This is a genomic window from Candidatus Villigracilis affinis, from assembly GCF_016705895.1.
Taxonomy (GTDB): Bacteria; Chloroflexota; Anaerolineae; order Anaerolineales; family Villigracilaceae; genus Villigracilis; species Villigracilis affinis.
Window position 1 is genome coordinate 55,459 of the sequence record NZ_JADJKT010000040.1, and the last position, 57,671, is coordinate 113,129.

57 protein-coding genes and 2 pseudogenes (2 of these 59 only partly in view) are annotated in these 57,671 nt (G+C 50.7%); 40 read left to right on the forward strand and 19 right to left on the reverse strand.

Annotated elements, in window-relative coordinates:
* From IPI86_RS22920 to IPI86_RS22950, 7 genes are all read left to right on the forward strand, one after another.
* A protein-coding gene (locus tag IPI86_RS22920) for a GNAT family N-acetyltransferase (protein WP_345300356.1) crosses the window boundary here: on the forward strand, positions 1-318 show its 3' portion. Its footprint begins 546 nt before the window's first position; 318 of the gene's 864 nt are visible here — the last part of the coding sequence; the start codon falls outside the window, past its left edge; it ends in the stop codon at positions 316-318.
* Positions 319-393: 75 nt separating this feature from the next.
* Complete coding sequence (fabG, locus tag IPI86_RS22925) at positions 394-1,152, forward strand: 3-oxoacyl-[acyl-carrier-protein] reductase (RefSeq protein ID WP_345300357.1); 759 nt, start codon at positions 394-396, stop codon at positions 1,150-1,152.
* Positions 1,153-1,230: 78 nt separating this feature from the next.
* Positions 1,231-1,581, forward strand: a complete 351-nt coding sequence (locus IPI86_RS22930; RefSeq protein ID WP_345300358.1) for an Asp23/Gls24 family envelope stress response protein — start codon at positions 1,231-1,233, stop codon at positions 1,579-1,581.
* Positions 1,582-1,585: 4 nt separating this feature from the next.
* Positions 1,586-2,047, forward strand: a complete 462-nt coding sequence (gene nusB / locus IPI86_RS22935; RefSeq protein ID WP_345300359.1) for a transcription antitermination factor NusB — start codon at positions 1,586-1,588, stop codon at positions 2,045-2,047.
* A gap of 1 nt (position 2,048) precedes the next feature.
* On the forward strand, positions 2,049-2,450 hold the full coding sequence (locus tag IPI86_RS22940) for a twin-arginine translocase TatA/TatE family subunit (protein WP_345300360.1): 402 nt from the start codon (positions 2,049-2,051) through the stop codon (positions 2,448-2,450).
* Positions 2,443-3,369, forward strand: a complete 927-nt coding sequence (gene tatC, locus IPI86_RS22945) for a twin-arginine translocase subunit TatC (RefSeq protein WP_345300361.1) — start codon at positions 2,443-2,445, stop codon at positions 3,367-3,369. The genes IPI86_RS22940 and tatC overlap by 8 nt, the downstream gene beginning before the upstream one ends.
* A 31-nt stretch (positions 3,370-3,400) precedes the next feature.
* Complete coding sequence (locus tag IPI86_RS22950; protein ID WP_345300362.1) at positions 3,401-5,920, forward strand: carboxypeptidase regulatory-like domain-containing protein; 2,520 nt, start codon at positions 3,401-3,403, stop codon at positions 5,918-5,920.
* Positions 5,921-5,985: 65 nt separating this feature from the next.
* Here IPI86_RS22950 and IPI86_RS22955 read toward each other — a convergent pair whose 3' ends face one another.
* Positions 5,986-7,506, reverse strand: coding sequence for a hypothetical protein (locus tag IPI86_RS22955; protein ID WP_345300363.1), 1,521 nt, complete (start codon positions 7,504-7,506; stop codon positions 5,986-5,988).
* A gap of 102 nt (positions 7,507-7,608) precedes the next feature.
* Between IPI86_RS22955 and IPI86_RS22960 the strand changes: the two genes are divergently transcribed.
* The gene (locus IPI86_RS22960; protein ID WP_345300364.1) at positions 7,609-9,504 is read left to right on the forward strand and encodes a penicillin acylase family protein; all 1,896 of its coding nucleotides are present in this window, start codon (positions 7,609-7,611) and stop codon (positions 9,502-9,504) included.
* A 32-nt stretch (positions 9,505-9,536) separates the two neighbouring features.
* Positions 9,537-10,214 (forward strand): annotated as a pseudogene (locus IPI86_RS22965) (penicillin acylase family protein); the annotation flags it as partial.
* A gap of 6 nt (positions 10,215-10,220) precedes the next feature.
* On the opposite strand, the gene IPI86_RS22970 reads toward IPI86_RS22965, so the two are convergent.
* The 5 genes from IPI86_RS22970 to IPI86_RS22990 all read right to left on the reverse strand — a co-directional run bounded on the left by IPI86_RS22970 (position 10,221) and on the right by IPI86_RS22990 (position 12,764).
* A complete protein-coding gene (locus IPI86_RS22970) occupies positions 10,221-10,586 on the reverse strand; it encodes a VanZ family protein (protein ID WP_345300365.1) in 366 nt (121 codons plus the stop codon).
* Positions 10,587-10,635: 49 nt separating this feature from the next.
* On the reverse strand, positions 10,636-11,271 hold the full coding sequence (locus tag IPI86_RS22975; protein WP_345300366.1) for a DedA family protein: 636 nt from the start codon (positions 11,269-11,271) through the stop codon (positions 10,636-10,638).
* 75 nt (positions 11,272-11,346) lie between these two features.
* Positions 11,347-11,625 (reverse strand): hypothetical protein, encoded by a 279-nt coding sequence (locus IPI86_RS22980; RefSeq protein ID WP_345300367.1) that lies wholly within the window; start codon positions 11,623-11,625, stop codon positions 11,347-11,349.
* A gap of 67 nt (positions 11,626-11,692) precedes the next feature.
* The gene (mnmA, locus tag IPI86_RS22985) at positions 11,693-12,520 is read right to left on the reverse strand and encodes a tRNA 2-thiouridine(34) synthase MnmA (RefSeq protein WP_345300368.1); all 828 of its coding nucleotides are present in this window, start codon (positions 12,518-12,520) and stop codon (positions 11,693-11,695) included.
* A 25-nt stretch (positions 12,521-12,545) separates the two neighbouring features.
* Entirely contained in the window at positions 12,546-12,764 is a 219-nt protein-coding gene (locus IPI86_RS22990) for a 7-cyano-7-deazaguanine synthase (RefSeq protein WP_345300369.1), read from the reverse strand.
* A gap of 85 nt (positions 12,765-12,849) precedes the next feature.
* Between IPI86_RS22990 and IPI86_RS22995 the strand changes: the two genes are divergently transcribed.
* From IPI86_RS22995 to IPI86_RS23010, 4 genes are read left to right on the forward strand one after another with little or no spacing between them, the layout of a single operon-like run.
* On the forward strand, positions 12,850-14,439 hold the full coding sequence (locus IPI86_RS22995) for an amidohydrolase (RefSeq protein WP_345300370.1): 1,590 nt from the start codon (positions 12,850-12,852) through the stop codon (positions 14,437-14,439).
* A 2-nt stretch (positions 14,440-14,441) separates the two neighbouring features.
* Positions 14,442-15,416, forward strand: coding sequence for an ABC transporter permease (locus IPI86_RS23000; protein ID WP_345300371.1), 975 nt, complete (start codon positions 14,442-14,444; stop codon positions 15,414-15,416).
* Positions 15,409-16,305 carry an ABC transporter permease gene (locus tag IPI86_RS23005; RefSeq protein ID WP_345300372.1) on the forward strand — a complete coding sequence of 299 codons (897 nt, stop codon included), beginning with the start codon at positions 15,409-15,411 and terminating at the stop codon, positions 16,303-16,305. Before IPI86_RS23000 ends, IPI86_RS23005 begins: the two co-directional genes overlap by 8 nt.
* 14 nt (positions 16,306-16,319) lie before the next feature.
* The gene (locus IPI86_RS23010) at positions 16,320-18,020 is read left to right on the forward strand and encodes a peptide ABC transporter substrate-binding protein (protein ID WP_345300373.1); all 1,701 of its coding nucleotides are present in this window, start codon (positions 16,320-16,322) and stop codon (positions 18,018-18,020) included.
* A gap of 139 nt (positions 18,021-18,159) precedes the next feature.
* Here the strand turns inward: IPI86_RS23010 and IPI86_RS23015 are convergent, their stop codons facing one another.
* Positions 18,160-19,758, reverse strand: a complete 1,599-nt coding sequence (locus tag IPI86_RS23015) for a von Willebrand factor type A domain-containing protein (RefSeq protein ID WP_345300374.1) — start codon at positions 19,756-19,758, stop codon at positions 18,160-18,162.
* Between the two features lie 383 nt (positions 19,759-20,141).
* Here IPI86_RS23015 and IPI86_RS23020 point away from each other — a divergent pair, with 383 nt between their 5' ends.
* Entirely contained in the window at positions 20,142-20,930 is a 789-nt protein-coding gene (locus IPI86_RS23020; protein WP_345300375.1) for an HAD family hydrolase, read from the forward strand.
* Positions 20,931-20,977: 47 nt separating this feature from the next.
* Here the strand turns inward: IPI86_RS23020 and IPI86_RS23025 are convergent, their stop codons facing one another.
* Positions 20,978-21,592 (reverse strand): hypothetical protein, encoded by a 615-nt coding sequence (locus IPI86_RS23025; RefSeq protein ID WP_345300376.1) that lies wholly within the window; start codon positions 21,590-21,592, stop codon positions 20,978-20,980.
* A 137-nt stretch (positions 21,593-21,729) separates the two neighbouring features.
* Between IPI86_RS23025 and IPI86_RS23030 the strand changes: the two genes are divergently transcribed.
* A complete protein-coding gene (locus IPI86_RS23030; RefSeq protein ID WP_345300377.1) occupies positions 21,730-22,728 on the forward strand; it encodes an alpha-amylase family glycosyl hydrolase in 999 nt (332 codons plus the stop codon).
* Entirely contained in the window at positions 22,628-23,332 is a 705-nt protein-coding gene (locus tag IPI86_RS23035) for an alpha-amylase family glycosyl hydrolase (RefSeq protein WP_345300378.1), read from the forward strand. The genes IPI86_RS23030 and IPI86_RS23035 overlap by 101 nt, the downstream gene beginning before the upstream one ends.
* Before the next feature lie 41 nt (positions 23,333-23,373).
* Here IPI86_RS23035 and IPI86_RS23040 read toward each other — a convergent pair whose 3' ends face one another.
* A complete protein-coding gene (locus IPI86_RS23040; RefSeq protein WP_345300379.1) occupies positions 23,374-23,637 on the reverse strand; it encodes an anti-sigma factor in 264 nt (87 codons plus the stop codon).
* A gap of 47 nt (positions 23,638-23,684) precedes the next feature.
* A complete protein-coding gene (locus IPI86_RS23045; protein WP_345300380.1) occupies positions 23,685-24,236 on the reverse strand; it encodes a sigma-70 family RNA polymerase sigma factor in 552 nt (183 codons plus the stop codon).
* Positions 24,237-24,358: 122 nt separating this feature from the next.
* On the opposite strand from IPI86_RS23045, the gene IPI86_RS23050 reads away from it, so the two are divergent.
* From IPI86_RS23050 to IPI86_RS23085, 8 genes and pseudogenes are all read left to right on the forward strand, one after another.
* A complete protein-coding gene (locus tag IPI86_RS23050) occupies positions 24,359-24,802 on the forward strand; it encodes a hypothetical protein (protein WP_345300381.1) in 444 nt (147 codons plus the stop codon).
* Between the two features lie 12 nt (positions 24,803-24,814).
* Positions 24,815-25,027: pseudogene (locus IPI86_RS23055) on the forward strand (thioredoxin family protein); the annotation flags it as partial.
* A gap of 60 nt (positions 25,028-25,087) precedes the next feature.
* On the forward strand, positions 25,088-25,684 hold the full coding sequence (locus IPI86_RS23060; RefSeq protein ID WP_345300382.1) for a TlpA disulfide reductase family protein: 597 nt from the start codon (positions 25,088-25,090) through the stop codon (positions 25,682-25,684).
* Between the two features lie 411 nt (positions 25,685-26,095).
* Positions 26,096-27,337 carry a sugar phosphate isomerase/epimerase family protein gene (locus tag IPI86_RS23065; RefSeq protein WP_345300383.1) on the forward strand — a complete coding sequence of 414 codons (1,242 nt, stop codon included), beginning with the start codon at positions 26,096-26,098 and terminating at the stop codon, positions 27,335-27,337.
* 60 nt (positions 27,338-27,397) lie between these two features.
* Positions 27,398-27,877: an S-ribosylhomocysteine lyase gene (locus IPI86_RS23070; RefSeq protein WP_345300384.1), complete on the forward strand. Its 480-nt coding sequence runs from the start codon at positions 27,398-27,400 to the stop codon at positions 27,875-27,877.
* A 6-nt stretch (positions 27,878-27,883) separates the two neighbouring features.
* On the forward strand, positions 27,884-29,011 hold the full coding sequence (locus IPI86_RS23075; protein ID WP_345300385.1) for a sedoheptulose 7-phosphate cyclase: 1,128 nt from the start codon (positions 27,884-27,886) through the stop codon (positions 29,009-29,011).
* A complete protein-coding gene (gene ubiG / locus IPI86_RS23080; RefSeq protein ID WP_345300386.1) occupies positions 28,998-29,708 on the forward strand; it encodes a bifunctional 2-polyprenyl-6-hydroxyphenol methylase/3-demethylubiquinol 3-O-methyltransferase UbiG in 711 nt (236 codons plus the stop codon). The genes IPI86_RS23075 and ubiG overlap by 14 nt, the downstream gene beginning before the upstream one ends.
* 19 nt (positions 29,709-29,727) lie before the next feature.
* A complete protein-coding gene (locus IPI86_RS23085) occupies positions 29,728-30,621 on the forward strand; it encodes a UbiA family prenyltransferase (protein WP_345300387.1) in 894 nt (297 codons plus the stop codon).
* A gap of 39 nt (positions 30,622-30,660) precedes the next feature.
* Here IPI86_RS23085 and IPI86_RS23090 read toward each other — a convergent pair whose 3' ends face one another.
* Together IPI86_RS23090 and alaS are read right to left on the reverse strand one after the other, a co-directional pair.
* Positions 30,661-31,068, reverse strand: coding sequence for a DHHA1 domain-containing protein (locus tag IPI86_RS23090; RefSeq protein WP_345300388.1), 408 nt, complete (start codon positions 31,066-31,068; stop codon positions 30,661-30,663).
* Positions 31,069-31,088: 20 nt separating this feature from the next.
* Positions 31,089-33,383: an alanine--tRNA ligase gene (alaS, locus tag IPI86_RS23095; protein WP_345300389.1), complete on the reverse strand. Its 2,295-nt coding sequence runs from the start codon at positions 33,381-33,383 to the stop codon at positions 31,089-31,091.
* Between the two features lie 505 nt (positions 33,384-33,888).
* Between alaS and IPI86_RS23100 the strand changes: the two genes are divergently transcribed.
* The 4 genes from IPI86_RS23100 to IPI86_RS23115 all read left to right on the forward strand — a co-directional run bounded on the left by IPI86_RS23100 (position 33,889) and on the right by IPI86_RS23115 (position 36,628).
* Positions 33,889-34,869, forward strand: a complete 981-nt coding sequence (locus tag IPI86_RS23100; protein ID WP_345300390.1) for a formylglycine-generating enzyme family protein — start codon at positions 33,889-33,891, stop codon at positions 34,867-34,869.
* Positions 34,870-35,020: 151 nt separating this feature from the next.
* The gene (locus IPI86_RS23105) at positions 35,021-35,482 is read left to right on the forward strand and encodes a hypothetical protein (RefSeq protein WP_345300391.1); all 462 of its coding nucleotides are present in this window, start codon (positions 35,021-35,023) and stop codon (positions 35,480-35,482) included.
* On the forward strand, positions 35,479-36,177 hold the full coding sequence (locus IPI86_RS23110) for a hemolysin III family protein (RefSeq protein WP_345300392.1): 699 nt from the start codon (positions 35,479-35,481) through the stop codon (positions 36,175-36,177). The genes IPI86_RS23105 and IPI86_RS23110 overlap by 4 nt, the downstream gene beginning before the upstream one ends.
* Before the next feature lie 61 nt (positions 36,178-36,238).
* Positions 36,239-36,628: a hypothetical protein gene (locus IPI86_RS23115; protein WP_345300393.1), complete on the forward strand. Its 390-nt coding sequence runs from the start codon at positions 36,239-36,241 to the stop codon at positions 36,626-36,628.
* Positions 36,629-36,723: 95 nt separating this feature from the next.
* Here IPI86_RS23115 and IPI86_RS23120 read toward each other — a convergent pair whose 3' ends face one another.
* On the reverse strand, positions 36,724-36,996 hold the full coding sequence (locus IPI86_RS23120; protein ID WP_345300394.1) for a hypothetical protein: 273 nt from the start codon (positions 36,994-36,996) through the stop codon (positions 36,724-36,726).
* A gap of 203 nt (positions 36,997-37,199) precedes the next feature.
* Here IPI86_RS23120 and IPI86_RS23125 point away from each other — a divergent pair, with 203 nt between their 5' ends.
* The 4 genes from IPI86_RS23125 to IPI86_RS23140 all read left to right on the forward strand — a co-directional run bounded on the left by IPI86_RS23125 (position 37,200) and on the right by IPI86_RS23140 (position 40,790).
* Positions 37,200-38,015 (forward strand): dienelactone hydrolase family protein, encoded by an 816-nt coding sequence (locus IPI86_RS23125; protein WP_345300395.1) that lies wholly within the window; start codon positions 37,200-37,202, stop codon positions 38,013-38,015.
* 189 nt (positions 38,016-38,204) lie between these two features.
* Complete coding sequence (locus tag IPI86_RS23130) at positions 38,205-38,474, forward strand: DUF6295 family protein (RefSeq protein WP_345300396.1); 270 nt, start codon at positions 38,205-38,207, stop codon at positions 38,472-38,474.
* Positions 38,475-38,794: 320 nt separating this feature from the next.
* Positions 38,795-40,177, forward strand: a complete 1,383-nt coding sequence (locus tag IPI86_RS23135) for a hypothetical protein (RefSeq protein WP_345300397.1) — start codon at positions 38,795-38,797, stop codon at positions 40,175-40,177.
* Positions 40,178-40,211: 34 nt separating this feature from the next.
* On the forward strand, positions 40,212-40,790 hold the full coding sequence (locus IPI86_RS23140) for a toll/interleukin-1 receptor domain-containing protein (RefSeq protein ID WP_345300398.1): 579 nt from the start codon (positions 40,212-40,214) through the stop codon (positions 40,788-40,790).
* A gap of 7 nt (positions 40,791-40,797) precedes the next feature.
* On the opposite strand, the gene IPI86_RS23145 is transcribed toward IPI86_RS23140, so the two are convergent.
* From IPI86_RS23145 to IPI86_RS23165, 5 genes are all read right to left on the reverse strand, one after another.
* Complete coding sequence (locus IPI86_RS23145; RefSeq protein ID WP_345300399.1) at positions 40,798-41,427, reverse strand: response regulator transcription factor; 630 nt, start codon at positions 41,425-41,427, stop codon at positions 40,798-40,800.
* Positions 41,424-42,605 (reverse strand): sensor histidine kinase, encoded by a 1,182-nt coding sequence (locus IPI86_RS23150; RefSeq protein ID WP_345300400.1) that lies wholly within the window; start codon positions 42,603-42,605, stop codon positions 41,424-41,426. The genes IPI86_RS23145 and IPI86_RS23150 overlap by 4 nt, the downstream gene beginning before the upstream one ends.
* A 51-nt stretch (positions 42,606-42,656) precedes the next feature.
* Positions 42,657-43,208: an ankyrin repeat domain-containing protein gene (locus IPI86_RS23155; protein WP_345300401.1), complete on the reverse strand. Its 552-nt coding sequence runs from the start codon at positions 43,206-43,208 to the stop codon at positions 42,657-42,659.
* Between the two features lie 148 nt (positions 43,209-43,356).
* Positions 43,357-43,524, reverse strand: coding sequence for a hypothetical protein (locus IPI86_RS23160; protein WP_345300402.1), 168 nt, complete (start codon positions 43,522-43,524; stop codon positions 43,357-43,359).
* A 55-nt stretch (positions 43,525-43,579) separates the two neighbouring features.
* Positions 43,580-44,395: a hypothetical protein gene (locus tag IPI86_RS23165; protein WP_345300403.1), complete on the reverse strand. Its 816-nt coding sequence runs from the start codon at positions 44,393-44,395 to the stop codon at positions 43,580-43,582.
* A 149-nt stretch (positions 44,396-44,544) separates the two neighbouring features.
* On the opposite strand from IPI86_RS23165, the gene IPI86_RS23170 reads away from it, so the two are divergent.
* The 3 genes from IPI86_RS23170 to IPI86_RS23180 all read left to right on the forward strand — a co-directional run bounded on the left by IPI86_RS23170 (position 44,545) and on the right by IPI86_RS23180 (position 46,621).
* Positions 44,545-45,135 (forward strand): nitroreductase family protein, encoded by a 591-nt coding sequence (locus IPI86_RS23170; RefSeq protein WP_345300404.1) that lies wholly within the window; start codon positions 44,545-44,547, stop codon positions 45,133-45,135.
* 238 nt (positions 45,136-45,373) lie between these two features.
* On the forward strand, positions 45,374-45,745 hold the full coding sequence (locus IPI86_RS23175) for a response regulator (protein WP_345300405.1): 372 nt from the start codon (positions 45,374-45,376) through the stop codon (positions 45,743-45,745).
* Positions 45,746-46,621 (forward strand): GNAT family N-acetyltransferase, encoded by an 876-nt coding sequence (locus IPI86_RS23180; RefSeq protein ID WP_345300406.1) that lies wholly within the window; start codon positions 45,746-45,748, stop codon positions 46,619-46,621. It begins immediately after the preceding gene.
* A 5-nt stretch (positions 46,622-46,626) separates the two neighbouring features.
* Here IPI86_RS23180 and IPI86_RS23185 read toward each other — a convergent pair whose 3' ends face one another.
* Positions 46,627-48,390 carry a hypothetical protein gene (locus IPI86_RS23185; protein ID WP_345300407.1) on the reverse strand — a complete coding sequence of 588 codons (1,764 nt, stop codon included), beginning with the start codon at positions 48,388-48,390 and terminating at the stop codon, positions 46,627-46,629.
* A 284-nt stretch (positions 48,391-48,674) separates the two neighbouring features.
* On the opposite strand from IPI86_RS23185, the gene IPI86_RS23190 reads away from it, so the two are divergent.
* The 5 genes from IPI86_RS23190 to IPI86_RS23210 all read left to right on the forward strand — a co-directional run.
* A complete protein-coding gene (locus IPI86_RS23190) occupies positions 48,675-49,403 on the forward strand; it encodes a metallophosphoesterase family protein (protein ID WP_345300408.1) in 729 nt (242 codons plus the stop codon).
* A 194-nt stretch (positions 49,404-49,597) separates the two neighbouring features.
* Positions 49,598-50,965 carry a hypothetical protein gene (locus IPI86_RS23195; protein WP_345300409.1) on the forward strand — a complete coding sequence of 456 codons (1,368 nt, stop codon included), beginning with the start codon at positions 49,598-49,600 and terminating at the stop codon, positions 50,963-50,965.
* Positions 50,966-50,979: 14 nt separating this feature from the next.
* The gene (locus IPI86_RS23200) at positions 50,980-54,012 is read left to right on the forward strand and encodes a TIR domain-containing protein (protein WP_345300410.1); all 3,033 of its coding nucleotides are present in this window, start codon (positions 50,980-50,982) and stop codon (positions 54,010-54,012) included.
* Positions 54,013-54,031: 19 nt separating this feature from the next.
* Positions 54,032-55,363 (forward strand): SLATT domain-containing protein, encoded by a 1,332-nt coding sequence (locus IPI86_RS23205; RefSeq protein ID WP_345300411.1) that lies wholly within the window; start codon positions 54,032-54,034, stop codon positions 55,361-55,363.
* 18 nt (positions 55,364-55,381) lie between these two features.
* Positions 55,382-57,671, forward strand: the 5' portion of a protein-coding gene (locus tag IPI86_RS23210) for a TRAFs-binding domain-containing protein (RefSeq protein WP_345300412.1). Its footprint extends 80 nt past the window's final position; only the first 2,290 of its 2,370 coding nucleotides appear in the window; the start codon lies at positions 55,382-55,384; its stop codon lies beyond the right edge, outside the window.

Sequence of the window (57,671 nt, forward strand, 5' to 3'; positions counted from 1 at the left end):
GATATGCCCTCCGATTGGCTCGATGACTCCAGCCCCGCCCGTCTGTTTCTGGCAGGGGAAAGTGAATCGGAACCCATGTCCATCGGCGCAATGATCGAAGGTGCAGGCATTCCCGGTATTTACGTCATGGCCACACTGCCAAATCAACATCGCAAGGGCTATGGCAAGGCCATCCTCACCCGCCTGCTCGCCGAAGCCTCCGTCTCAGAAAGCCGCATTGTGGCATTGACGGCCAGCAAGGCAGGTGCAGCGCTGTATTCGCAATTTGGCTTCCTGCATTTATTCGACTTCGATTTCTACTCGCTGCCCGGACAATGACAAAAGGCGCCGTTCCCAAACAGGAGACAGTGGGTTATTGCACATGATGTATAATTTCAACACAGGAGTCAACTGATGTCACCCACCTTATCATTGGAAAACAAAGTAGCGCTTGTCACCGGCGGCTCACGCGGAATCGGGCGCGCCATTGCCCTCGAATTCGCAGCACGCGGTGCGGCTGTTGTGGTCAATTACAACAAATCCCCCGAATCGGCTGAAGAAGTGGTCAAACAGATCCAATCCGCAGGCGGGAAAGCCGCCGCACATCAGGCGGATGTATCCGACTTCAAGCAAGCCGAAGCGCTGGTCAAATTCACTGTGGAAACCTTCGGCGACTTGAGTATTCTCGTCAACAACGCCGGCATCACCCGCGACCAGTTGATCATGATGATGCCCGAAAGTGACTGGGACGCAGTCATCAACACGAACCTGAAAAGCACCTTCAATTGCTCAAAGGCCGCTGTCAAACATATGATGCGCAAGCGCGTCGGCCGCATCATCAACATGGCTTCCGTTGCGGGGCAAATGGGCAACCCCGGGCAAACGAACTACTCGGCCTCCAAAGGCGGACAGATCGCATTCACAAAAGCCCTCGCCCGCGAAGTAGCCACCCGTAACATCACCGTCAACGCTATTGCGCCGGGCTTTGTAGATACGGAAATCCTCGACGCCATGACCCCTGAAACCCTCGCAGCCGCGCTCAAAATGGTTCCGTTGGGACGCAAAGGCAAACCCGAAGAGATCGCATACGCCGTTTCATTCCTCGCTTCAGACGAAGCCGCTTATATCACCGGTCAGGTGCTGGGTGTGGATGGCGGCATGGCGATGATGTAATCCATTGATTTCGCCCTTCGACTTCGTTCCTCAAAGACCACACTCCACTCAAGGCGAAGTTACACACAAGGAGTACTCATGACAGAAACAAACACACAAGGCAAAACGACCGTATCACCGGATGTGCTCACCACCATTGCCCGCCTTGCCGCGCTGGAAGTGCCCGGCGTAAGCAGGCTGGCACCCATCTCCGGGGGAGTCAACCGCCTCTTCAAACGCGGAGCAGGCGACGGCATCCGTATTGAAACGGAAGACAACACTGTTTTCGCCGACCTGCATCTTGTCCTCAAGGCAGATGTCAACATCCGTGAGGTCAGCCGCAACGTTCAACAAAGCGTGGCACGCGCCATCCAGGAAATGGTCGGCATGGATGTCGGCCAGGTAAATATTCACATTGAAGATATCGATTACGAGGATAATGAGGCCTGAAAGCATGAAACCCCGAACCAGAGCGCGCTCCATTGCTCTGCAAGTACTTTACGAAACAGATATGGCGGAAAAGCACCTGCCCGGTGACGTGTTAAGAACACGCCTGGATGAAGCACCGCTTGCAGCAGATCTTGCCGAATTTTCAAGGCAGATCATTTTTGGCGTTCTTCCCCTTACCCACGATCTCGACCAATTGATCGCAAAGTATGCCCCCGAATGGCCGCTGGATCAAATTGCGGCCATTGACCGCAACATCCTGCGCATTGCCTTCTGGGAATTTGCCGTCTATCGGGAAACCCCCGTCAAGGTTGCGATCAACGAAGCGGTGGAACTGGCAAAACTATTTGGCTCCGACTCTGCGCCGCGTTTCATCAACGGTGTGCTGGGCACGCTCGCCGAAAACGTCAACGAGATCCAGCAGGTCATCAAAAACAGAATCGCCCACGAGACAAAGTTGGAATCATAAAATGGAAATCCTGGGAATTGGCACATCTGAATTGCTTTTCATCGTGATCATTGCGATCATCATCCTTGGTCCAAAGGATATGCAAAAAGCGGGCAAGACCATCGGCAAATGGCTGCGCAATATCATCACCTCCGATGGCTGGAAGATCTTTCAGCAAACCTCGCGCGAATTGCGGACCCTGCCCAACAAATTGATCCGCGAGGCGAATGAGGAATTAAATCAGATCGGGAACGATATAAACAGCGCCACCGACCCCGCCCGAAACTGGTCCAACACCCCAGGCAGGTCGCCACATCCTCAGGCTGTTCCTTCGGATTTCCCATCTAACAAGATTGCCCCTCCCGGTAGTGCCGCAGCCAAAGTAGTAAAAGAAAAAGAAGGCGACCCCGAACAAAATGCGTAATTTTCTTTTCGGCGTGTGGAAGGTCATCACCTTTCCGTTTCGCCTTGTCTTCAACATCATTGCCTTCCCATTTCGGAAGATTCGTCAATTCAACCAATTCCTGAACACCGAACCTGAAGAACATCCTCTGACGGAGGTCTTTGCCGACCTCATCAGCAGTTCAGATACCCGTCAGATGCTCTGGGAGCAGGTGGAGGCGCTCCGCACGCATTTATTGCGTGCAGTGATTTCACTGGTGATCATGGTATGCGTTTCCTTTCTATTCACGAATAAAGTCATTGAATTCCTCGCCATCCCCGTCGGCGGTTTGGATAATTTGAAGGCAATCGAAGTCACCGAGACCATCGGTGTTTTCATGCGCGTGGCGCTCATGTGCGGAATTGCGCTGGCCATCCCATACATCGCGTTTGAATTCTGGTGGTTTGCCGCGCCGGGGCTTCGTCCGCGCGAACGTAAAATGGGGCTGGCGGGAATTCCCATGGCAGCCATTCTATTCTTAAGCGGAGCCGCCTTTACATTCTTTCTGATGCTGCCCGCCGCGCTGCCATTTCTTGAAAGCTTCATGGGCGTCAAGACCGAGCTGCGTCCGGAATCTTATTTCTCGTTCGTGATCGGTTTGATGTTCTGGATCGGTGTTTCTTTTGAATTCCCACTGATCATTTATGTGCTGTCTGCGATCGGCATTATCAAACCGCAGATCCTTGCCCAGCAATGGCGCCTGGCTATTGTGGTCATCGCCATTGTGGCCGCCATGGTCACGCCGACTATTGATCCGGTCAATCAGGGACTGGTCATGGCTCCAATGATCCTCTTGTATTTCATCAGTATTGGCCTCAGCTACATCGCCTACGCCGGGCGAAAGCGCAACAATCTCGAAGAGCAGACCCATGCCGATGAAGCGGAGACAGGCCAAAGTTAAGCGCGAAGCGTTTTTTTATCCAGGAGAGAGAATGAAAAAGCCGTCAACCCTATCACGCCGCATGATCGTCGTGGTGCTCATGCTTGCCATTGTCGGGCAGGCGTGCACATTTTCACTGTTAGAAAATCCATTTACAACAGGCACATCCACACAAACACCCGGGGTTGCAGTACCTTCTGCCACACCACAGGCAATGGCACAGACCAATTTTGTGGTGATTCTGCCTGAGCCGCTTCAAGCCAATGAAACCCTCGTCATCGCGGTCATGGACGAAGTGACCGGTCTTGCATTCAGCAGTTTGCAATACCCGATGAGCGCCCGCGACTCGCTGACTTACACGGCGGTGCTACCACTGCCCTTTAACTCGGTTGTGAAATATCGTTACATTCGCCGCGGCGCCGCACAGGTGTTGGAAGATACCAGCCTGGGTTCAGAGATCCGCTATCGAATGTTTTATGTGGCAGGCCCCAGCGAAATACAGGATGTCATTTCCGACTGGGGTGACCGTTCTTATGTGCGCCCGATCGGTTCGATCCTTGGGCAGGTTTTCAATACGGATACAGGCTCACCGCTTGCCAATATGCTTGTCACTGCGGCGGGGGTGCAACAGTTCACCGATTCCAGCGGACGTTTCGAACTCGTGGGGCTGCCTACCGGCACACAGACCCTGCTTGTGTACAGCCCTGATGGTTTGTATCAACCTTTCCAACAAGGTGCGATGGTCGCTGAAAATAACGCAACGGTTGTGAATCTTCGTGTAAAGCCGATGCCGTTGGTAAATGTGACCTTCTCGGTTGTCGTACCAGAATCGACTGTGCCTGGTGTGCCCGTTCGCATTGCAGGGAATATTCTGCAATTGGGAAATACCTTTGCAGACCTTCAGGGCGGCGTCAGCACCAACCCAGACCGCATGCCCATCTTGAACCTTCAAGCGGACGGTCGTTATTCGGCAACCATGGCCCTGCCAGTTGGCACACATATTCAATATAAATACACGCTGGGTGACGGCTACTGGAATGCAGAACACAAATCGGATGGTCAATGGGTGCTGCGTGAATTCGTCGTCCCCGCCCAGGATCTTTCGATTCAAGATAGTGTTGAAACCTGGTCATTCGGCGACTCGCCGATTCTGTTCGAGGTCACTGTCCCCTCTGTGACGCCGCCCGGTGATATTATCTACATTCAGTTCAATACCTTCGGATGGATGGAACCGATCCCAATGTGGCCGCTCGGCAACAACCGTTGGACCTACAAGTTATACGGTCCGCTTAATATCCTCGGCTCTTTTTCATATCGCTATTGCCGCAACGGTCAATGTGGTAGTGCAGACGATGCTCAAACTGTCGGCTCTGCTCCTACTGGCAGGCAGGTTTCCACCAGCGTCATTGGACAGGATATTCAAGATACTGTGAACACATGGAAGTGGTACGAAAACCCTGAACCCATTTCGCTGGTCGGCGCAAACATTGTGCCGCGCGCTGGCGGGTTTATCGCCGGTGTGGAATTCCAAGCCACCTACCATCCCAATTGGTCGTTCTATGCGCCGCAGGGATTTGCCAACACGCAGGCCATCGGGGCCAACATGGTCATCCTGACCCCAAGCTGGACATTCTCCAGAGTCTCCCCCTTGGGCTTTGCACCTGTCCCTGGAATAGACCCGTTGTGGATCGACTCGGCCATCATGATCTCGCAAGCCCGCGCATTGGGGCTGAACGTCTCGCTCTTCCCCACGCCGAATTTTGAAACTCTAAATGGCCCGACCTCACTCAGCACGAACTTCTGGAAAGATGCGCCCAAGGATGCAGTGTGGTGGCAATCATGGTTCGCGCGCTACCGCACGTTCGCGGTCAACTACGCCGACCTCGCGACACAGACCGGCGCACAGACCCTCATCCTCGGCGGTGACTGGATTGCCCCGGCCCTGCCCAATGGAAAGCTGGCAGACGGGACTCCATCCAATGTCCCTGCGGATGCAGATGCACAATGGAGATCGATCATCGCCGAAGTGCGGACCCATTTCAAGGGTCAGGTCTTGTGGGGATTGCCATTTACAAAAGCCGCGATCGAAGTTCCCCTTGATTTCCTGCGTGATGTGGATGGCATTTACCTGCTCTGGTCTGCCTCCTTATCGTCAAACCCAAGCGCAACCAAATTGGATTACGCCAACGAAGCGGGACGTTTGCTCGATAACGAAGTTGCGACACTTGTATCGCTGTTGAATAAGCCGCTCATTCTCGCCATCGCCTATCCATCTGCCGCAGGTTCCGCCAATGGATGTGTGCCGAATGGACAGGGCGGCTGCCTCGATTGGACTGAATTGAACAGACCCAATGCCGATATCAGCTCTGCAATCTTGAGCCTGCAAACCCAGGCAGATATTTACGAAGCCATGCTCGCCACGGTCAATGCGCGCCCTTGGATTTCGGGCTTTGTCAGCCGCGGGTATTATCCGCCCGCAGCCTTGCAGGACAAATCTGCATCCATTCACAGCAAACCCACCGCCGATATTCTTTGGTATTGGTTTCCGCGCATGTTGGGGACGATCAAATAATCTTTTAAAGTAACTAAAAGCCGCAGAAGTCTATGACTTCTGCGGCTTTTTTATTTTTTTCTTATCTATTTCAAAACCGCATATCGTCCATTATCGAAGATCACGGAATACCCTGCCGACAGGAACATATCCACGGGAATCTTGGACAAATCCACGACCACATGTGTGAATTGCATGTCCATCGTTTTCGTCCATGCATTGAGGCAACTCATGTCTCGGCAGGCTTGAAGTACCGTCAGTTGCGCCCAGCGGGTATTAAATTCTCCCTGCAAAGCCCATTCCATCCCTTGCAAGGTGGTTTCGGAGTGACGATCTGCCATCGCAGGGAACCACTCTTGAACAGGATCGGTCATTACCTCTTCCTGACCCGTCAAAATAATAAATTTGCTTTCGGGTGGTGTGTTCTGTCTAACCCATGCCATCATATCCTGGGAGGGATATGGCAGGGTGAGGTTGCGAATCACATACGCATGGACAAAACATTCAAGCGATAAATAAAAAACGATCCCCAACAATCCCATGGATAGTCCCCGCCGATTGAACAACACTTCATCTGGCTCGACAATCCATTTTCGAGTGCGGAACCAGTTGAAGAATGCAGGAACCACGTCCATTAATCCATACGCCGCCAGCATGGGATACAAAAAAACGGAAGCCAGCGGAGAACTGCGCTGGTCAATAAAGTAAGGAAGAAAACCCCAAACGAGAAGGTCGTATCTGCGTTTGTAGATCGCCCAAGGCAGACCCAACAGCCAGAACAACGTTGCAAACGGAAGAATGGTCTGGCGTGCCAACAGGCTGGTGATCAAGGCAGATACCGAAACATTCAGATCACCGGATTGGCTGGCGGACAAAAACACATCCGCCCCATGCCGCGAAATGACCATCGCCCACCATGGCATCGTCAAAAGCAGAGTTCCAGAAGCGATCAAAACAGGGGTACGAAAAAGCCTTGGCGAAATTCCGCTAAAGAGCCAAAAGACCGCGCAGCCAATGACCAGCAACCAAGCAGCCTGCGGGTGACTCAAAATCGTCAACGCACAACAAAGGATGGCGTAAATCACCAAACGCCAATCGGATTCATGATAGGCGCGATGGACAAAATACAAACCCAGGATGAAGAACACAGCGCCCAATGCGCGCGTCAAACCGCCACCCATGAGATACCAGACGTAATTACCCGGAGCCAATGCAAAAAAGACAGTCGCCACTGCTGCACGCGGACGATTCCCCAACAATTCCAATGCCAGCAAATAAAACAGTGGAACCGTTGCAATGGTCAGAAAAGCGGGTAACCAGATCAGCATTTGAAATTCAGAGAGACCGAGCAACTCGAAAAATCCACCCAGATAAAGCCCCAACGGCGGATACGCAAAAGGAATTTCCGCGTGGTTGTACGATGTGAAAACGGGGAGCGCAAATTGATTTGCTTTTAAGTCGCGAATCATCACAGCGAACATCCCACCGTCATTGATGGGCAGCCCAGCCAAAGGTCCAGGGATGAAGCGCACGAAAATCCCAAAGAGGAGCGCCAGCCCGAGGATTGTCCAAGTCCACTCGTTTTCATCTACATGACGGGGTTTCATTTCAGATCGCATGTGATAAATTCTACCATTCGAAGTTTCCGTGCTATGCAATCCATTCACAGGTGGCTATAATCCATCAAATTTTTCCAACTCGGAGGAAGTATGAAAAAAGCAGGCAAGTTCATTGGGCGGATATTTATTGGGATCGTTATCCTTGCGCTTATTGCGGGCGCAGGAGGCGCGTTCTATTTCAAGAGTTATTTACCCAACACGGTTGCGCCAAAGTCTTTTCCGCAAATTGATGGAGAGATCACCGTGAGCGGATTGGACGGTCAGGTAGATATTTACCGCGATCAGATGGGCATTCCGCATGTGTATGCGTCCACACCGCATGACCTGTTCTTCGCGCAGGGGTATGTCCACGCGCAGGATCGTTTCTGGCAGATGGACTCATGGCGGCACATCGGCTCAGGCCGTCTCTCCGAAATGTTCGGCAGCGGACAGGCCGAAACCGATGCCTTCCTGCGCACACTCGGCTGGAAGCAAACCGCCGAAACTGAATGGGCACAGCTCGATGCAGATTCAAGAGCGATTCTCGAAGCATACACCGAAGGCGTGAATGCTTATCTCAAAGATCATTCAGATACAGCCCTCAGCCTCGAATATGCCGTTTTGGGACTGCTCAGCCCCGATTACGAGATCGAAGCGTGGACTCCCATCCATAGCCTCACTTGGGGCAAGGCCATGGCCTGGGATCTGCGCGGCAATATGGGCGAAGAGATCGAACGCGCCGTACTGCTCAAGACACTGACGCCTGAACAAGTGGCCCAGCTTTTCCCTGCCTATCCTGAAGATCATCCTGTCATCGTCAACAACATTGGCGAAGGCGGAGTAACCGCAAACGCAGGAAGCGAAGCGGCTCTCGATTATTCACAAGTGCCGTTTGAAAATATTTCAGAAAATGTAGCCCTGCTCGATTCCTTCCTCGGCCCGTGGAATGATGGCATCGGCTCGAATTCGTGGGCGGTCTCTGGTGAACTCTCTGAAACGGGCATGCCGCTGCTTGCCAACGATCCGCACCTCGGCATTCAAATGCCTTCCATCTGGTTTCAGATCGGGTTGCATTGCGTTGAAAAAAGCGCGGCGTGTCCCTTCGAAGTGGCGGGCTTTTCATTTGCGGGTGTGCCCGGTGTCATCATCGGTCACAACGCCGATATTGCCTGGGGCTTCACCAATGTCGGCCCCGATGTGATGGACTTGTACATCGAACGCATCAATCCTGAAAACCCGAATCAATACGATGTGAACGGCACCTGGGTTGATTTCGACACACGCGAAGAAGTCATCAAAATGTCAGACGGAACAACACAGACCATCACCGTGCGCAGCACACGCCACGGACCTGTCATCTCAGATCAATATGGTCCGCTCAAAGATGTGGGCGATCCTGAAGATACCGAATTCGTCCCCTTCAAAGACCGCGTCAGCAGTGAACTGCCCGAACAATATGCCATCGCACTTGCGTGGACGGCGCTGATTCCCTCCACGCCATTCGAAGCCATTTGGGGATTCGATAGGGCGCGCAATTGGGAGGAATTCCGCAAAGCCGCAAGCGGATTCCACGTGCCCGCGCAAAACCTCATCTATGCCGATATCGAAGGCAACATCGGCTATCAAATGCCGGGCGATATTCCCATTCGCAAAAATGGCGATGGCACACTGCCTGTCCCCGGTTGGACGGATGAATATGAGTGGCAGGGCTTCCTTCCGTTTGAAGAACTTCCCTACACCCTCAACCCCGAAGAAGGCTACATCGTCACAGCCAACAATCAGGTACATCCACGCGACTATCCATACTTCATCTCAGCCGATTGGGATTATGGTTTCCGCGCCAACCGCATCGTTGAAATGATCACCAGCGCCCCGGGCAAGATCGACATCGCCTACATTCAACAAATGCACGGTGACTCTTTCGACGCAAACGCACCTGTCTTCGTACCGCTTCTGCAGAAAGTGAAGAATTCGCATCTGATCTTAACCCCGCGCTTGATACGCTAAAGAATTGGGATTATCAAGACCGGGCAGATTCAACCTCCGCCGCAGTCTTCAACGCATTCTGGCGCGCCCTCCTAAAAAACACCTTCAACGATGACATGCCCGAGGAAAGATATTATCCCGACGGCGGCTCACGTTGGAACGAGGTCATGCGTCATATGGCAGAAAACCCCAATGATCCGTTCTGGGATGACAAGACCACCACCGACATCACCGAAACCATGGAACACATGATTAAGAAATCCTTCCCCGAAGGTGTGGCAGAATTGCAGGACATCTTCGGCAAGGACATGTCCAAATGGAAATGGGGCGACATGCATGCCTCCACTTTCCGCAACAGCACCCTCGGCGAATCGGGCGTCTTCCTGATCGAAGACCTCTTCAACCGCGGACCCTTCCCCACGAGCGGCGGCGAAGCCATTGTCAACGCCACGGGCTGGTCGGTGAAGGATGGCTACGAAACCAACTGGCTGCCCTCCATGCGCATGATCGTGGATCTGGGCGAATTAAACAACTCGGTCACCGTCCACACCACGGGTGAATCGGGTCATGCCTACCATCCGCATTATGCGGACATGGCTCCCATGTGGGCAGGCATTCAGTATTACCCCATGTGGTGGAATCAAGACTCCATCATCGGTGACGCCGAAGGTCATTTGATCTTGAAACCAACAAAAACGAATTCCCCCCCCCAAACGAAGAAAGAGTTTTGAAAACCTTTAGGGTCTTTTTATTTTCAACGCCACCCATCCCCCGGCAACCAGACCAATATAACCGGCCAGCAGATCGATCAGGTCAAACGTACGGTTCGCAAAGAACTTCTGCGAATACTCCTCCGCGCCGATGAGCAGGGCGAGGATCAGACCAATTGAAAGCGCCACCCGTTTCGGGTCAAAGCGAAGAAGCGAACGTATGGATGCGAGGGTGATGAAAAAGTTCAGGAGTCCGTACAGGATGAAGTGTCCCGCCTTGTCGCCGTATGGAAAATCATAAATAAAGTGAAGCGGACCCAGCAATCCGCGGTCTGCAAGGATGATGACAAGAACAATAAAAATCGTAAAAAGAACAGCAGCGTATTTCATCATAAAAAGTGTGCCGCGCCAAACAGATGGCGCGGCACACACGATTTCAAAATTATTTCTTCGCTTCCTTGCGGGCTTTCCACCACTCATAGAACATCGGCACCACAGAAACAAGGATGATGGCGATGATCACCAGCTCGAAATTCTCTTTCACAAAGGGAATGTTTCCAAAGAAGAAACCCATCAATGTGAAGATCAAAACCCACGAGATACCGCCAACAATATTGTAGGTGGCAAAATACGCATAAGACATTTTGCCAATACCCGCCACGAACGGCGCAAAGGTGCGCACGATGGGCACAAAACGCGCAAGGAAGATGGCCTTGCCGCCGTGCTTCTCAAAGAACGCATGGGTCTTGTCGAGGTATTCACGCTTGATCCACTTGATGTTGTAGGCGCGTTCGCCCAGATAATGACCGATGGAATAGTTCACCGCATCACCCAACACAGCCGCCACGATCAACAAGCCGACAACATACCATATGTTCAACGCGCCAAGCGCTGCAAACGTGCCCGCCGCAAAGAGCAGCGAATCACCAGGCAGGATCGGCATGATTACCAAGCCCGTTTCCACAAAGATCACGACGAACAAGATGCCATATGTCCATGTGCCATAATCTGAGATGATCTTGGCCAGGTACTCATCCAAATGCAGGAAGAGGTCAATTATGCTTTTTAGAAATTCCATTTTTTATTCTCTCTTTCGATAGATATCGGAGTTCAAAGTCTGGAGACCTTGAGCGCCGTTTTTAACGGGCGGGGATTATACACCGCTTTCTTTTTTGACATCGATCCTGCTCAGCCACTCGCCAGCCACCAGCACCAGCAGGCTGCCCACACTACCCATACCCAAATTCAACGAACCGAGCATCAGGAACGCCCAACCCTGCCACATACCGATCAACTGCCCAAGCGCAAACCCGAGAATGCTCAGGCCAAAAAATAACAGCAAACGCCAGCCGCCTCCGCCGCGTATAAAATGATAGAGCGCCCCATAAAGCATGGCAACCACCAAACCAAAGATGATCGTGGGAAGTGTCATTGCGTTCTCCGCCATTAATGATTTTCTCAATACCTAACTGATCACTTATTGTGACTACGCGCAAATTCTATTGGACGATGATTCCGCCGCCAAGCATCAACTCACCTTGATAGAAAACTGCCGCCTGACCTGCTGTGGCGTCCCGCACGGGCGCATCGAACTTAACCGAAGCCTGATCCCCATTCAATGGGCTGACCAGCGCCGGGACCTCTTTCGCCGTGTAGCGAGTCTTTACATCTGCGCGGAAGGGTTCGCTCGGCGCTTCACCGTTCAACCAGTTGACATCGCGAACGGTCAATTCAGTGGAGCCCAATTCATGCGCTTCACCGACGATGAGCGTATTGCTCGCGGCGCGCTTCGTCATCACATACAACGGCACAGGCGAGGCCACGCCGAGTCCCTTGCGCTGACCGATGGTGTAGTTTGCCAGTCCGTTATGTTCGCCGATCACTTTGCCTTCCGCGGTTTCGATTTTGCCAGGCTTTAACATTTCAGCGGCATTGCGCTGTAAAAAATTACGATAATCTTCGCCTGCCAGGAAACACAAGTCCTGAGAGTCTGCTCTCGAAGCAGTAGGCAGGCCAAAGTCCGCGGCGATGCGCCGAATCTCGGGCTTGGGATACTCCCCCACTGGAAAAAGCGCATGAGCAAGCTGCTCCTGTTTCAAGACATGCAAAACATAGGATTGATCCTTCGAGTGATCCACTGCGCGAAGCAACTCAATCTGTCCGTCATCCCCAGTCTTTCGTCTGACATAATGGCCTGTCGCCATGAATTCCGCGCCTAGGGCCAGCGCGTGATTAAGCAAAAACGTCCAGCGGATCTGACGGTTGCACATCAAACAGGGATTGGGCGTTTCGCCGCGCTCGTAGCCATCGAGAAAATATTGCACCACTGTTTCGCGGAAAACATCCTTCGCATCAATTACATAAAAAGGGAATGTCGAGAATGCCTGCCACGCGTCGCGCCTGCGCCATGGAATCAGGCGTGCAGCAGCGATTCGAATCCTCCTTGCCAGGCTCAGACCACAGGCGCAGCATCATGCCCGTCACTTCATAGCCCTGCTGTTTGAGCAGGGCCGCCGCCACCGAAGAATCCACGCCGCCAGACATGGCGACAACAACTTTTTTCTTAACCATAATGGACGTGATTATAAACTACTTGCATCTGCCCCTTAGTTAATGTATATTCGAAGCAATTATTCGAGATATTAAGGAGAGAAGAATGTCCATCAAGGCGGATCTGATCATTGAGAACGCAAATATTTTTACCAGCGATGCAAACAAGCCGCACGCGGAAGCGCTGGCTATAAAAGGCAATCGTATTGTTTTTGTAGGTGCGAATGAAGATGTAGGGCAATACAAGGACACCTCTACACGAGTCATCAATGGAATGGGACATACCATCACCCCCGGGTTCATCGACTCGCACTTTCATTTATTATGGGGTTCCATTTCGATGGGCGGCGCGCAATTATACGAAGTAAAAGGCTTTGATGATCTGCAAGCCACCCTGCAATCCTTTGAAAAGGAAAACAAGACCAGCGAATGGGTGGAAGGACGCGGAATTAAGTACAATATTATTTCTGGTCGTGACGAACTGGACAAGATCATTCCAGACAGGCCCGTGTATATTAATGCATATGATGGTCACACTTCATGGGCAAATACAAAGGCATTGGAAATGGCAGGCATTTTACAACCTGGTGTGGATGCGCCCGGCAATGGCGTGATCGTCCGTGATGAGAATGGAATGGCGACAGGCGAATTGCGTGAAACCGCCATGAACATGGTCTCGGACCTAATTCCCGAGCCCAGCGAAGCCCGCAAACGTGAATTGCTCATCAGTACCATCAAGAAGATCAATGCGACAGGCGTCACCAGCGTCCACAATATGAACGGCGAGATGGAAGAGATGATGTTCTACGCTGCGCTTGAAGACACAGGCGAATTGAATCTGCGCGTGTATGTGCCGTACTGGGTCAAGCCCGAAACCACGGAAGAAATGCTGAAGGAAGCCGCCGAAATGATGAAAATCCAGGGTGAATTTGCACGCGGCGGTGCGGCAAAATTCTTCATGGATGGCGTCTGGGAATCGTATACCGCCTTGAACGTGGATCCGTACGCGGATGACCCCGAGGCAAAGCCCGATGGCATTTACTCCCTTGAGCATTTCACCCGCATGGCGGCGTTGTGCGACAAAATGGGCTTGCAGATCTTTGTCCATTGCTGCGGAGATGGCGCGGTGAGACGAGTGCTCGATGGGTACGAGGCAGTTCAAAGGTCAAACGGGAAGCGTGATAGTCGTCATCGCGTCGAGCACATCGAGGTCATCCATCCCGATGATATTCCGCGTTTCACACAACTCGGCGTGCTTCCATCCATGCAGACCAGCCATGCGCCATTCAGCATGTCTGAGGGCGATGTGTGGCCGACGCGCGTCGGGGAAAAACGCTGGCCATTATCATTTGCATGGCGCAATATGAAAGAAGCAGGCAATAACATCGCCTTTGGAAGTGACTGGCCCGTGGCACCTTATGACCCGATGATCAACCTGCACGTCGGACTGAACCGCGAAAAATGGAATCCCACTGACCCCGACCAAACCCTTTCGCTGGAAGAACTCATCATCGGCTACACCCGCGATGCGGCCTATGCCGAATTCAAGGAAAATGAAAAGGGACAGATCAAGGAAGGCTATCTGGCCGACGTGGTCTTGTTCTCACACGACCTGTTTGCACTGGATCCAAAAGAAATCCTGACCGCCAAACCAACCATGACCATCGTGGACGGAAAAATCGTTTTCGAGGCCTAATCATGCAAACCTACGCCTTACGGCGAATCCTGCAAACCATTCCAATCCTATTCATTATCAGCATCCTGCTGTTTTTTTTGGTGCGCAGCGCACCAGGTGGGCCGTTGACTGCCGCACGCCGAAACCCGAACATCTCGAAGGAACAGATCGAAGTGTTGGAAGAAAAGCTTGGTTTGAACGATCCTCTCCCTGTTCAATACGGGCGCTGGCTGGGCGATATGTTTAACGGTAACCTGGGTGAATCGATCAAGTTCCGCCGCCCCGTTTCTGAAATGATCGGCGAACGCATCCCGAATACGCTTTTGTTGGTCGGTGTGGCATTCCTGATCACTTTAATGGTCGCCATTCCAATCGGAATATTATCGGCGCGAAAACCCTACTCGCTCTTCGATTACACCATGACCACAGTGACCTTCATCGGGCAATCCATTCCTGTGTATTGGTTGGGGCTGGGATTGATCGTGGTGTTTTATGTGGCTTTGAAAAATCCATTCACAGGCGAGCCATTGTTTCCCGTCGGCGGGATGAATGCGCGCGGCAAGGAAGGTGAATTGCTCGATACGATCTGGCATCTGGTTTTACCTGTCACCGCGCTGAGTTTGGGCTGGATCGCGTGGTATTCGCGTTTTCTACGCTCAAGTATGCTGGATGTGTTGCACGAGGATTACGTCCGCACGGCGCGGGCCAAAGGGTTGAAAGATAACGTGGTCTATTACAAGCATGCCTTGCGAAATGCTATTCTGCCGCTGGTGACTTTGATCGCACTTGACCTGCCCAGCCTGTTCGCAGGCGCGCTTTTCGTGGAGACGATCTTCTCGTGGCCGGGCATGGGTCGCCTATTTTGGGATGCCGCCAAGGGGCGCGATTATCCCGTCCTATTGGGCGTGGTGATGATCACCGCCGTGTTGATCATCGTCTGTAATATCCTCGCTGACCTGGCCTATGGTTGGCTCGACCCGCAGGTGAAATATGAGTGATGCCCCCCTCCCCCGCGAACAAAGCATGGGACGCATCGTCCTGCGACGATTTTTCAAGCATAAACTGGCAGGAATTGCCATTGGTGTGTTGTTGGTCCTTGTGCTTTTTTCGGTCTTTGCCGGGTTGAATTCATATAGCCCCACTGAACAGAATCCGACCAATAGCTTCGCCAAGCCAAATGCCGCGAACTGGTTCGGAACCGATGAACTCGGGCGCGATGTACTTTCGCGCATCATGTATGGCGGGCGTGTATCTCTGGCTGTGGGGTTGCTTTCCACGGTGTTGTCTATTTTCCTGGGCATCACTGTCGGCGCGTTGAGCGGATATTTCGGCGGCTGGCTGGATTCCACTTTAATGCGCGTGACCGACGCCTTTTTGACCTTCCCCACCATCTTCGTGCTGATCATCCTTGGCGCATTTTTGCGGGAACAACAACTGTTCATTTTGCAAAACAGCATCTTCGTGGTGATCATCATCATCGCCGCGCTTTCGTGGATGTGGCCCGCCCGTCTCGTGCGCGGACTTTTTCTGGTACTGCGCGAAAAGGAATTCGTGACCGCATCACGCGCATTGGGCGGGAGCAATTTCCGTATCATCGTACAGCATATTCTGCCGAATTGTGTGGGACCGATCCTGGTCAGCGGCACATTGCAAATGGCTTCGGCGATCATCACCGAATCAGGATTAAGCTATTTGGGGTTTGGCGTACAGCCGCCCACGCCCACCTGGGGCAGCATCCTTTCCACGGCGCAGAATCAAATTTTCCGCGCGCCGTGGCTGGGATTCTTTCCAGGCTTTATGATCTTTATCACCGTTATGGCGATCAACTACATCGGCGATGGCCTGCGCGATGCGTTTGATCCGTATGTGATCCATTCAGAAAAATAAAAGGAGAAGAGAGAATGAAAATAAAAATGTTCACCCTGCTTGTCATTTTGGGACTCGTGCTGAGCGCATGTTCCGGGGGAGGAAATGCCCCAGCAACAGAACCAGCCTCAAGCGGAGGCGGAACCGCTGTCCTCATCCTGCCTGAAGAACCGACCACATTGAATTATTATCTGGCCGATGCTGCGATCGTACGTCAGGCGGCGGATGCAACTTCGATGACCGGGCTGGTCACCATCGATGAGACGGGAAACTTCGTCCCGACTCTGGCGCAGGAAATTCCGACGACCGAAAATGGCGGCCTTTCAAGCGATTACTTGACAGTAACATGGAAACTCAAGGAAGGTTTGAAATGGTCAGACGGTGAAGCGTTGACTTCGGATGATGTCAAATTCACCGTGGAAGTTCTCTCCAACCCGAATTCAGGCGCATTGGTCGGCACAAGCGGTTTTGATTTGATCACCAAAACTGAAACGCCCGATGACACAACCATTGTCCTGACATACTCGGAAGCATACCCGGGTTATCTTGATCAATTTGCGTATGGATTGTTTCCGCGCCATGCCACGGGCAAGCCCGAAGAAATGGCAAGCTGGGAATGGAATCGCAAGCCTGTAGTTGCAGGCCCATTTGTTTTGAGCAGTTGGGAATCGGGCAAGAGCCTGAGCTTTACACGCAACCCGAATTATTACGAAGCGGGCAAGCCGTATCTCGATGAAATCGTTTTTGAGATCGTGCCTGAACCTGCCGCGCAAACCGCGATGATGTTGAACGGCGAGGCACAGATGCAGTTGTGGCCCGGTGAGTTCAAGGCCGATTACGATACCCTGCTGACCGGCAAAGCCCAGCAATATCTCATCCCTGGCATTTGGAACATGGCGATCGATTTCAACCTGAGCGCGCCGTTCGACGGCGACCCGACCGCCTCTGCGCCACACCCGATTTTGGGTGACATTCGCGTACGTCAGGCGATTGCCCATGCCATTAATTATCAGTCGTTGCAACAGGATGTTTTGAAGGGCAGTGTCGGAGATTCGACCAACCCCTTTGCATATGGCTGGTACAAGTGTGAACTACCGCGCCAAAACGGATATGATGTTGAAGCCGCCAATAAATTACTGGATGAAGCTGGCTGGGTGATGGGCGATGACGGAATCCGCGTGGCGAAGGGCGCAAAATATGCGGAAGATGGAACGCGCCTCTCTCTCGAACTGCAAGGGTATACGGCTTTCGATCCGCTGCAACTCACCGAGGAATTCATCGTTGAAAATTTGAAGGCCGTGGGTATCGAAGCCCGCATTCAGAATTACGACTTCTCGATCATCTTTGGCACCTTTGAAGATAACTCTCCGCGTGCCGTGGGCGATTACGATATGCTGATCTTTGACCGTGGCTTCACGACCGAACCTCAGGGTTACAACTTCGATGCGTATCATTCCTCACGCATCCCCACTGCCGAGAACCCCACAGGCGGAAATTACTTCCGCTGGGTCAATTCTGAAGTAGATGCCGCTTTGGAAACCGCAGGAACCAGCTTCGATTCTCAAACCCGCAAGGATGCCTACTGCAAGGTAGGGCAGGCCGTGCTCGATGAACTGCCGCAGGTGTATCTCTACCTCTTCCAGGATAACTACGGCATTGCAGATAACCTGACTGGTTATACGCTCAATACCTGGGGCAGCATGAGTTGGGGCGTGCAGAACTGGAAGTTGAAATAAGCAAGTAGACAGGTAAATATGTAAACAAGTGACAGTTGCCTTCAACTGTCACTTGTTTTTTTATTAATTCACCTGCATCGCGCTGAGCGTTTTTCGCGAACGAAGCCAAAGCATTGAGTTAAGAAGCGAAGATTATCGCTTAATCCAGCAACCGCCTCGCTTCACGGACCAGGTCAACGAATTCATCCATCACATCATCGCGGTAAAGATAATCAGCGATGCGGCGGGCTTCGTCGTAGACATCATCCATGGAGCTTTCTTCGGCCCAGTAACTGCCTTTCAAGATTTCAGCAAACTCAGCCACAACAACCGCGCGCTGGAAGTACGGGTCGGTCTCGCGGAAATCCGAGGAGATCTGGCTGGTGTCATAATCCTTTGATATCTCAACGACTTGATGTGTGTCGGGGTCTTCCCAACGCATGAGGACCGTGGCAATCCTGCCGCGTGCTTCTGGATACAACTTGACCTCATACAAAGCTGTGACGGAATGCCCCGCGCCAATCTCGCCTGCATCCACCGTGTTATCGCGGAATTCGTCATCGGCCACGGCACGGTTTTCGTACCCGACAAGGCGGTAACGCATCACGACCTGCGGATTGAAATCGACCTGCACTTTCGCGTCCAATGCGATGGTTTGCAGGGTGCCCGTGATTTCGTCAATGAACAATTTGCGGGCCTCGTCCACATCATCTACGTAGGCGTAGAAACCATCGCCGTTATCGGCGAGTTGTTCCATGAGGGTATCGTTGTAATTGTCCATGCCGAAGCCGATGGTGGTGAGCGTAATGCCTTCTTCCACGTAGTGACTGACTTCTCCGAGAATGGCATCGGGTCCGGTCAAGCCGACATTTGCCACGCCATCTGAACATAGGATCACCCGATTGATCCCATCGCGATTAAAGGCTTCCATGGCCATGCCGTAGCCGAGGCGCAGACCCGCCTCCGCGTTGGTGGCCCCTTCGGGTTGAAGACTGTAAATCGCGTCGAGAATCCGTCCAGAATCAGAACCAGGCGTCGGTTCGAGAACGACGCGGGCTTCTGATCCGTAGACGACAATGCTGACCGTGTCATTTCGATGCAATTGTTCGACGAGCAATTCCAGCGAACGTTTGACCAGGCCGAGGCGGTTGTCCATATCCATCGAACCAGAGACGTCGATCACGAAAGTCAGCGCGGCATCTTTGCGGTCTTCATCGGCCACTTCGTACCCTTGAATACCGATGCGCAGCATATCGTAGCGTTCGGTTTCGGTAAAAGGCGAGGGACCGCCATCAATGGAAATTCCAAAAGCCTGATGCGGCGGAGGCAATGCGTAGCCGTGATCAAAGTAATTGACGTATTCTTCCACACGCACAGAATCCTGGGGTGGAAGATTTCCATCCTGCAAATAATTACGCATGACAGTATACGAACCCGTATCCACATCCAACGCAAAGGTGGAAAGGTTGTCATCTTCGGTATCTATGGATGGATTGACGCCATAGTCTTCGAAGAACATGTCATATGGTTCGTTGTTCGATGGGGGTTGTTGCCCGTTCTGTTGTTGTTGCGGGCTGGAAGCAGGCGCTTCCGCGGCAGGTTCTTCCATTGCTGGTGCCTCGGTTGCAGCGGGCGACTCGTAGGAATAGTCTTGCGATGACGGGGCTTCGGTAGCCGCTGGCGCACCGCCGCCACAGGCGGACATAAACAGCAGCAACAGTAGAACACTAAAGCCGATGGCTTTGCGTAAGGGTTTCATTTTTCTTCTCCTATTTAGTTTTTTTATTTTTCAATACAGACAATAAAGAAGACCAGCAGGCGGCGTCCCGCTGTGCTTCAGAGATACCTATTAAGTCATAAGCCCTCCTTTCCATATAAGGCTGTCCCACCTCATCGCCAGTTTTGTGATATTGAATGGACGTATCGCCAAGGGGGAAAGTTCCCCCACCAAAACGACATGAGCCATTGTTGCATGAATCGAGTCCAAAAGTCAACTGATAGTTTTGATAGGAACCCAGGGAACAGGACACTAAAACTTGAAATCCATGTACAATAGCGCACGTTAAACTGACAGTTAAACCAGATGACAGTCACCCGCTTTGCGAATGTGACTGTCATCTTATTATGAACAGGATGAATTGAATGAATGATCTGAAACACTTCAAGGCACAGGCCATTATTTTCGACAAGGACGGTACGCTCATCGACTTTGACGCCATGTGGGGCGGATGGGTCGTCTATCTGGCGGAGCAGCTGCATCTCGTCAGCGGGCTGAATGTCCGCGAGCCTTTATGTCTCGCCATGGGCTACGATGACGATCACAAAAAAGTGCTGGCACATGGAAAACTGGCGGCCACCCCCATGTCACAGCTGTACCGCTTGACGGTCGAAGTAATGCAATCTCTCGGTCTAAGCGAAGCGGCAGCCGAAAAGGCGGTCGAAGCGGGCTGGTGCATTCCCGACCCTGTGATCCTCGCAAAACAATTCACAGACACGCGGGCGCTCTTCGGTCAACTGCATGGCAAGGGAATTCTGATCGGCATTGCCACCACCGATGACCGCGCTCCCACTCAGGCAATGATCGAGGCATTCGATATTGAAGAATATATATCAACCATGGTCTGTGCAGACGACGGAATCAAGGCAAAGCCTGCGCCTGATATGGTCTTGACCATTTGTGAAAGAATGAAGATCGATCCTACCCGGGTAATGGTTGTAGGAGACACCACAGCAGATTTGAAAATGGCGCGCTCTGCCGGGGCAGGCATGGTCGTAGGTGTGCTTTCAGGCGTCTCATCAGCAAGAGATCTGGTGGAGTTTGCAGACGTGCTGATCGAATCGGTGGATGAATTACACGCCTATGCACATGGATTCGCAGGAAATGAAAACCCACAAACTCAAAATGGTCTCAATCCAGATTTTGCCTTTTGAAATGCAGTAAACAGCAAATCGCTTCAGGTTTCCTGAAGCGATTTTTTCTACTTAACTTTTTCGAGCTCCCAAAAATCGCTACTGGCAAATGAAGTAACCTTCTCGTTCAGGTAATAAATACCTGTCATCGAATCCCCATCCTGAATGTGCCCGTAGTACCAGCCGCCCAAAGTATAGCCGCCGCCATTCAAAAATGTAGTTTCTGTCCATTTGATCCAGGTACCGCTCCGATCTCCATTTTTATAGTCTGGATGATTGCCCCATAGGGCCTGTTCCTCCGCATCGCCAAAATCAGTTACAAATTCCCCGCTGATCGCAGTCATTGCACCTCTGAAATTGTCCGTCCCCGTCCAAAGCATTTTGCCTGTGAATGTATTTCCCTTGAGCTTATCGAGAATGATGGTGATTCTCAGCTTGCCGATCCCAGCCTGAGCGTACGTGCCATTCCATTGCTGCGGAACGATGATGAGAGTTGGCGTTGGTAAAGGGATCGGCGTATCTGTCGGGATAGTTGTTGCCGTCGGGGCCAAAGTTGCAGTTGCAGGCGGGATCGTGGGTGGAATAACGGCGGTCGCAGTCGGCGCAGGCGCTGGAAACAACAAAGCACACGCCATGGTCAGGACACTTACAACCAGCATGCTGAATAAAACACGATTATTCATTTTTATCTTCCTCCAGTGAGTGGGTCATGATCAATATAGCACAAGCACATACCTATAAATAATGTCAAAAGTCATATCTTTTCATAAACCGATTAATTCGAGAACATTTCTCAACAATGAGTTGATAAAATACAAACATGTCAACACCCTGGTATCACAAAACAAGCATCTATCAAATCTACCCGCGTTCGTTTTACGATACAAACGGCGATGGGATCGGGGACTTAAAAGGCATTATCCAAAAACTGGATTACTTGCACGAACTGGGATTCGAAACGCTGTGGATCTCCCCGTTCTTTTCCTCGCCGCAAGCTGATACGGGTTACGACATCAGCAGCTACACTGACATCGCTCCCGAATACGGCAGCATGGACGATACTCAGCAACTCATCGAAGAAGTTCACCAACGCGGCATGAAAATCGTCTTTGACATGGTGATGAACCATACCTCCATTGAGCATCCGTGGTTCAAGGAATCGCGCTCTTCACAAGACAATCCCAAAGCAGATTGGTATATCTGGCGAGACAAGCCCAACAATTGGCAAAGCATGACGGGTGGTAATGGCTGGCATTACTCCGCCGAGCGCAGACAGTATTTCTGGTCGAGCTTCCTCCCCTTCCAGCCTGACCTAAACTATCGCAATCCCGAAGTCAAAAAGACCATGTTCGACACGGTCCGCTTTTGGCTAAACAAAGGCGTGGACGGTTTTCGACTGGATATTTTCAACGTCATCTACAAGGATGCGGAATTTCGGAACAATCCATTCTCGTTCAAACTTCTGCCCACTGAAGATGACCCCTCTGGATTCTTTCAAGAAGCAAAATACAACCTGAATCAGCCAGAGAGTTTCGAATTCGCGAAGGAACTCCGCAGTGTATGTGACGAATTCGGCGAAAAAATCCTGCTCGGCGAAGTGAGCGGAGACAGATCCATCATCCGCAAATTCCTTGGGAATGAGGTCAACAACGGGCTGGGGCTGGTCTTTGACTTTCGAAATGCTCAGCTTCCAATTCAGCGCGGATTATTTCCGCAAGTTGATCGAGCGCATCGAAGCGCATTTTCCCGACCCGTTCATGCCCGTGTACGTCTTCAGCAATCACGACAGACACCGAAGCATTCACAGGCTTGGAGATGATCTTCGCAAGGCAAAACTGCTAGCCATGTTGCAACTCACTGTCCGCGGTGTGCCGTGCATGTACTACGGCGAAGAGATCGGCATGACCGATTTAAAGCAGCCTTTCGGCTCCGCGCTTGACCCGATCCCCCACAAATTCAAACTCATTCCACGCTTTATCTTTGATTTACTTGGCTTGCTCATCAACCGCGACGAAGTCCGCACGCCGATGCAATGGGATGGGACAAAGAACGCAGGCTTCTCGTCTGCTGAAAAGACATGGCTGCCTGTGCATGGAAATTACCGTGAAATAAACGTGGAAAAAGAAAATCAGGACAAGGCTTCTTTATTGAACACCATTCGGGGCTTGATGAAGATCCGCAACCAGGAAACGTCTCTGCGAGAAGGTTCACAGGAAATATTGAACGGTCTGCCCAATGGGGTTCTGGGATACAAACGAAAAAGCGCAGATGAAAGCCTGATCATTCTGTTGAATTTCGATGGTCTTGAAAAAGAAATCCAAATTGAGTTCTCGGAATGTATCTTCACTTTATCAAGCAGAGATACAGCAAAAGAAAAAGCCATTCGCTTGAATGGCTTTGGCGGGGTCATATTGAGGGAATAAGACTGAAAACCCGATCCGCAATGATGAGGTGTAGAAAATGCCTAGGGCTGTGGATTCAGGTAATCGTCTAGTTTGAGGCGTTTGAAAAGGCGTTCGCGTACGTCGTCGGGCACGGTCTGTTCTTCGGGGGTGATATGCACAAGGTCAATTGTCCGCTTTGTTGTATTTAAAACGACTCGGCAGTTATCACAGCCCTCAAGGTGCTTTTCGATCTCTCTGCATAGGTCGGACGGCAATTCACCGTCAATGTATTCAGAAAGGGAGCCAAGCAAGGCTTTACAGTTGTCGTGGAGATGGTCAGTCATTTTTTTCCTTTCGAGGCATACGCTCGCCATAATACACCGATAACTGTTCACGAAGAGCCATACGGGCACGCAGCAAACGGGTCTTCACATTGGTTTCTGTCAGAGAAAGTATCTCTGCGGTTTCCTTGATCGAAACGCCTTCGATATCGCGCAGAACAAAGACGATCTTCAATTGCTCCGGCAGTCTTTGCAATGGCGGCATCGATTGCGCTTTTGCTCTCGCCAGCGAGTAATTCACTTTCAGGCAGGGCGCTCCAATCTGTGAATATCGCAGGGATGAGCCCGTCCTCTGAATCTTCGGCCTGCATATCTTCGATGCTGACAGGCTGTTTTTTGCGAAGCATCATCAAGGCTTCGTTGGAAGCGATGCGATACAGCCAGGTGGAAATGCTCGAGCGGCCCTCAAAAGAAGAGAGGTGCATAAGCGCATTCAAAAACGTATTTTGAAGAACATCCTCGGCATCCTGCGAATTGCCAAGCATCTTCAACCCCAGCCGATAGATCAGGGCGGAGTGAACATCCACCATGCGCGCAAACTCGGCACGGTCTCCCGCACGCAGGGCATCAATAGAAATCTCGGGTGTCGTTGTAATACTCATTGGATGAAGTTTATCCTGAAAAGTTGCACCGAAAGTATATCAAAGAATTGCATGCAACTTTTCGGCAAGCTGTGCATCCAAAGAGGGTAGTGAAACACCCAAACCATCCATTGGAGCAAAACATGGAAAAACTATTGAACGAACAGATCGTTGGACAGATTCGGCAGGCTTTTGCCGGGATCTCCAACCCAGTGCAGATCCTCTTCTTCGGGAGCAGGGAAAACTGCGAATATTGCGACGAAACAGAAAAGCTGGTCCGCGAGATCAGCGAAATAGACGAACGGGTGAACCTTTCCATTCATGACCTTAACGACGATGCGGCCTTGGCAACCCAATACAGGGTGGATAAAGCCCCAGTGATCGTCATTGCAGGCAGGGATGGGGATAAAGTCATCGACCTCGGAATCCAATTCTCAGGCATTCCTTCTGGATATGAATTCAGCACCCTGATCAACGATATTCTCTTCGCCTCCAAACGGGACTCCGGACTGGGCACGGCGACACGGGAATTTCTCAAATCCCTGACAAAGCCTCTGCATTTACAGGTCTTCGTCACCCCTACCTGACCGCATTGTCCGCGAGCCGTGTTGCTCGCACACCAGATCGCCATGGAAAACCCCGCCATGATCCACGCGGAGGCAGTCGATGCAATGGAATTTCCCGAATTGACACAGCGTTTCAGCGTACAGGGCGTACCCCAAACCGTGATCAACTCCGGGCAGGGAATCGTCGTTGGCGCGTATCCCGAACAACAATTGCTGGCAGAGATACAGTCAGCACTCAGTCATTAATTTTGAAAGCGACAGCCGCCTGAAAGGTAACTGTCGCTTTCAAATCTTTGCAGGCCAGATATGACAAACACAAACAAACATAAATATCCCAGAAAACGAAAAAAGAACACCACATCCACGCTCACGGGTGTTGGGCTGATCCTGTTTGGGATCGCCTTCTTTCTGTGGTTATTAGGCAGCGGTGGAAAGACAAGCCTGCCTGCCGCAGAGGAATTATCCATCGTACCTGCGGAAGTGAATTTCCCCGCGCCGCAACTTGCGCTGGAAAGTATCAATGGTGATACGCAATCGCTGGCTGATTATCAGGGCAGCATTGTCCTGGTCAACAATTGGGCTACGTGGTGCCCGCCCTGCAAGGCAGAGATGCCCATCCTGAAGCAATATCATGATACCCACTCCGCCGAAGGCTTCACGGTCATTGCCGTGGAGGCAGGTGATGCAAAAGATGCGGTCACCGAATTCGCAGACAGCCTTGGGCTGACCTTTCCCATCTGGCTCGACCCTGAGAGCGCATCGATCAACGCCATTCGCAACGGGAGTCTCCCCAACTCCTACGTGATCGACCGCACTGGCACCGTCCGCTATGCATGGACAGGCGAAGTCACCATGACCATGCTCGAAAAATACATCACACCGTTGATCGCGGATCATAACTAAAACAAGGGTCGGGATAAATCCACTTTCATCGATTTGAATAAACAACACAGAAACGAGTTTTGCACTCATTCCTGTGTTGTTTATTTTCAACAGGTTCCTCCTATTGGTCTAAAACGCACACTCCTCTTCTACAAAAATTCATTTTTCATTAATTAAGATCGGGGAATAAAATATGAAATACAAATTTCTAATTCAGAGTGGAATCCTGCTGGCGCTCCCCTTCATTATCGGACAAGCCTATGCACCCACCGTATGTTTTAATGGTACCAATGGTCATTGGGCTAAGGCCTTCGCCTGTCAGATGACATATAACGGCATGGTAGAATTGCAAGTTGCCAGACGGTCAGATATTTAATATAAAACCAGCCAGAAACAAAACACCAAGGAATACAATAGTTTTTTGGAGCAACAATGATCAAGCTTAGTTACAGTACATTTGGGCTAACCAACCTGAACTTTCTGGATTCGATCAAAGAAGTGGACAAGGCGCGGTATCCGGGCATCGAACTTTCCTTTCATCGAGATCAGTTCAATCCGTTTGATATTACCGACGAATATCTCGCAAAAGTCAAAAAGCAGCTCGACAGTCTGGATGTGAAAGCTGCCTGCGTATCAACCGCATCACATTTTTTCACCCCGTCCAGACCGCATGAACCTTCCCTGATGACACCCGATTTGGCAGGCAGGAAGCGCCGCATTGACCTCGTCCGTCGCGGGATTGATGTCGCTCGAAAGCTGGACGTTTCCCTCGTCACCTTTGGAAGCGGCTTCATCCGCGATGAGCATGTGAGCAATCCCTCAGTTAATCCGCGCGAACTTCTGGTGGATAGTATCCATCAATGCTTGAAAACTGTTAGAGATGACGAAGACATTACCCTATTGATCGAACCGGAACCGGGTATGTACATTGAGACACTGGAACAGGGCATGAGCCTTGTCAATGAAATCAATTCGCCGCGTTTCCAACTACATCTTGATCTGAATCACAATTATTGTTCGGAACAGAATTATCTCGAAACGCTGGGCAAGGCTGCCCCATACGCGAAATTCCTGCACGTCTCCGATTCACAGGAGGGCTACAACCTGAAACTGGTCAAAATGACGGACGATCTCAAGATGGATTTGAACTTCGCCAAATATCTTATCTACTTCCCCGAGTTTGCAGACTACCTGCTGGTTGACCCCGATCATCCTATTTATTTCCACGATGAAATCCCTGATGCAAAACAGAAGAAACGGATCGAGTCCATCTTGGGCGCGGTGAACATCTTCACGCCACCCGCCTTTGTAGACTATAACGGGTTGTATACAGGTCAATCCCCATTTGAGAGCGAAATATTCGTTTATCTCATCTCCGTGCCGGGGCTGACATACGATGTGCTGGAACGGGCAAGACCCATCATCATTTATTTAAGAAGTACAAAAAATAAAGACGGAAAATTGTTGATGGACAAAATGGTGGCAAATACCCTGACAGGCATTGTTCATTTTCATGAAATTCCCGGCGAAGGGACAATGGATTTTGCAGCCAGCTTCAAAGCGCTGACCGATAACGGCTTTTCCGGATATGCATCTGTTGAGTTGTATCACCATGTTCAGTCATGGGAAAAGGCGTTAAACGACAGTTACAGGCATTTGTCGCAATTTGTGTAAAACTGTGACAGTCGCTGAGTGGCTGTCACCAAGCTATTTATTCAGTTACAGGAGAAAGTTATGATAGACGTTATGCAACTCGGTTGGGAGGCCGATACAGTCGGGGAATTGGATCACCGCATTTTGAAAGCGCCGCACGTAAAACTGCGCTCATTTACCCAGGGACCAGCAGGCGATGTGGTATACGCAGTGGACCTGCGTATCAATCAACCCAATTCAATCTTCCTATCTACCACGGAAATGCATTCCTTCGAGCATTTTCTGTTGTGGGGTTTTCAAAAATATATGCCGCAGAATTTCATTTCCATCGGCCTGATGGGCTGTCAGACCGGCTTTTACCTCGTCCTATTTAATGAAGGCCATGCCAAAGCCATTTTCGACGTATACGAAAAAATTCTAAACGATATCCTGACTGCCAGAGAAGTACCATACGCCAACATCGCGCAGTGCGGCAATTACAAAAATCACAGCCTGGAGCTTGCCCAACAGCTTGCAAAAAGAGTGCTGGAAGCCAGGTCCAATTGGCAGCAGGTGGCATGAGACAGAATGGCTACAAGACACGTCACCTATCAACACACCATTGAATATGAGGTCATCAACACCTCACAACTATTCCATCCGCAGAATTGGGCGCTGCTATCGGCGGGGAGAATCGAAGATGCCCGCCGCTTTGTCGTAGTGGATAGCAATGTGGAAAAACATTATTCCGCCGAAATACGGAATTATTTTTCGCATCACCACATCGAGGCAAAGATCATCACTTTTCCCGGTGGCGAAGAGAACAAGACTGTTGAACATTTCTTGTCCATTCTGCGGGAGTTGGATTCCTTTCCCATCCACCGCAGGGATGAGCCGATCATTGCCATTGGTGGCGGCGTTCTCACCGATGCGGTCGGCTTTGTAGCCAGCAGTTACCGCCGCGGTGTTCCGCATATCAAAGTGCCGACAACCTTAATGGGATATGTTGACGCTTCGATAGGCATCAAGACCGGGATCAACTTCAATGGAAGCAAGAATCGGCTGGGAGCGTTTCATCCACCGCAGAAGGTTTTGCTGGATAAATCCCTGTTAAAGACTCTGCCCAAACGCCATATCCTGAACGGGGTATGCGAAATTATCAAGCTCGCCATCATCAAGGATGCTGGATTGTTTTGTCTGCTGGAAGAACAGGGAGCGCAAAGCGTTGAAGTCCATTTCCAAAATGAAGAAGGCGATGTGATCCTCGACCGCGCAATCAGCGGAATGCTGGAAGAATTACAGCCAAATTTATTCGAAGAAGATCTGGCGCGCAAAGTGGATTTCGGGCACACTTTTAGTTATGGACTGGAAACCCGCCACGAGGCACATCTGTTCCACGGCGAGGCGGTCTTGCTCGATATTGTCATCTCCACACTGATTGCCAATGCGCGGGACTTGTTGTGCGATGAAGAAACCAGCCGCATCTTCCGCCTGATCAATGATTTGGGAATCGAACTGAACGCCTCGATCCTCGACCCGAGCCTGCTCTGGCAATCTCTGACGGAGCGCACCTACCACCGCAACGGGTTGCAGCGCGTCCCCATGCCGCATGGCATTGGAGAATGTATTTTTGTAAACGATATAAACGCGGACGAGATCGAATCCGCTGTCAAAAATTTGGAAGATTGGATTGCTGTGAAATATGACCACATTTGAAAATGCCGACAACAAAGAAATAGACAAGTTCGACAGGGTATCCCAAATCTGGTGGGATCCCAAAGGCGAGATGGGCACCCTCCATACCATCAACCCGCTGCGCACAAACTTCATTATGGAAAAGCTCAACACACCGAACCCCAAAATATTGGACGTGGGTTGCGGAGGCGGAATCCTCTCCGAGGCGTTGGCAAAAGCCGGGGCACAGGTAACAGGCCTGGACTTGTCCGAAGCGTCTCTTCAAGTCGCCCGCCAGCACGCGCAACAGCAGGGACTGAACATCGAATATCGCTATGAAAGAGTCGAAGACCTTGCGCAAAAAGAGGCCGGGACGTACGACGTGGTGGTATGCATGGAAATGCTTGAACATGTGCCGGAGCCGAGCAAGGTAATTGCGGCATGTTCACAGGCGCTAAAGCCAGGCGGTCTTGCCTTCTTCTCCACCATCAACCGCACACCGAAAGGTTTCCTGTTTGCCATTGTAGGCGGCGAATATATTTTGCGCCTTTTACCGCGCGGCACTCACACATATTCAAAACTCATTCGCCCAATCGAGCTGAAAAATTGGAACCGCGAAGCCGGGTTGGAATTTGTACGCCTCGCCAGCCTGATGTACAACCCCTTCACCCGCAAGTTCAAAGTTGCCGCAGATAAAGAGGATGTAAATTACATGGCACACTTTACCAAAATAAATTGACCCGCATGGAGCTACGAGTATGAAACGTTTCTTCGCACTATCTCGAACCACACACGGAGTATTGGACCTGGCCATGCCCGGTTTCGTCGCTTTGCTATGGCTGGGAGATTTTCCCCAATGGCAGGTTATTTTAGTTTCACTGATCACTGCCTTTGCTGCCTATACAGCAATCTATGCCCTCAATGATCTCGTCGGCATTGCTATGGACAAGGAGAAATTCGTCGGCGGCATCAACGCCGGCTATTCCGTTGAGTCGTCTGATATGCGCTACCCGTTGGCACAGAACATACTCCCCTACCGCAGCGGCTTGCTTTGGTTTTTCGGCTGGTTCGCATTGGCGCTCATGGGTTCTTACACACTTAACCCTGCAATCGTTGTCATCTTAATCGCCGCCGCCATTTTAGAAGTAATTTACTGCCTGCTGCTCAAAGTCACCTATTTGCGGACCTTCGTCAGCGGGTTGGTCAAATCCAGCGGGCCAATCGCCGCTATTTACGTCGTGGATCCGCATCCATCGCTTCAACCTGTTCTGCTGATTCTCGCATGGGTTTTCTTTTGGGAAATCGGCGGACAAAACGTCCCAGCCGACTGGAACGATACGGTGGAAGATCAGCGCGTCAACGCCAAAACCATTCCCCTACAATTGGGGACACAAAAAGCGGGATTGATCGTCCTACTCACACTGGGAATGACGATCATAATCAGCATGTTCCTGCCGCTCGTTTCGCCCCTCAATTTAGGCTGGCCATATCGGCTTGCCAGCGCACTGGCAGGAGGCTATCTGCTCTTCAAAGCAGGATATGAACTCTACAAAAACCAGGAAGGCCGCCTCGCCGCAAAGTTATTTGATAATGCCAGTTATTACCCAATGGCACAATTGGTGATCATCGCCATCTCTGTACTTTTGAATTAAAACAAAAATGGGACACAGTATCGCTGTGTCCCATTTTTTCTACTTCAATTTCTCTTCCACTACTTTTGCCAATTTACTCAAAGCATCGTTGATATCTGCTGTAAGGCTGCCCTGTGCCAAATTGGGACGCCCGCCGCCTTTGCCGCCGATGCCGGTGATGAGATCGCCAGCCTTGAGTCCGCGCTTGACGAGGTCTTCGGTCACCACCGCGATGACAGTTGCTCCTGTTACGAGGACAGCCGCTCCCGCTTTGGGATATTTCTCGCGGAACTTGTCGGCCAGCATACGCAGGGTATCCACGTTCGAGTCAGGGATTTCAACCGCGAGAACGTTTGCATCTTTGACGGTTTGAACGTTGGCAAGTTGAACGTTGAAAGTTGAAAGCGCAGACTGTGCGCGGAGTTTGGCAAGTTCCTTCTTCAGTTCGGCAATTTCATCCTTGTCCACTTTCTACTTTTGCAGGCACTTCATCTACACTGGATTTCAAGAGAGCCGTTTTGCTTCAAGGTCTTGAAGCGCTTGTTGATGAGTTCGTACGCGCCGCGCCCAGTAACCGCTTCAATGCGGCGAATACCAGCCGCAGCCGAACCTTCGCTGACGATGATGAATGCGCCGATGTCTGATGTGCGGTCGATGTGCGTACCGCCGCAGAGTTCGTAGGAGTATTTGGCTTCTACGTTTTCTGCAAGCAAAGCGTCCGAGTCCAGAATGGAAACGGTGCGGACTGTCTCACCATATTTCTCGCCGAAGAGCGCCATCGCGCCTTCCTTCTTGGCTTCATCGAGAGACTTGGTCACTTTGACCACGGGCATATCTGCCGCAATCGCTTCGTTGACCATTTTCTCGACGCGTTCAATTTGTTCGGGGGTCATGCCGTCGGGTTGGGTGAAGTCGAAGCGCAGGTATTTGGGTGAGACAAGTGAGCCTGCCTGACGGGCATGGTCGCCGAGAATTTCATGCAATGCCTTGTGAAGCAAATGTGTGGCAGTGTGATTGCGCATGATGTTATGGCGGCGGACGGTGTCCACTTCAGCGACAACTTTATCACCCACTTTCGGCAGACCAGAGATGACCTGCCCAATGTGGGCAATGACACCAGCCGCAGCACGGCGGACGGAAGTCACTTCTATTTCCCAGTCATTACCGCGAATGTAGCCTTCGTCATTGACCTGACCACCAGACTCAATGTAGAAACCAGTCTTGGGCAGGATGACTTCAACGACATCATCGAGGGAAGCAGAGGAAACTGATTCGCCGTTGACTACCAGAGCGAGGACTTCACCTTCCACGCGTGGACTGTTGTATGGGTCATATTCAACGCCAGCGGCGCCGAGTTTCTTTTTGGCTTGCAAGTCTTTCAGGATGTTGGCGAAGTATTCAGAATCTTCGCCGCCGAGTTTACCCATGGCTTTGCCGCCGCCAGAGGCTTTGGCGTGGACTTCTTTTGCAGTAGTGAAACCTGCTTCGTCAATGTCGAGGCCCTGTTCGCGGGCGATGTCACGGCTGATTTCGAAGGGCAAGCCGTAGGTAGCATACAGGTCGAAGGCGATGTGTCCATCGAGCGAGGTTTTATTTGATGCGCGAATGTCATCGAGGTGATTCTGCAAGTGAGCAGTACCAGCTTCAACGGTACGAGCGAAGCGGACTTCCTCTCGAGTCAGGTTATCTAAAATGGTCGCCTTGTTCTTTTCGAGTTCGGGATAAAAATCGCCGTATTCCGCAATAACGGCTTCGGCAACTTTGGCGAGGAAAGGTTCATTCAAACCGATCTTGGTGCCAAAGCGCGCGCCGCGGCGGATGATCATGCGGGTGACGTAGTTGCGCCCCGCGTTGCCAGGGACGACGCCGTCGGCGATGAGGAATGCGGCAGAGCGGACGTGGTCGCAGATGACGCGGTAGGGCGTGAAGTCGGCGAGCATTTCCTTTTCGGTGTGACCCGTGAGCGAGCGCAGAACGTCGAGCGAGCCAGTGAAGAGGTCGGTCTTGTAGTTGGAGTCGACGCCTTGCAAAACGGAGACGATGCGCTCGAAGCCCATGCCCGTGTCAACGTGCTTGGCGGGCAATGGTTCGAGGCGGCCATCTTCGAAGAGATTGTATTGAATGAAAACGTTGTTCCACAGTTCGAGGAAGCGCGTGCATTCGCCGTTCACGCCGCAGACGTGGTCTGTGCCGCGCAGGTTGTCGCGCTCTTCGCCGAGGTCAATGTGGATTTCGGAGCACGGTCCGCAGGGACCGAACTCAGCCATTTGCCAGAAGTTTTCCTTGCGCCCAAAGAAGAGGACATGCGAAGGGTCGAAGCCGGGCTGCGCCTTCCAAATGTCGGCAGCTTCATCATCCTGCGGGACGTTGCCTTTGTCATCTCTGAAGCAGGTGGCATAGAGTTTATCTTTGGGAAGTCCCCACACTTCGGTGAGCAATTGCCACGACCATGCAATGGCTTCCTTTTTGTAGTAATCGCCAAACGACCAGTTGCCGAGCATTTCAAAGAAGGTGTGATGCGTGTCGTCACGGCCCACGTCTTCGAGGTCGTTGTGCTTGCCTGCCACGCGCATACATTTTTGCGAGTCGACGGCGCGTTTGTAGGGTTTTGTGTCCGTGCCGATGAATACATCTTTGAACTGCACCATGCCCGAGTTTGTGAAGAGAAGCGTAGCATCTCCACCCGGGACGAGTGACATGGACGGCACGGCGGTATGTCCGTGCTCGACGAAGAAGTCGATGAAGTCCTGGCGGATCTGGTTGCCTGTTAGTTTTTTGCTCATGAGTAGCTCCGAAAGTTTGAAATGGCTGGCGAATTATACCAAGTGATGAATTTGGGAACGCCAGCAAATAAAAAGTCCCGAACCTGTGGGTTCGGGACTTTGAAATTCTTCATTCAGTCTCAAGCCGTGACAGGTTTCCAGAATGCGCATGTAGCGGCGGCGGCTTGAGTTGCTGTGGTTTGCTTGAGGTTTTGTTTCATGGCTGGGATTATACAGGCCACATTGAATTTTGGGGAGGGAGGAAATTCTGACAGATACGGTTGTCTACAGTTTTTACTTATGAGTATCTCGAGATATTTTTGATTAACAAGTAGTTCGAAAGGTATGAACTAGGGAAAATTTCACGGGTATAAGCACTAATTCGCTCATGTTTATCAAATATTTCAACCTATTGAAATCAGGAATCAAACTAAGTATAGTGATTGTGAGAAACACCACATTAGAATTTTAATTTGGATTTTCCAAATGCTATCAAGAGGAGTTGTGTCAAAAGAAAGGAAATACCATGAAAGCTCTCTTACAATCATTATGTTGGATTCTCATATCCATGATTGCTCTAGTATCCTGTGGTGAGGCGCAAACTACAGAAATACCAGTCACAGATGTACCAACAAGTAAGCCACCCAGCACGCCAACCAAAATACCAACAGCTACTCCAATACCATTCACCCCAACCCCGGAACTTACAATTGGTTCAACCATGACAGGCGAGGACGGCATGACGTTGGTCTATGTGCCCGCCGGAGAATTCACAATGGGCCGCGAGGCTGTCTTTGACTGGGAAAAAAATCTCATTCACACAGTTTATCTTGAAGCATTCTGGATGGACCAGACTGAAATAACCAATAAATTCTATGCAGCCTGCGTGGATGCAGGGGGGTGTGAACCGCCATCGGATGCCAGCGCTTTGATGCGCACAGAATATTTCCAAAATCCTGAATATGATGACTACCCTGTCATTTACATTTCCTGGTATCAAGCGAAAGCTTACTGCGAATGGACGGGTCGCCGCCTGCCCACTGAGGCAGAATGGGAAAAAGCTGCTCGTGGAACAGACGCGCGTATCTACCCATGGGGGAACAATGACCCAACCCCCGATATGTTGAATTTCCCAAAAAATGCGGAAGATGCGTTCAAGAATCCCACATCTAAAGTCGGCAGCGCTTTGGCGACGTTAGTCCTTACGGTGTACTGGATATGGCAGCAAATGTTTCAGAATGGGTTTCGAGTCTGGAAATGGAACTACCCTATAAGGCCAATGACGGCCGCGAGGACCTGTCCGCCAGCGGCGCACGCGGTCTTCGAGGAAACAATAACTTTATATTGGACATTGACTTTCTCCCTTCCGCGATCCGCGGATTCCAAGATCCTGAATACTCCGAAGATTTCAGTGTCGGTTTCCGCTGTGCCATCACGCAATAATTTTATTGACGAAAAACTAATAGAATTCGTTTTTTACATACTCCCAGAAAATATTCTGGGCTAATCTCCTCGTAGATGTGTATGGAAATGGAGGCGAATGAACAACGTCCTTATCGCCTTAGATATTTTCGCCTCCACATTAAAAGTCGAATATTGAATATAGATAGGCAACACAACGCGTTTATACAAATTGGCATTACGGTATACTCTCGCTCATGAATTGGACATCCCTCCCCGGCACCCTCATGCGCGGACATCAAGTGGCCTCGCGTCCGTCCAAAGATTATCCGTACAGTTCATTGGAAAAACAGAAACCGTACTTCAAATCGCTCGGGCTTGACCTCTCTCCTTATTTCAACGGCACGTTGAACATTTCCATCGCACCGTTAGAATTCGAGATGACCAAACCTGAGTTCACCTTTCCCCTCGTCGAGTGGACCGACCTGCACCCACCCGAAACATTTTCATTCTCACGTTGCAAGGTCAGGTTTCAGGGAAAGGGATATGCGGGCTGGGTGTATTATCCGCACCCCGAAACCAAGAAGACCCATTTTCAAAATCCATCGCTGATTGAGGTCATCACTTATGAGATCGAAGGCATCCAATATGGCGATGTAATCGACATCGAAGTCAACCCGCAGGAAATTACGATTAAAGGATATACTCCCGCACCATGACCGTACAAAAGCCCAATCTAGATCCGCTCATCTCCGCACCAGACAGCAACGAATATTTCAATTCCATCAGCCATCTCATCGGCGCGATCCTTTCCATTTCCGCGCTGACCGTGCTCGTCTCACTGGCGGCCATCGCGGACAAACCCATCCACGTGGTGGGGTTCGCCATTTACGGCGTCAGCCTATTCCTCTCGTTTCTATTTAGCTGTCTGCTGCATTTCTTTCTGCTTTTCGGAAAATACCTGCGCATCTTCGGCATCCTCGACCATAACGCCATCTACATCCTCATTGCAGGCACATATACCCCTTTCTGCCTGACCATTTTCAGCGGTGTCACAGGCTGGGCGCTGTTCGGAATCATCTGGAGCCTAGCGGTTTTCTTCATCACCCTCAAATCCATCTTCTTCGCAAAGATCTCCGTGCTGATGTCGAACATCAGTTTCCTGCTCATGGGTTGGATCATCGTCTTCCTCATCGGCCCCATTTACAACCAACTCGGCATGGGGGCCATCTCCCTGCTCATCACAGGCGGGCTTTTCTACACAGTCGGCGCACTGATCTTTGCCAACGGAAAACCGAATCCATTCCCGCCGTATTTCGGCAATCATGAGATCTGGCATCTGTGTGTGCTGGCGGGCAATGCGACCTTCTTCTTCGTTATGCTGTTTTACGTTCTGCCCTTCCCTGCAGGGTAAATACAAAAAGCATTGAATCCGCCTCCTGAGCGTGCTATAGTATTTTTAAAAGGAGGCAGCCATGACTTTCGCCTATGTTGATCCAAGGGAACGCGAGACCATCCGCGCCCATCAGGGAGAGGACGTTTGGGTATTGCTGAATCATGTCAAGGCCGATAAATGCGGGGAATATGTTCATTTTCTGCATGAGATCCTCAAGCCTGCCCTTGCCCACATCCACCCAGAAACGTATAACAAGGTACGCGTTTTACATCCAAGCCTGCCGAACAAGGATGGGACCTATACCTACATCTTTCTCATGGACCCCGTCGTTGCAGACGGCATCTATAACATCGAAGAAATCCTGCATTCATTCTACAGGCCCGAACTGGCCGATGAATACATGAAGATCTGGAATGACTCCCTCGCCTCCCCGCAGGTCGAATACGACATGATCCAATCACCGTGGTAGGCATAATTTTTATACTCGTGTAATCTAAAACAAGTACGCGAAAACAGAGCGGAGCCATTCCATGGAAATCCGCTCTGTTTATTTGTATTTCGAGATCAGGCAATCGGCTCCAAAACCTCTTCGACGATCCTGAAAACAACGTCGTGTTCGTGAACGGGCTCGATGACCTTGAGCGCTACGTGATCCCCTGGCTTCACCCAAACCACCGAATGATGTTCGATCTGCATGGATGAAACCCGCTGGATCAAATCTGTGCTGTGCCCGACAATGTGAATCTTGTCCCCAATTTTCAGATTTTCATTGAGCGCCAAAACCGCAACGCTGAGATGATCAAAGTAATGAGTTACTCTTCCAACTGCAATTTCCATAACTCGACTCCTTTCTGAGGGACATCTTTTACAACCTTACTGTAGCGCGATTCAGAACCCATTTCAAGCCTGATGCGGATATCACCCCGCTTCGCCCCTAACCGAAACCTGCCAGCCCACAACCAGCATTCCCAGCGCCGACAGTTAAAGGCACAGCGTAGTACAATCGCGCCAATTTACCAATTCAAAAGGAGAGATTCCACATGTACACAACCGACATGTACGAAGGCGTGCTGGCTGAAACCGTCACGATGACAGGTGCGAACGGCGACCAGATCAACGCATATCTTGCAAAACCGCTTGGCAAAGGCCCCTTCCCTGCGATGGTGCTGGTGCACCACATGCCAGGCTGGGATCAGTGGTATCGCGAAGCCACCTTCAAGTTTGCCCATCACGGTTACGTAACCATCTCCCCGAATCTATACTTCCGCTCGGGACACGGAACTCCCGAAGATGTCGCAGCAAAAGTCCGCGCAGATGGAGGCGTGCCCGATGATCAAGTCATCGGCGATCTCACAGGCGCAATGGAACACCTCCGCGGGCTGGCAGATGTCAACGGAAAGGTCGGCATCTTCGGCACCTGCTCTGGCGGACGTCACGCCTACCTCGCCGCCTGCCGCAAAAAAGGCTTTGACGCAATTGTCGATTGCTGGGGCGGACGTGTGGTGATGACCCCCGATCAACTCAATGCAAACTTCCCTGTCTCCCCACTCGATTACACCAAAGACCTGTCCTGCCCGATCCTCGGGTTATTCGGCGAAGATGATTCCAGCCCCACACCCGAACAAGTGAATATCCACGAAGCCGAGTTGAAAAAGCACGGCAAGAATTACGAATTCCACATGTACCCGAATGCAGGTCATGGATTCTTTTATTACGACCGTCCCAACTACCGCCAGGAACAAGCCGTGGATGGCTGGAAGAAGACTTTGCCTTTCTCGAAAAGCATCTGGCGTAAAAATATTTACGTTCAATCCCCATGCTCACCGCCGTCCTCGGCGGCGGGGACGCCGCCTTGAGCTACAGGTTGTGAAATTGTTATCAACCAACTACTTAATCGAAGTTGCCGCTTCGCAAAATTTGCACAAACTTTAACGCAAAGGCGCAGAGGCGCAAAGAAAAAAATAAATCTTGGCGTCTTAGCGACTTTGCGATAAAAGCCTAAATTAGAAACTTGAGTCACTTAAAGACAAAAAGGAATCTCAATCATGTGTACAATGATCGTTGAAAAAGTAAAAATTGACGGAAGTGGAAAAGGCACCCAAGGCTGGTTCCCTCTGCAACAAGCAAATGTATCCTACGACCATCCCTTCGATGCTCCCTACGAACACGCCCTGAACATTGACTTCGTCAATGAAGCCCAAGGCCCTTCCGCCCGTGTCGCCGTGGAGTTGAGCGAATCCGCGGCGCGCGAATTGGTCCGCACCATTCTGGCTGTGCTTGATCAGGCCGAGAGCGGCGGGCATCTGGCTAAATAATCAATATAAACACCCTGAAGAAGGGCCAATCATTCGCCGGGCCGCGGGCCTAACTTGCTTTTCCAATTTTTTTCCTGTATAGTGAAAATAAAAAATGGAAGTGCAAAATGAGCGCAACGATACCCGAAAGACTGATTGCGGACCATGCGGCGACTGATTGTCCCGGCCAACTACGTCAGAATGTCACAAAGCATCTGACTTATCACATCGCAGCTTCCATCATCTCTGAATGTGACTTCCCGCTAATCGAATCGATCCCAAAACCATATGCGCCACCCTTCAATAGTCTGGGCCACTATATATTATTCGACTACAAACTTTTGGTAAAGATCATCTGGCAGGTGATCGGGGAAATAAAATCGTCATCATATAAAGTTCACAAAAGTATTTTGCAAAAAAGTACAGCTTTCGGAGCATTGACTGCCATCTTTGTATTTCTCCTCCTTGGTTGGACAACCCAGCTTGGCATTTTAGCCCTCTTCATGGGCGGCCTGGCATTTCTCACATACATATCGTATGGAAATTTAAAGATACTCCCGAAAAATGTGTCAGATATCCGCGCGAGGGCAATTGCCCAGCTGGTTGCAGGGAATTGGACCGCAAAACCAGACCCGAATATTGACCGCAAGATCGAGAACGAATTCAAGTTAAAAGAAATAGGAGATGGAAGCATAGGAGGGAAGAAAATCCCAATCGTAGTGATTACAAACAGCCTGCATCCTTTTCCAGGATACGGGCGGCTCCAGGCACAGAACTTGTTCGTCTGCAGACCAAAAGAACAAACAACACCTGGCGGTTCGATCCATGAGATCATCGAAAAAGTTCAGGAAAACATTCACAGAAAGATCGCGGAATTCCCGCTAAAAGAAGTGTATTGTGGCAATCTGATTGCCATCCATGGAGACAGCCTATCCATGGATAGCGCATGGTTAAATAAGGACAAGTCTCCGCACCTTTGGGCAGATATGCATACCCTGAAAAACCTGAACTCAATAGACAGCAGAGCTTCGGCGCGCTGGTATTTTGTCATTCAATCGTTTTTTCCTGAACACGATACCGTGGCAACATTCTTTGTACGGCCGTTTATGGCGGGTAATTCGATGTCCTGCCAGGTCGCATTAACGACAATCGGGCCGTTGGTATACAGAAACGACTATTTTCAGGAAAGACTGCTCCAGCACCGCAGGGAGCAGAAAGACGCACCTATTGGTGCCACAATACAATCCTCATCTTTTTTGGAGGTTCAAAGTTCAGCGCAAAAAACAAGCATACTAAAACAAAACATCAAGCAATCAAGCAAAAAATTCCAATCGAACAATATGAATTATGGGGAGCTCAAAAAGCTCGACCCAATCGAAACAGAAGACGAGCAGAAAAAGTTCGCAAAGGAACTAAAGGAGTTAATGGAAGTAACCACAGTATGGCCAGGAAGATTAACTTCTCTCGGAAATTGGCGGGAGGATTATTCACTGACCTTCACCAACGATTTCTTTGGCAGTACAGAGGCGCTTGCTTCGATCAAAACGCTCTACCAGCAGATCAGCAGAACTATTCTCGACACGTTCGATTCGATGGGATTTGACATTACCGACTATCGAGACCGCGAAGGAAAATACTCAATCAACGCCGAAAAAATCGACCGCCTGATCATAGGACAGGAAATAAAGATTTTACAGACCGCAGACGGGCCTGCTTCCAGCTAAGACTCAAAAGAACAGCATCTCCTGAAAGGAAGCCATGAAAGTCAATATAAATGCAAAATCCGTCAATCAGATGGTTAACGCCGAAACCGTCAACATTGACCAACGAAGCGGAGAATCAGAATCCCCGCCATCAAATGAAGTTGCTTCGGGCGGCATCTTCATTTCCTATCGCAGAAAAGACAGCGCCGATGTGGTCGGGCGCATTTATGACCAACTTGTAAAACATTTTGGGGCACAATACGTTTTCAAAGACGTGTATTCAATTCCGCTGGGTTCTGATTTTGGAAAATATATTATCGAAGCAATCGGCAAATCTGGCGCCCTGCTTGCCGTGATCGGGGAAAAATGGCTGGAGATGAACGATGCAGGAAAAACACGGCTCGATGAACCCAATGATTTTGTACGAATCGAAATCGAATCGGCGCTGGCTGGTGAAATCCCCGTCATTCCATTGTTGGTACGTGGAGCAGCAATGCCGTCAAAAGAAAAATTGCCGCCAAGCCTTGAAAAATTAAGCGGCAAAAATGGGATCCAGATTCGGTCTGACCCCGATTTTCATATTGATATGAAGCGCTTGATTACGAGTTTGGAAAAATATATCATCCCACATTGAAAGTTTTTTATTCCAACCGAATCATCTTTTTCTCCAACGCCATTGTCACGGCGGCGGTTCTGTCGGTGACGTTAAGTTTGTTGAAAATATGCACGAAATGAGATTTGACCGTCGCTTCGGTGATATGCAGTTTGGCAGCGATCTCCTTATTGGAGTCTCCGCGCGCGGCGAGGGAAAGCACTTCGATCTCGCGTCCGCTCAAAGATTTTTCGAGCGGATGAGTCAAACGGCGGGTCAATTTTGCGGCGACGCTTGGGGCAAGAGTCACTTCACCACGGGCCGCAGAGCGGATCGAACGGAACAATTCCTCGGGCGGCGCATCTTTCAAAAGATAACCCGTTGCGCCTGCATCAAGTGCGCGCAGAATATCCACATCAGTGTCATAGGTAGTGAGCACCAAAATACGAATCGACGGATTCGAGGCATGGATCTGTGCAATCGCGGTCACGCCGTCCAGCACGGGCATTTGCAGATCCATCAGGATCACATCGGGCTGGAATTTTACAGAAGATTCAACAGCGGCGAATCCATCGTCGGCTTCAGCGAACAGTTCAAAGTCAGGTTGTGAAGCGAGGATGGCTTTGAGTCCACTGCGCACAACGGGGTGATCATCTGCAATGAGCAATCGAATCGTCATTCATCCTCCACAGGTAGCGAAACCGCAATGGCCGTGCCATCGCCGCTTTCAATCGTCAACGTACCGAGCAATTCCTCTACACGCTCACGCATGGTCTTCAGGCCAAAACCGCGATGATTCTTTTCTTCGAAACCGATTCCATCATCCACAATATCCAACGCAACAAGATCAGCCATGTAGGAAAGCGTGATGTCTACGCGGCGGGCGCTGGCGTGCTTCTTGACATTGTTCAACGCCTCTTGTGTGACGCGCAAAAGGGCAGCGTCTCTTTCTGGACCGAGGGGCTTGGGTGCGCCAGTAATGGCAGTATTCACGCGGACAGAGTTTTCCGCCGACCAGCGCGCCGCAAATTCCTCAATGGATTCAACCAAAGTGGAATGTTCGAGTTGCTCGGGTCGCATGGCCCACACGATGCGCCGCGCCTCATCAAGGCCATCACGCGCAGTCTGCTCGGCCTGTTGAATATGAGGCGTCGCAGATTCAGAGCCGCCAAGTTTCGCGGCGGTGAGATGCACGATGATACTGGTAAAGTCCTGCGCGAGCGTATCGTGAATTTCCCGTGCCAGGCGTTGACGTTCTGCAAGGATGCCAGCCTCCCTTTCCACTTTCAAAAGGCTTGCGCGAGTTTGGGATAGTTCATTGATCAAGCGTTGACGGTCACTGCTTTGGACGATCAACGAATTGATAAAGGTGCCGATCGTAATTGCGCCGCCAAGAATCAACCCAGTTACTGTGACAATCGTTGGCAGCGATTCGCTGTCGATGTTGAAAATGGCGATGAAAGCAACCAGCAGACCCAGAGTGAGCACAGAAGCGCTGGAGATCGCCCAACGGATCGGCATTCGTGTGAACAAGATCGGGTAGTACATCGCCCCCAGCATCATCGCTGTTGGATTCAAAAAGATAAGCCCACCCAAAAGAATCCAACCGACAATCTGATATGCCAAAGTACGCGGAGGATTCTTGATCCAAAGTGCATTACGATTAAAGATGAGCGGAAAGTACCAAACTGCGATCATGCTTGTCAGCCCAAAGAACCACTGAAATGAAGTATGCCCCAAATCGTTGACAACAAAAATGACCGCCTGGAGAATCAACACACCGTAGGAGATGGCATGGAATATCCAATCCCAGCGATCCCACACATGCGGATTTCCGATTTCCGATTTCTTCGTCATAATTAAAAGTATAACCGCTCACCAAAAAGCGGGCGGGGTTGCGCGAGGTATTTATCTGGTTGCACCAGCATCACGCAGCATTTGTTCAATATCTTCGTGTCCCTGGGCAATGGCGGTGTTCAATGCGGTACCACCGCCCGACCCGACAACGGTCAATTCTGCATCGTACTCGATCAAAACCTTGACCACATCCACATGCCCGTAATAGGTAGCCCAATTCAAAGCAGGGTCGCCAAATTGGTCACGCTGATTAATGTCAGCGCCGTGCTCCAGCAAATATTTCACAGCTTCTGTTTTTCCATTTTGCGCGGCTTCAATCAGCGCGGTCGTGCCATATTGGTTTTTGTTGTACATGGCAATCTCTGCACCATGCTCCAGCAGCAAAGCGATGATTTCCGTATCGCCTTCGTAAGAGGCCAGTGCCAAAGGTGTAAGCTGCCTGAAAGACTGGATGTCGTTCACCGCCACTCCCAATTCAAGCAGGCGATTTACCTCCTCTGCATTATGGTCGCGAATGGCTTTGGTTAATTCCCTCAGCAGCGCCTCTTGATCAGAGGATAAGGAAGGCGGCACTGTGGGCGTAACTGAGGCGGTGGGCGGCACTGTGGGCGCCGCAACCGGGTGGCGGCTGCGCACGCCGACAATACAGCAAAGATGAAAAGGGATGTCAGAAGACCTAATTTTCTTTTTACAGATTTTGTTTTAAGTAAAAGCATCATAGAGTCTCTCAATTGGTGCAGGCATCAGATAGTTATTGCTTCTTCGGCGTCGGCCAGAATCCCCAGGTGATCGCCGACAGAATCATGAATGCTATCCCCCAAAAGGTCGCAATATTATTTTCAAGAATCCTGAACGGTGAGGCAAAGAAGAAAATAGCTCCAATGGCGGCAAGATACATGGCGACAGTAATTTTGTACATTTTATTTACTCCTTGATATTGTTTATTTCGCTGAATCCTTTTGGATCAGCGCAGATCACTCGAAATAGATGGACGGGCCGAAGAAAACGGCGTATGCCAGAACAAAAAGAACGCTTGCAAATATCCACATCCAACTTCGCGGCATGGACAGGGCGGCATCCCCTGTATTCTTTTTGCGGTCGAGCAGTTGCATCATCCATGCCAGGCCCGAGGTGCCGCCCATGCTGGACGCAACAGATGAGACCAACACGATGATGAGTCCATACGGGTTTAGCAAGCCGACCAGTACAGCAGTCACTCCACCAGTTAGATAAGAAACAAGCGAGATCATCTGTGCGCGATTAACACGTTCCATGCCTTCGCCGCCAATGAATGCATCCATTTTCTGAATGGAGACGTAGACCACCCAGTAATAACTGGCAAGCCCAAGAATGGCCAGGCTTGTGCGGTAAACCCACTCTGGCTGCGCCTGATAAAAAACATCATACTGTTCTGTACCAAGGTCTCCAATTCCAGCGATGCCAGAGAAAAGCATGTACCCAGCCGCAACCATGAGGTTTATCGTTGCAAAATGCCAATGGAAAAATTTGAGCGGCGGATTCGATTTTGAAGTGCGGTCAAAAAGGGTCATGCCGATGAGTCCCGTAAACAGGCTTACCAACGGACCCGCAAGAGCCACGAGACGATTTCCCACAGTCGAGAGGGATTCGTAATCACATTCCACATAGAACGCGCCGAGCGCTTTTACAGTACCACCAAGCGCAACGCATGCCAACGCATGTCCCGCGTGTTCATGTACGGCGGTGGCAAGCATAAAGGAAAAAGCTGAAATGGCAATCAGGGTCAGAAAATCAAATTTTGTTTTAGGCATAAAGTCTCCGTAAGCCAGATGAGAATGATGAAAGTATAGGCAGGCTGCTACGATCGGTCATCTCTCTGTAGATGGATTTTCCCATCCATCTTTCGATGGATACTACGCTTTGCTATAATGGCGCATCGCAAATCAATAATGGAGAAAACATGGAACTCAAAGACACTGTCCTCAAACGCCGCATGGTCCGCAATTTTGCAGATAAACCTGTATCGCCTGAGATCATCGAGCGCATTCTCGAACTCACACGCCACGCACCGAGCGCAGGCTTCACACAGGGACAATCCTTCATCGTGGTCACCCAGCCTGAAATGAGAAAAGCCATCGCCGACACCTGCGAGGAGAGCGAATACGTCAAAAGCGGATTCGACCCATTCATCTCGAAAGCGCCTGTGCTGTTGATTCCCTGTACAAGTGAGCTGGCGTATCACCGCCGTTATCAGGAAGCGGACAAGGTGGACGACAAAGGCAACGAGATCGTCTGGCCTGTGCCCTACTGGTTCATGGATATCGGCTGTGCCGTGATGATCGCCCTGCTCGCCAGCATTGACGAAGGTCTGGTCAGCGCCCTTGTTGGCTCCAAAGATCTAAAAGCACTTCGCACTCTGCTATCCATCCCCGAAGAAGTGACGCCCGTCGGCGTTATCGCCGTTGGCTATCGTGCGCCCGACCGCCCCTCTCCATCCCTCAAGCGCGGACGCAAAGCCGACCAGGATTACATTCACCACGAGAAGTGGTAACCCCTTGCCCTATGCTATTTGCAGAGCTTTTCTTTTTCGGCTTCACCCATTCCTTGTACACCAATTACAAAAGCCACAGTCCAATTTTTGGAGTGGTGCAAAATGAGCTAAACCATCTACAGAAAGTGCCATTCTTTATTACATTCTCCACTTGTCCACAATTCGCCAGTTGACTATGCTATAGTCAACTGGCTGGAACCTATCAAGCACATGATCCAAGAAAAGTGAGCGTGACGCCATGGCCAAGATACTGGTCGTTGAAGACATCCATGATAATTTTGAGCTTGTGTTGCGGGCGCTCTCTGGCACCGACCACAAGATCATCCACGCATCCGATGCAGAAACTGGCCTGCAATTCGCGCTGGATAATATTCCCGATCTGATTCTGCTCGATCTTGGTCTGCCTGATTATGATGGTCAGACACTGGCAGGATGGCTGCGCGAAAAACCCGAACTTGCAAACACACCCATCATTGCGCTCTCGGCCTGGCCCGAAGAAAACGCAAAAGAGATGGTGAAAAGCTATGGTTTCAGCGGATACATCAGCAAACCCATCACGCGGGTTGCCGATTTCGTTGCCAGGATCAATTCATTTCTCAAAGCCAAATAAATGCAAAACACAGATCCGAATGACTCCATCCAATTGATTCCTGCAAGTCGATTCAACTACGACGAACTCACAGCCATTTACAACCAAACGCGCGTCGATTACATGATCCCCATGCCAATGAATGCGGCGCGCCTTGCTGAGTACGTGCGCATCTACGATGTCGATCTGGAGCATTCGCTGGTGGCCGCGACACGCGATGGGCAGATGCTTGGGGTGGCCATGTTGGGCGTTCGCAAAAACCGTGTCTGGCTTACACGCCTCGGTGTTATTCCAAATACACGCCGTAATGGAATCGGCAGCGCGTTGGTGGGTGGCCTGATCAAGGATGCGGCAAAACTCAACCTTGATTTTGTCATGCTCGAAGTGATCAAGAACAATACGCCAGCCCATCAGCTTTTTTTGAAATATGGATTCCGTGAGATCGGAGAGCTTTTGGTGATGCGGCGCTCCCCGCTGATTCCTCCCATTGCCCCGATCGTGGCGGATGCCCAACGCATGGACCGCACCGAGTCACTAGTGCTGGTCGGTCATGATCGCGGCACCCAACCCTGGACCAATCAATCCGAATCGCTGGTCAACGCCCATGAGGTTTCAGGCTTGAGCATTACGCTGATGGATGGCAGCCGCGGCTGGCTGGTATATCAGCGCGAAAAATTCCTACTCACGCGTTTCGCCATTAAAACAGAAGCAGGCGACCCAGCTACGGTCGCCTACGCTCTGCTTACTCATTTGCATTCCCAATATCCGCGTCTGGATACACACATTGAGAATATTCAGGTTAATGATCCACACCTGCCTGCGTATTATCAAATGGGATATGTGGAATCGTTTCGCCGCATCGAAATGTGGCGTGGTGATTTTCCGTCCAGTAACTGAAATAATTATTTTCTTCGTACCCAAAGACCCATTGTCCCTGCAAATGACTGCATGAACTCGTCATAAGCATATTCCTGGCGGCGATTCGGGTAGGGATTGTAGATCTCGACCCAGCCGCCATTGCCGCTGTTCTTTCCATTGGGGAAAATTTTATCCACCACCACCCAGTGACCGATACCCTGTCCGCTTAGTCTGCCTGTCAGTTTGTCGCTTTGTCGAATTCGCACACCAGCTACCAGGTAGTGGGTTTCGAGCACTTTCTTCATCCTGCCCGCTGAGACGATTAGAACGCCTGTCACGGGATCCTTCATGCCACCTTCAAAACGAAAGACATCACCGGGCACGGCATTATAGGGAGAAACTCTGAACATGGTTTCCAGTGAATCGATTCCTGTTCCATTATCCGCTTTGCCCGCGATGGAAACTTGATAATACGGCTTTGCCTTGACCTTCCAGTCTTGCACGAAACTCTCGATATCGATCTTCATAATAAAGGAGGCGCATAACTGTCCGCACATGTTGCGTTTTTTACCATCCTCGCCGGGCAGGAACATGTATTGTTCCGCGTCATCTTCATCGGGAGTGGGATGCGGGATGAGGACTTCAGGAGTCGAAAATCGATCCTCGAAATCCTCCAAAACGGAATTGCGTACCCAGCCCATCCTGCCTTTATATTTGACCTGTGACCAACTCTTGCCGCTTTTGACTTCGGTCACGCCCGATGCTTCCATCACTACGCCTTTCAAAAAACTGAGCACGCCTACGCCATCCGGAACCTGTCGGAAAGTTCCGGGAGCGATACACCATTTCTTCAAAGAAGCGGCTTCTCCCATGAACGCAGCAGCGACCACTTCCTGTCTACGTTGAATCCAACAGCCTGTATAAGTCCCTCCGCCAAATGAGCTGATGAAATAATCGTAGCTGTATTCCTGACGCTGGTTGTTGTATGGATTGTAAATTTCAACACGCCCGCCATCGGTGCCGTTTGGCGTTGCGCTTTCAAGAACGATCCAATGATTGATCCCACCATTCACACGTTTGGCTGCGTTGTTTGGGATCAGCTTGCCTGTATTTTTATTGATGACGACCTGCGCGAGCAGGGAATGTGTTTTAAGCATTTTTTGGAATCTACCCGGGCTTAAGGTCTTATCCTCGAAGGCAGGGCCGATCAGCGTGACGGCAAAGTCAATGACATTTCCATTCGCCACACTGTATGAGTAGCCGCTCAACATATTCTTGATGAGGGAAACATCCGAGGTCTTGTCGCTGTCACCGCCCAGGGACCATTTGTATAAGCTACCCGGGGCGTTCTCCCAATCTTTCAGGAACTGTTTTATTCCAACCCCCATTACAAAGGCAACGCAAAATTCTCCGCACAGATTGTATTTGATCTGCTCTTCACCTTTGCTGTTTTTCCCCAGCACAAGGTATTGCGCAGGGTCGTTTGGATTTTTCGTTGCATAGGGGAAAACGCCAGTCTGATCTTCAGATGCAGCGGGAATTTCCACTACAGGCGGAGGGAATTTCTCCACGTAGTCGTCAAAAAATTCGTCACGCACCCAGCCTACATGTGAGCCCAGTGCATTCCGATAAATGCATTCCACCCATATCGTGCTATAAGTCTGGCCATCCTTGCCCAGCATGAGCACATCTTCCTGACGTCCTGTGGGTTCAACCAATGACCCGATATAGATTTCAGTAATCACTTCACCCTTTGGGAATTTACAAAGGGTAGCCTTGTTAATCACGCACCATTTTTGGTTCGCCATGATTTCTCCAATTGAAAGTTTGTTGTAGCTGGCGGAGCAAATTTCCAGCTATTATGTCACAGGAATGGGATGGCGGTCAACTCACAATTACGGTCTTTCGTCTTCAAATGAAAAATGTCAAAACCATGAAGAAATTCAATTATGCTCCATTTTTCACGGATAATTGATATTAAAGGGTTATCGGCGTCAGAATTCTCAAAAACAATTCATCACCCATAAGTTCTATTTCCACCCAAATCGGTAAGGATTATCACCTGTTCGTGTACAATAGTGGAAGGTTAGCGATGCGAATTGCATTTATCTCGGACATTCATGGAAACTTCACCGCGCTTCAGGCGGTTCTTAATGATATTAAATTACAAAATATTGATGAGATCATCTGTCTTGGCGATACAGTCAGCCTCGGCCCTCAACCCAGGGAGGTTTTGGAGACGCTGCGGGAATTGAACTGTGTCATTATCAAAGGGAATCACGATTCTGCCATTCTTGACCCCGAGGAAGCCGAAAAATTCGAGATCACTGAGCATCTTATTCCCGACCTGTATTGGTGCAGGGAAAAATTGACAAAAGAAGATCTCGATTTCATCGAATCTTTTAAAAGCACACACGAAATCAATCTGCCCAACGGCGTAAATATCCTCTGCTTTCACGGGTCTCCCCTTTCGCCCACCGATATTATTCAGGCGACAACTCCGCCGGAAGTGTTGGATAAATATTTTGAGGGACAGCAAGCCACGGTTTTCATTGGTGGGCATTCGCACATCCAAATGTATCGGCGGCATGGGGATAAGCTTATCTTGAACTCCGGCAGCGTAGGAAATTCTTTCATGTTCGCCTTTTCACCTGGCAACGCACCACGCTTGCTGCCGTGGGCAGAATATACGATCATCAGCCAGAATGAGAATTACCTGGATGTTGACCTTCGCAGGGTGTATTTCGACACGGAAAAATTGATGGAACTGGTCATTGCCAGCGGCATTCCAAGTGCGGAATGGTGGCTCCAACAATATTAGAAATTGGTTTTTAATGAGTCTACTCTAAGGGGGAGAAACTGCCCATTAAGGGCTGCCAGACATCAGTTTTGGGGGCGAAGCGGGTTTTCATCCACTGAAGACCTAACAAAATTACAACTCCATGACGAATCGAAATGGAGTAAAATTGCCGACAATCAAATTTCTACAATTTAGCTGATGCAGGAGGCAAGCCGATGTTCGTTACCAAGAATCTTTACCAGAACGACGAAACGTGGAAGTCAACTCCTCTCGGAAATTCCAAGGAAACCATTGGCGGATGGGGCTGTTTGCTTACATCCGTAACGATGATGCTCAATGGAATTGGTTATAACGAGACCCCGGTAACCGCCAATGAAAAATTCAAAGCTGCTGGCGGGTTCGATGGGGCTCTGTTTATGCCGAGCTTCCTCCCCTATGTGTGGCCCAATTGCGCCTACCGCGATATGCAGCCCTGCGAAGCCTACCCTGCGCCGCTGGCACAAATTGATGCGGCAGTGGCAGCGGGCAAGCCTGTGATCTTGCAAGTGGATTGGAACAAGCAGGCTGGTTTGCAAACACATTTTGTTTTAGTAAAAGAGAAAAAAGGGGATGACTACGTGTTGTATGATCCATATAAATACAGCGGCGACGGCCCCGACAAAGAAGTCCTGCTCACCACACGTTACAAATACAATGGCGCGAAATTATCTTCGGAGATCAGTGCGGTGCTTTGGTTCGATTCATACAGCAGCACACCGCCCGAGCCACCCAAGGTTACCAAGGTGCCTGTCCCTGCTGAAAAATATCTCATCTATGCGGGCGAAGACGATCTATCATTGCGTTCCGAGCCATCCGTCAGCGGATATTTGTGGAAGCGCATGTTGATGGGAACCGAATTGATCTGTCTTGAAGACAAGGCCAAAGCCAAATCAAAGATCGGCGTGCAGGGTCAGTGGATTCAGGTACAAGACCCGAAAGGCGATCAGGGATATGTGGCTGCGTGGTATGTTTCTGAACAAAAAGGAAAACCCGTTTCTTCTACAACCTCGACGCCTGCTTCTGCTCCGACACCAGGAGCTGCTCCGGCACCGGTTCCCGCTGGCGCGCTCGCGCTTTTCCCCACAGAAGAATTATCCTTCCGCTCTCAACCTGTGATTTCACCAGATACATTGATTCGACGTGTCCCCACCACCGAACAGTTGATCTGCCTCGAAGCCGCAAATACTGCCATCTCGAAGGTTGGTGTACAAAACCAATGGCTCAAAGTGCGCGGCGCGGATAAAAAGGAAGGCTACGTAGCCGCATGGTATGTCAAATATGCGGGAGGCTCCACGGCACAGGCCGCAGCCACCACACCCGCAGCAGCTGGTTCGAAAAAGGTCAAGACTACTGTTGAAATGGTCTCCCTGCGCAATCAACCTGTCGTAAGCGATGCTACCCTGATCAAACGTGTGCCGATCAATACCGAATTCACCATCACCGAAGCGGGCGGAGAAGCGAAGGTCGGCAAGAACGATCAGTGGATCAAAGTAAAAGATGCAACGAATGAAGGTTACGTTGCAGCCTGGTTCGTCGCCTTCTAGCCCAAGAAGAGATCATGGAAGAAAGCTCGCGGAAGACCAATATCTTCATTTCATATTCGCGCAAAGACAAACTCTTTGTGCGAAAATTGAATGATGCCCTTGATGCACTGGGCGTGGATGCCTGGGTGGATTGGGAAGGCATCGAGTTGGCATCTGACTGGATGGCCAGGATCACCGCAGCGATCGAAGGCGGTGATGCTTTCGTATTCGTGATCAGCCCCGATTCGCTCAAATCTAAAGTCTGCCTGCAGGAACTGGAACTTGGCATTGCCAGCAATAAAAAGATCATTCCGGTTCTGTATCGCGAACCTGAGAAAAGACAAAAGATGCATCCCAAGCTGGCCTCCACCAATTGGGTGTATCTGCGTACTAAAAAGGATGATTTCAAGGCAACGATCCCCAAACTAGTCGAGGCCATTCAAACCGACCTGGGTTGGGTCCAGCAGCATACGCGCCTGTTACAGCGCGCCAGCGAGTGGGAACTCAAACAACGCAATAGAAGTTACCTGCTACAGGGAAGTGACCTGGAAGACGGTGAACGTTGGATGACAGCTTCCACTACCGGCCCAAACCGCTCTGTAAACTCCATTCAAGCGGAATACATCAGCACAAGCCGCAAAGTGGCGATCCAGCGTCAGCGCAATCTAACGATTGGCGTGGGCGCCATGCTGATCCTCAGTATATTTTTCGGGATATTTGCATTACGTCAGCGCAACCTGGCGCTCGCAAGCGAGCAAGAGGCGTTGAAAAAAGAGCAGGCACGCGCCGCCCAGCAGGCCATCGCCGAAGAACAGAAAGCCATCGCCGAGCAACAAAAAGTTATTGCCGAGCAACAAACGGTCATTGCTGAAGAAAATGCTCAAAAGGCAAAAGCCCAGCGCAGCGCTGCCGAAGCGAAGATCTATCAAGACAGGGTCGGTGAACTGGATACCAGCACCCTGCTGGCGGTGAATGCGCTTCAGCAATTACCGGGTCTGGAAGATGCTGAAAATATTCTGCGTCACAACATCACCCTGCTTCCCATCCCGATCAACCAGGTGAACCTGGAAGCCCGCATCTGGACCATCCAAACCAGCCCAGACCAGAGCAAATTTGTCACCTCTGATTCTGACGGAAAAGCCTGCGTATTCAGCATGGAAGACGGCACTCAACTCTTCTGCACACAACACGACGGCATCGTGTACGATACCTCATTCAGCGAAGACGGCGAAATCCTGGCTACAGGCACTGAAAAAGGCGTTCTTACATTTTGGAATGCAGATACCGGCGAGCAGATCAAATCCATGAAGTTCGAAGGAACCATCTGGGATTTGAGCCCACACCCCGGCGGACGCTGGCTGGGCGTCGGCAGAAGCAATGCCATCAGTATGATTGATATGACCGACATGACCGAGGCGTTGTTCATCACGCAGGCCGGCGAAGTCAAAACCATAGATTTCGATGACTCAGGCTCCTACATGGCAATCGCCACATCCAAGGGGAATGTGACCATTTGGGCGGTCATGGGAAATCAATCTGTCAGCGGACCGAAGCACAATGGCGAGATCATCGATATTGAATTCAGCCCGGATGGCAATTGGGTGATCAGCGTAGGTCAGGACAGCACCGCGCGCGGCGCACAATCACGAGCTGGCGGACAAAAATATTCCATCACACACGGCGATTGGGTGGAAGATGTCACCTTTGGCCCCGACAGTTCCTGGTTCGTAACCGTGTCCGACGATAACACTGTCCGAGTGATCGATACGGCCACAGGTCAGGAAAGACTGCGCATGGCGCACGCCAATTTCGTACAAAAGGTGCGTGTCAGCAGAGATGGTCAATGGATCGCCACGACTGGCTATGACAAGACCCTGCGCATTTGGGATTCCGCCTCCGGGACGGAGGTCATGCAAATCCCGTTGGATGGCATCGGTTCTTCCATCCGCTTCAATAGAGATTCCACACGCATGATCATTGGCGATAATGACGGCAACGTCACCCTTTGGGATATTTCGCAGCTTAAGGCCCGCAAGGGAATCCTGCAATTCCCAGAGTTTGTAAACGAAGCGCATTTCTCGCCAGACGGCAAGTGGCTGGCGGTCAATTCCGATGACAGAAACATTTGGCGCGTCAATCTGGACGAATCAGGGAATGCACTGGATGACCGCAAGGTCGTTCATACGACAAATGGTCTGACCGGCGACATGGTAATCAGCCCCGATTCGCAATGGGTTGCAGCCGTTGAAAACGACGAAAACGTCGCAGACTACAATCGGGTTGTATTGGTCAACGCAGAAGGAACAACAAAATTCTTCCTTACCCACGACAAGCAAGTGATCGACGCAGTCGTATTCACACCGGATAGCAGACAAGTAATCACAGCCGATCAGCAGGGCATCATCAACATCTGGGACGTGACAAACGGCGAAAAGGTCAACACACTTGTGACTGATGACGTCATCCTTTCTCTTGCGGTTTCACCCAACGGAAAATATTTGGCGGCAGGGGTCGAGGAAAACAACTACAGCATCGTTTGGGACCTAGCCGCCGCATCCCAGATTGCCACGCTTCCTCAAATTGGCAGGATCAAATCCGTCCAATTCAGCAATGATGGAAATTTGCTTGCCACGGGCAGTTCCGAAACAACCATATTTCTGTGGAACGCTGCCGACGGTTCTTTCAACCGAATGGATGGCGAATATTCCGTGAACGGTGAAGCGCTCTCGATGGAATTCAGCCCCGATGACAAACAACTGGCAGTAGGCGATAGCACCGGCTATGTATACCTGTTCGATATCGGGCTGAATCAGGAAATTGCCCGCCTCCCCCACGCAGACAAGGTGACCAGCATTTCATTCACCCCGGATGGCGCCCAACTCGCCACCGCCTCACGCAAAACAGTTCCGCTGTGGAATGTCCCATCCATTCCTCACATCGTGCGCGAAAGCTTGATCGAAAGCGCCTGCGCACGCATGACTCACAATTTTAACCAGAGTATTTGGGGACTCTTGTTCTTTGATGAAGAATATCGCCCCATCTGTCCAAACCTTGCAGATGGAAACTAGAACCATTGGAGAAGCCAGTATGGAAAATCAGACTCAGCAAGCCACACCTATTCTGGAAGTTGCCTGGACCCGTTTCGCCCAGTTGGATGCCATGGCCACCGAGCGGTCAAAAGCTCATCTTCGCCTGCGAAGATGGATCGCCGCGTTGGGCATCCTCACAACCTTGTTCGCCATACTCACGCAGCTATACGCCGAGAGTCTTAATCCATTGGCGGCTTGGGTCTTAAAATTCATTTTTATCTTCACCCCCATCGCGGCCTCCATCCTTGCTGCTTACGTTAGTCAGTTCTACTCAAGCGGTGACTGGCTGGTGACACGCGCAGGCGCAGAGGAAATACTAAAAGAGATCTACGCCTATCGCACTATTTTGAAAAACACTCCCACCCGCCGCATGTGGCTCGAGGAAAGATTGGGAGAAATCCAACGTTCGGTGTTTCGCGGCATGAATGGTGAAATGATCTTAAAACCCTACAAAGGTCCGATTCCCCCGTCTCCGCGTTTTGATCCCAAATATCCAGATTACGATCCCGGCTTTAACGATCTGAACGGAGATGAGTATTTCCTCTTCCGACTCGAAAATCAATTGAGCTGGCATATCAAGGAAATCAATAGAAGGCAAAAAGAACGCACGCGCTTGAAAGTATATATTCTGGCCGCTGGCGGTCTGGGTGCCTTGTTTGCAGCTCTCGGTCAGCCTCTCACCATGTGGGTTGCATTGGCCGCCGCATTTTCGGCAGCATTCATCGGCTGGCAGGAATTACGCAGCCTCGATTCTGTCGTTCGCAATTACAGCAAGGTCGTGCTTGAGCTGAACATCCTTTCCGACCACTGGAAGAACCTCGAAGGCGAAGAACGAGACCAGACGGAATTCTACAAGACCGTCCGCTCCACCGAAGACATCCTCTGGTCGCAAAATGTCGAATACATCAAAGCAATGCAGGAAGCCTTGCGCGACTCTGATCTCGAAGAGGAAGCCAGCCTCGTCAACCGTGTGATCAAGGAACAGCGCGAATCTGACCGCCGCTTTAGAGGCGCAATCGCTGACGCGGTAGTGGATCATACCCGTGAGAGTATGCTCGATTCCGAGCAAACGCTTACAGAGACTTACAAAACCACCCTCGGCACACTCGCTGAAGAAGCATCCTCCGACCTTGTGCAAGCCGAACTTGCCGCCATGCAGGAAGCCGTTCAGGAAGCCGTCGAAAACATTACTGAACGCATCGGGCTATTCTCTTCACTACAGGCAATTCGCGATGAATTTGCTGGTGTGGAAATCGGCTCCAACACACCCATGAGCGTGCTCAATGACCTCATGTCTCGCTATCCAAAATCAACTGATGCCAAGGGTTAATTATTTCCGAGGAAAAAGATGACCGACACCCCTACTACTACATCTCAAAATGCGGCAACGGACGCCAATAGTAACAACCAGCAGCCCTCCGAGCAGAATCCTGAACCTGCAACAACACCCGCGCCCGCCACACCCATCGTGGCAACCCAGCCTGCCAAAAAGGATCCTGCCACAGGTCCAACATTGACCGCGATGGCAGAATCGGCAGAAAAACCGCATTTGGTACGTCCCGAAATACGCCCGCATGCGTTTGTGGTCATGCCATTCGGAATCAAAAAAGGCGGTGACGGGTCGATTTACAACTTTAATGCAATCTACAAGGAATTAATCAAGCCTGCGTTGGAAGAAGCTGGTTTCGAACCATTCCGGGCTGATGAGGAAACATCATCAGGTGACATCCTGACAGACATGTTTCAGGAATTATTGCTCGCCGATCTTTGTCTGTGCGATCTAAGCATCGACAACGCTAATGTGTATTACGAGCTTGGCATCCGACACGCCTTTCGCAAACGCGGCGTTGTACACATTCAAGCCGGGCGCGCCTACATGCCGTTCGATATTTTCAACGTCCGCACCCTGCCGTATCACATTACGCCCGAAGGTGTGCCAGATCAGGCTTTTATAAAACCTGATATTAAAGCCATTGCGCGCATGGCCAGGGATACCTGGGCATCAGACCGCGACGCAATTCACAGCCCGATCTTCAACCTGCTAACCGGGCTAAGAGAACCGGAGCGCACCGCTTTACGCACCCCGCTGGCTACCGGCTTTTGGCGTGAATACAATGAATGGAGGGATAAGGTCACCGTTGCCCAGCGACAGAAACGCATCGGCGATATCCTTTTGCTCACCGAGGAAATCCAAAACCCGCTCATTAAAGAAGAGGCAATTGGTGAAGCAGGCAGGGCGCTTTCCGATATGGGACGCAATGAACTTGCTCTGGCGCAATACCGCAAGGGATTGGAAGTTAATTCAGGCAACCTGAATTTTCGGCGTCAGGAGGCCTTTAACCTGAACCGCATGGGCCGCGTGGACGATGCAATTGTAAAGATCGAAAGTCTGCTTAATGACTTTCCAAACGACAGCGAGGCGATCGCATATCTGGGCAGAATTTACAAGGAAATGTGGGCCGATTCATGGAAGAATATCACCGATAAAAACAAACGCATGAAGTATGCCTTTGATAGTTATCATTGGTTGATCAGAGCCATAGATATCTATCTGAGGGGCTTCCACATGGATTTGAATAATAATTACCCCGGTATCAATGCGCTCACATTTTCGACCCTTGCCGTATATCTTGCCGATAAATTTGACGACAAAGAAGATCCCGACCCAGATATTACCCGCATCCGCGAGAACCTTGACGAGTTGCGCGGTACGCTTATCTTTGGTCTCGAAGCAATGGCAGAGGATGATAGGGCAGATTATTGGACGTTAATTTCGCTCGCCGAATTAAGAGTCCTCACAGCAGACAACATATCCAGCGTGTCACGCGCCTATCGCAAAGCGATCACTGCCTCCCGTCGCAACCTTTTCTACCTGAATTCTTCACTGGGACAATTGGAAATCCTCAAGGCGCTTGGTCTGCGTGAAGAATTTGTGCAGGCGGGCATTGATACACTCAAAGACGAGATCGCGCGAACAAGCGGAGACGAAGCCCCGCAAACCACGGGCAAAAAGGGCAAGTCTAAAAAGGCAAAGACCGATGCGCGCGCCTTCCTGTTTACCGGCTATATGGTTGACTACCCCGCCAAAGAGAAAAAGACCTTCCCCGCCGAACGCGAAAATGAAATCCGCCAGGAAATCATCAAAAAATTGGAGAAATTCAAGATCAGCCCCGATGACCGTGCCTTCGTTGGTGGGCTCTCCGCTGGAAGTGAAATTCTCTTTGCAGAAGTTTGCGTCGAAAAAGGCGTCAAGGTCAAGGCCTTTCTGCCGCTGCCAGAATCAGCCTACATTCGTAAATTTGTTTCCCCGGCTGGCGATAGTTGGGTGGATCGTTTCCACAAAATCCGAAATCATCCACTCGTAGATGAAATGTACCAAATCGAACACGTCGGCCTGCCAAAAGATGGCGATGATCCCTACGAGCGCAACAACCGCTGGGCCCTGTACTCCTCCCTTGGAAAAGGCATCGACAAAGTACATCTCATCGCCTTGTGGAATGCCCACGGCGACAAACCCAAAGACCTCGACGCGCGGCTTGTACATCACATGATCGAATTGATGCGCGATACAGGCGGCTCCATCGAACAGATCAACACTTCCAAATACCTGCACAGCATGATTGATAACGTACTCGGCC

Coding starts and splice junctions, on each gene's coding strand:
- fabG (WP_345300357.1), top strand. CDS start 394: ATGTCACCCACCTTATCATTGGAAAACAAAGTAGCGCTTGTCACCGGC.
- IPI86_RS23180 (WP_345300406.1), top strand. CDS start 45,746: ATGCAAAACACAGATCCGAATGACTCCATCCAATTGATTCCTGCAAGT.
- IPI86_RS23100 (WP_345300390.1), top strand. CDS start 33,889: ATGAAAGCTCTCTTACAATCATTATGTTGGATTCTCATATCCATGATT.
- IPI86_RS23160 (WP_345300402.1), bottom strand. CDS start 43,524: ATGTACAAAATTACTGTCGCCATGTATCTTGCCGCCATTGGAGCTATT.
- IPI86_RS23085 (WP_345300387.1), top strand. CDS start 29,728: ATGAAACGTTTCTTCGCACTATCTCGAACCACACACGGAGTATTGGAC.
- IPI86_RS22975 (WP_345300366.1), bottom strand. CDS start 11,271: ATGGAATTTCTAAAAAGCATAATTGACCTCTTCCTGCATTTGGATGAG.
- IPI86_RS23190 (WP_345300408.1), top strand. CDS start 48,675: ATGCGAATTGCATTTATCTCGGACATTCATGGAAACTTCACCGCGCTT.
- IPI86_RS23050 (WP_345300381.1), top strand. CDS start 24,359: ATGGAAAAACTATTGAACGAACAGATCGTTGGACAGATTCGGCAGGCT.
- tatC (WP_345300361.1), top strand. CDS start 2,443: ATGCGTAATTTTCTTTTCGGCGTGTGGAAGGTCATCACCTTTCCGTTT.
- IPI86_RS22930 (WP_345300358.1), top strand. CDS start 1,231: ATGACAGAAACAAACACACAAGGCAAAACGACCGTATCACCGGATGTG.
- IPI86_RS23150 (WP_345300400.1), bottom strand. CDS start 42,605: ATGACGAAGAAATCGGAAATCGGAAATCCGCATGTGTGGGATCGCTGG.
- IPI86_RS23205 (WP_345300411.1), top strand. CDS start 54,032: ATGGAAAATCAGACTCAGCAAGCCACACCTATTCTGGAAGTTGCCTGG.
- alaS (WP_345300389.1), bottom strand. CDS start 33,383: ATGAGCAAAAAACTAACAGGCAACCAGATCCGCCAGGACTTCATCGAC.
- IPI86_RS23025 (WP_345300376.1), bottom strand. CDS start 21,592: ATGAATAATCGTGTTTTATTCAGCATGCTGGTTGTAAGTGTCCTGACC.
- IPI86_RS23020 (WP_345300375.1), top strand. CDS start 20,142: ATGAATGATCTGAAACACTTCAAGGCACAGGCCATTATTTTCGACAAG.
- IPI86_RS23045 (WP_345300380.1), bottom strand. CDS start 24,236: ATGAGTATTACAACGACACCCGAGATTTCTATTGATGCCCTGCGTGCG.
- IPI86_RS22940 (WP_345300360.1), top strand. CDS start 2,049: ATGGAAATCCTGGGAATTGGCACATCTGAATTGCTTTTCATCGTGATC.
- IPI86_RS23120 (WP_345300394.1), bottom strand. CDS start 36,996: ATGGAAATTGCAGTTGGAAGAGTAACTCATTACTTTGATCATCTCAGC.
- IPI86_RS23125 (WP_345300395.1), top strand. CDS start 37,200: ATGTACACAACCGACATGTACGAAGGCGTGCTGGCTGAAACCGTCACG.
- nusB (WP_345300359.1), top strand. CDS start 1,586: ATGAAACCCCGAACCAGAGCGCGCTCCATTGCTCTGCAAGTACTTTAC.
- IPI86_RS23145 (WP_345300399.1), bottom strand. CDS start 41,427: ATGACGATTCGATTGCTCATTGCAGATGATCACCCCGTTGTGCGCAGT.
- IPI86_RS22980 (WP_345300367.1), bottom strand. CDS start 11,625: ATGACACTTCCCACGATCATCTTTGGTTTGGTGGTTGCCATGCTTTAT.
- IPI86_RS23185 (WP_345300407.1), bottom strand. CDS start 48,390: ATGGCGAACCAAAAATGGTGCGTGATTAACAAGGCTACCCTTTGTAAA.
- IPI86_RS23075 (WP_345300385.1), top strand. CDS start 27,884: ATGGCTACAAGACACGTCACCTATCAACACACCATTGAATATGAGGTC.
- IPI86_RS22970 (WP_345300365.1), bottom strand. CDS start 10,586: ATGATGAAATACGCTGCTGTTCTTTTTACGATTTTTATTGTTCTTGTC.
- IPI86_RS23140 (WP_345300398.1), top strand. CDS start 40,212: ATGAAAGTCAATATAAATGCAAAATCCGTCAATCAGATGGTTAACGCC.
- IPI86_RS23115 (WP_345300393.1), top strand. CDS start 36,239: ATGACTTTCGCCTATGTTGATCCAAGGGAACGCGAGACCATCCGCGCC.
- IPI86_RS23005 (WP_345300372.1), top strand. CDS start 15,409: ATGAGTGATGCCCCCCTCCCCCGCGAACAAAGCATGGGACGCATCGTC.
- ubiG (WP_345300386.1), top strand. CDS start 28,998: ATGACCACATTTGAAAATGCCGACAACAAAGAAATAGACAAGTTCGAC.
- IPI86_RS23040 (WP_345300379.1), bottom strand. CDS start 23,637: ATGACTGACCATCTCCACGACAACTGTAAAGCCTTGCTTGGCTCCCTT.
- IPI86_RS22995 (WP_345300370.1), top strand. CDS start 12,850: ATGTCCATCAAGGCGGATCTGATCATTGAGAACGCAAATATTTTTACC.
- IPI86_RS23130 (WP_345300396.1), top strand. CDS start 38,205: ATGTGTACAATGATCGTTGAAAAAGTAAAAATTGACGGAAGTGGAAAA.
- IPI86_RS23200 (WP_345300410.1), top strand. CDS start 50,980: ATGGAAGAAAGCTCGCGGAAGACCAATATCTTCATTTCATATTCGCGC.
- IPI86_RS22955 (WP_345300363.1), bottom strand. CDS start 7,506: ATGAAACCCCGTCATGTAGATGAAAACGAGTGGACTTGGACAATCCTC.
- IPI86_RS23015 (WP_345300374.1), bottom strand. CDS start 19,758: ATGAAACCCTTACGCAAAGCCATCGGCTTTAGTGTTCTACTGTTGCTG.
- IPI86_RS22960 (WP_345300364.1), top strand. CDS start 7,609: ATGAAAAAAGCAGGCAAGTTCATTGGGCGGATATTTATTGGGATCGTT.
- IPI86_RS23060 (WP_345300382.1), top strand. CDS start 25,088: ATGACAAACACAAACAAACATAAATATCCCAGAAAACGAAAAAAGAAC.
- IPI86_RS23170 (WP_345300404.1), top strand. CDS start 44,545: ATGGAACTCAAAGACACTGTCCTCAAACGCCGCATGGTCCGCAATTTT.
- IPI86_RS23000 (WP_345300371.1), top strand. CDS start 14,442: ATGCAAACCTACGCCTTACGGCGAATCCTGCAAACCATTCCAATCCTA.
- IPI86_RS23070 (WP_345300384.1), top strand. CDS start 27,398: ATGATAGACGTTATGCAACTCGGTTGGGAGGCCGATACAGTCGGGGAA.
- IPI86_RS23105 (WP_345300391.1), top strand. CDS start 35,021: ATGAATTGGACATCCCTCCCCGGCACCCTCATGCGCGGACATCAAGTG.
- IPI86_RS23175 (WP_345300405.1), top strand. CDS start 45,374: ATGGCCAAGATACTGGTCGTTGAAGACATCCATGATAATTTTGAGCTT.
- IPI86_RS23030 (WP_345300377.1), top strand. CDS start 21,730: ATGTCAACACCCTGGTATCACAAAACAAGCATCTATCAAATCTACCCG.
- IPI86_RS23165 (WP_345300403.1), bottom strand. CDS start 44,395: ATGCCTAAAACAAAATTTGATTTTCTGACCCTGATTGCCATTTCAGCT.
- IPI86_RS23010 (WP_345300373.1), top strand. CDS start 16,320: ATGAAAATAAAAATGTTCACCCTGCTTGTCATTTTGGGACTCGTGCTG.
- IPI86_RS23110 (WP_345300392.1), top strand. CDS start 35,479: ATGACCGTACAAAAGCCCAATCTAGATCCGCTCATCTCCGCACCAGAC.
- IPI86_RS23065 (WP_345300383.1), top strand. CDS start 26,096: ATGATCAAGCTTAGTTACAGTACATTTGGGCTAACCAACCTGAACTTT.
- IPI86_RS22950 (WP_345300362.1), top strand. CDS start 3,401: ATGAAAAAGCCGTCAACCCTATCACGCCGCATGATCGTCGTGGTGCTC.
- IPI86_RS23195 (WP_345300409.1), top strand. CDS start 49,598: ATGTTCGTTACCAAGAATCTTTACCAGAACGACGAAACGTGGAAGTCA.
- IPI86_RS22990 (WP_345300369.1), bottom strand. CDS start 12,764: ATGGTTAAGAAAAAAGTTGTTGTCGCCATGTCTGGCGGCGTGGATTCT.